This window comes from Blautia acetigignens (assembly GCF_025566865.1).
Lineage (GTDB): Bacteria > Bacillota > Clostridia > Lachnospirales > Lachnospiraceae > Blautia_A > Blautia_A acetigignens.
In genome coordinates, this window is record NZ_JAOQJM010000003.1 from 1 (window position 1) to 47,144 (window position 47,144).

Consider the following 47,144-nt stretch of genomic DNA (forward strand, 5'->3'; position numbering starts at 1 on the left):
ATCTAAGCGTGAAGCCCCCCTCAAGATGAGATGTCCCATTCGAAAGAAGTAAACCCCCTTGAAGACGACGAGGTAGATAGGGCAGGGGTGGAAGTGCGGCAACGCACGGAGCTGACTGCTACTAATCGGGTGAGGGCTTGACCTGAGTGCTAAGCACGAAGGTCGTTCCATCGAACGAAGTGAGATGGAACTTCCGATTTATTCGCAAGGTTGAAAAAAGATTCTTGACAAATTCCGAACAAGGATGTAACATGTATGTAGTTTTGAAGGTGCAAACCTTTATTCCTCCTTAGCTCAGTCGGTAGAGCATTCGGCTGTTAACCGAAGTGTCGTTGGTTCGAGTCCAACAGGGGGAGTTTAATCGGAGCATGAAGCCCGATTCAATAGGGCTCCATGGTCAAGCGGTTAAGACACCGCCCTTTCACGGCGGTAACAGGGGTTCAAATCCCCTTGGAGTCATTCGCTTCGGCGAGTAGTTAAATAATATGGTGCCATAGCCAAGTGGTAAGGCAAAGGTCTGCAACACCTCTATCCCCAGTTCAAATCTGGGTGGCACCTCTGAAAGCTCTTGATGAAGAATCAAGAGCTTTTTTCATGTCATTTCCAGTTATTTTCTTATTCCACCTTCCATAAATGATAAAAAATCTCAACAACTGCATCTCTCAACAATTTTTTCACAAACCCTCTTGCATAATTGAAAAACCCGATTTATAATAGCAAACAAATAAAACCCATTGGTTTACTATGAATTAAAGGAGGAGAACAATGTCAGAACCAATCCTTAACATAAAACAGTTAAATGCAAGAGTAGAAGAAAAAGAAATTCTTTATGATATAAATCTTCAGATCCATAAGGGAGAGACTCACGTACTGATGGGACCAAACGGTGCTGGTAAGTCTACCCTGGGCTATGTACTTATGGGAAATCCCAAATATCAGGTTACAGGAGGAAACATCCTCTTTAAAGGAAAGGATGTTACAGAGGAAAGCGCAGATAAGCGTGCCAAAGACGGCATGTTTTTGTCCTTCCAGGAGCCTCTTGAGGTGCCGGGACTTACCGTATCTGCTTTTATCAGAAATGCGATCCAGCAGAAAAAAGGAGGCTATATCAAGCTGTGGGACTTCAAGAAAGAGCTGGACAAAAATCTGAAATTTCTGGATATGGATCCTTCCTATGCAGAGCGCAGCCTGAATGTAGGCTTCTCCGGCGGAGAAAAGAAGAAAGCAGAAATTCTTCAGCTGATGATGTTAAAGCCAAACCTTGCGATCTTAGATGAGACAGACTCCGGTCTGGATGTAGACGCTGTCCGCCTTGTATCCAAGGGCGTGGAAGAATATCAGAAGGACCGCGACGGAGCCCTCCTGATCATCACCCACAGCACCAGAATTCTGGAATCTCTTCATGTCGATTATACCCATGTTATGGTAAACGGTCACATCGTTGCCACAGGCGACGGCTCTTTGGTAGACCGAATCAATGAAGAAGGCTATGAAAGCTTCGTATCAGAAGCAGAAGAGGTGAAAGAACCGTGAAAGAAAAGACCTATGTAGAGGATATTGACCGGAGCATGTACGACTTCCGAAACGAGGAAAAAGATGCCTATAAGGTAAAAGAAGGTCTGACTCCGGCAATTGTAGAACAGATTTCAAAAGAAAAAAATGACCCGGCCTGGATGCAGCTGTTCCGGCTTCAGTCATTGCAGATTTATAATTCCATGGAAATTTCCAACTGGGGACCGCCAATTGATGAGCTGAACATGGATCAGATCGTCACCTATGTGCGTCCAAACACCAAGATGAGCGCTAAATGGTCCGAGGTTCCGGATGACATCAAGGATACCTTTGAGCGTCTTGGAATTCCGCAGGCAGAGCGTAAATCCTTAGCTGGCGTTGGCGCCCAGTACGATTCCGAGCTGGTATACCACAATGTAAAAGCAGAGGTAGCAGCCCAGGGAGTTGTTTACACAGACCTGGAAAGTGCTATGCACGGGGAATACGCAGATATGATCCGTACTCATTTTATGAAGCTGGTAAAGCCAAATGACCACAAATTTGCCGCCCTTCACGGCGCAGTCTGGTCAGGCGGATCCTTTGTTTATGTGCCGCCGGGCGTTTCTGTGGAAATTCCCCTGCAGTCCTATTTCCGTCTGAATGCACCGGGAGCCGGACAGTTTGAGCATACCCTGATCATTGTAGATGAGGGAGCAGATCTTCATTTCATCGAGGGCTGTTCCGCACCGAAATACAATGTGGCAAACCTTCATGCAGGCTGCGTAGAGCTTTTTGTAGGCAAAAATGCAAGACTTCGCTATTCCACCATTGAGAACTGGTCCAAGAATATGTATAACCTGAATACCAAGCGAGCCATTGTGGAAGAAGGCGGCGTAATGGAGTGGGTTTCCGGATCCTTCGGTTCCCATACCTCCTACCTTTATCCCATGACCATTCTGAAGGGAAAAGATTCCCGCATGGAATTCACCGGAATCACCTTTGCAGGAAAAGGACAGAATCTGGATACCGGAGCCAAGGTGGTGCACACAGGAGAAAACACTTCCTCCTACATCAACACCCGTTCCATTTCCAAGGACGGCGGAATCAGCACCTTCAGAAGCTCTGTAACCATCGGAAAAAATGCAAAGCACAGCAAAGCAGCTGTCTCCTGTCAGTCCCTGATGCTGGATGATATTTCCCGTTCAGATACTATTCCGGCTATGGATATCCGTACAAAGGATGCAGATGTGGGACATGAGGCAAAGATCGGCAAGATCAGCGACGATGCAGTGTTCTATCTGATGTCCAGAGGAATTTCAGAGGAAGATGCAAGAGCCATGATCGTAAGCGGATTTGCAGACAATGTATCCAAGGAACTGCCTCTTGAATATGCAGTGGAAATGAACAATCTGATCCGCCTTGAGATGAAAGGCAGTATTGGCTGATCGCGGAAGGGAGGTTGAATGATATGGAAAAAAGTATGAATATGACAATTAACAGGCTTCCGGCAATCACTTGGAACCGGCTTAAAATGAATGAAGCATTTGTACCGGATGTAAAAATTCCTGTTGCAGGAACTTATGAAGAACAGCTTGGCAAACACGCAGGTATAAATTTAGGCAGCGGCCTTGAGCTTCATCAGGCAGATGAGAATGAGAAGCAGCTCTTTGACAGTATAGAAACAGCCCTTGGAAAAGACATGGATAAGCTGGGCGAAAATTTCCCGGTGGAAGTGATCCAGTGCACAGATGAGAAAAATCCAGAGGCAGGAAACCAGGCAATCTTAAATCTTACCGCAGACGGACGCTACGGAAGGTATTTTCTTTATGTAAAAGCAAATACCAGAATGAATGTGGCTGTTTACTGCACCTCCAAAGAAAAGGAAGCAGAGCCCTTTTTCCTGCAGCTGAAAATTTACGCAGAAGAAAATGCAAAACTGGATCTGACCGTTGTACAGACTATGGATAAAAAAACGAAAGTATTTTCCGATATCGGCGGAATCCTGAAGAAAAATGCTTCTGTAGAGCTGGTGAAAATGGAACTGGGCGGAAAAGAAGTTTACTCTGGCGCTTACATGGATCTGAAGGAAGATTCCAGTTCCTTCAAAGCCCACATCGGCTATCTGGGCGAGGAAAAGCAACGCCTGGATATGAATTACGTAGCACGCCATCACGGCAGAAAGACCGAGAGCCTGATGGAAAGCAGCGGTGTTTTAAGCGGCGAGGCATTTAAGCTTTTCCGCGGAACCATTGATTTTGTGAAAGGCTGCCCGGGTTCTGTGGGAAATGAAAAAGAGGATGTGCTTCTCCTTGGCGATGATGTGGTGAACCAGACCATTCCGCTGATCCTCTGCGCAGAGGAGGATGTGGAAGGAAATCACGGTGCATCCATCGGAGAGCTGGATGAAAAGACGTTGTTCTATCTGATGTCTCGCGGCTTTACCAAGGAAGCAGCGGAGAAAATGATTGCAAGAGCCCGCCTGGATGCAGTGGCAGGCCAGATCAAAGAGCCTTCCATCCGTGAAAAAACATTGAAATACCTGGAGGAACGCCAATGACAGATTACAAAAAGGACTTTCCCCTTTTAAAAGACAGCCAGGTGGCATATCTTGACAATGCAGCCACTGCACAGCGTCCTCTGGCTGTTCTGGAGGCGGAAAAGGCCTTCTACGAAAAATATAACGCAAACCCCTTAAGAGGACTGTACGAGCTTGGAATGGAAGCTACAGACCGCTACGAGGAAGCAAGGGATACGGTGCGGGATTTCCTTCATGCCGCAAAATCCTGTGAGATTATTTTTACACGAAACACAACGGAGAGCATCAATCTGGTGGCATACAGCTACGGATTAAATAACCTGAAGGCAGGGGATGAGATCCTGGTAGGAATCGATTCCCACCACAGCAATCTTCTTCCCTGGCAGATGGTGGCAAGACAGACAGGAGCTGCCATTAAGTTCTTAGAATGTGAGATGGACGGAAGCTTTACAGATGAGGCAATCGAAAATGCCGTTACGCCTAAGACGAAATTTGCAGCCGTCACCCATATTTCCAATGTGATCGGACGCGTGAACCCGGTGGAAAAGATTATTGAGAAGGTTCATGGCGTGGGCGGAGTAGTGCTTGTGGATGCCGCTCAGAGCGCACCCCATATTCCCATTGATGTGCAGAAAATGGATGCGGATTTCTTAGCATTTTCCGGACATAAGCTGATGGCGCCAATGGGAATCGGCGTTCTCTATGGAAAAGAGAATCTGTTAAATGCCATGTCCCCATTTCTGACTGGCGGGGAAATGATTGAAAGCGTTACCCGCGAGGGTGCTGTTTTTGCAGAACTGCCCCATAAGTTTGAGGCCGGAACGGTGAACGGCGGCGGTGCGTGGGGTTTAAAAGCTGCCATTGATTATCTGAATTCCATTGGCTTTGAAGCGATTGAAGAGAAAGAAAATGCGCTTACTGCCCTGGCAATGGAAGAATTGAAAAAAATTCCCCATGTGCATGTGATCGGAAGCCAGGATCCAAAGGAACACAACGGAATCCTGAATTTTACAGTAGACGGGGTACATCCTCACGACATTGCTTCCATTCTGGACGGAGCACATGTGGATGTGCGTGCAGGTCATCACTGCGCACAGCCTCTTCTGGCACATCTTGGAGTGATGGTGACCACAAGAGCGAGCATTTCTTTTTACAACAGTGAGGAGGATGTGCTTCGCTTAATCGAGCAGGTAAAAAATATCAGGAGGCTGATGGGCTATGATGAATAATACTTTTTACAATGAGATTCTGACGGACCACAATCTGCATCCGGCGCACAAAAAGAAGCTGGAGGATGCCAATCTGGTTCTTGAGGGAGTGAATCCAAGCTGCGGTGATGACATTATCCTGGAACTGAAGGAAGAGAACGGCGTGATCACAGACGGTGCCTTTGTGGGCAGCGGCTGCGCTATTTCCCAGGCTTCTGTGGATATGATGCTGGAGCTGATCATCGGAAAAACAAAGGAAGAAGCCTTACAGCTTGCTGATCTTTTTTCCAGAATGATAAAGGGAGAGGCAAAGGGGGATGAACTGGAACCCCTTGAGGAAGCTATGTCCCTTGCCGATATTTCCAAAATGCCTGCCCGTGTAAAATGCGCGGTTCTTGGCTGGCATACCATGGAAGAGCTGCTGGAAAAAGAGGCTGAAAAGAATTTATAAAACACAATGACAAAACTTAAGGTCAGTGTTATAATCCATATAACGATGGCGAAAAAAGGTCCACGGGGCCTTTTTTTTGCGCAGAAAAATATGGATGATGAAGGAGAAAAAAGGAAATGAAAGAGGACAGACAGGATCTGACTACAGGCTCCATCTGTGGGAAAATGCTGTTTTTCAGTATTCCCCTTATGCTGACGAACCTGCTTCAGGTGTTGTTTAATATGGCGGACATTGCGGTAATCGGGCAGTTTGCGGGCTCCTTATCCCTTGGGGCAGTAGGTTCCACCACCACGCTGGTAACTCTTTTTACAGGGGTTCTCATTGGCATGGCAGGAGGTATCAATGTTCTGGTTGCAAGATATTTCGGTGCCCGGGATAAAAGAAGCACCATACAGACTGTACATACTGCTCTTCTTGTAAGCTTTGCTGCCGGAGTGATCGTACTGATATTCGGACTGCTTTTTTCAAGAGGCGTTCTGGAACTGCTGAATACAAAGGAGGAGCTGTTAGAAGGAGCAGTACTTTATATTCGGATTTATTTTCTTGGAATGCCTGCGCTGGCATTGTACAATTTTGGTAATGCGGTGTGCAGTGCCTTTGGAGATACTAAGAAGCCTTTATATTATCTGTCTGCAGCAGGCGTTGTGAATGTTGTGCTGAATCTGTTTTTTGTTATTGGCTGTAAAATGGATGTGGCAGGAGTTGCACTGGCCAGTATTATTGCCCAGTATCTGTCTGCAATATTGATTTTACGCGCACTGGCAAAAATGGGAGGAGATTATGCACTTCGTATGTCTGAACTGAAATTTGACAAAAAAATGGCAAAATACATTATTCAGATCGGACTTCCGGCAGGATTACAAAATGGAATATTCCAGGTTGCCAATCTGTTTATCCAGGCTGGTGTAAATACCTTTGACGCTACTATGGTAGCTGGTAATTCTGCAGCTGCAAATGCAGATGCCTTGCTTTATGATTCTATGGCTGCTTTTTATACAGCCTGCGGAAGCTTTATGGGACAAAATTACGGTGCAGGTAAAAGAAAGCGGGTGAAAAACAGTTATCTGATCAGTCTTGCCTATTCTTTTGGTATCGGACTGGTAGGAGGAATCTGTCTTGTTATTTTCGGAAGACAGTTTCTGGGATTGTTTACCAATGATGCGGCTGTTATAGATGCAGGAATGAAAAGACTGACCATTATGGGCTTCAGCTATGGATTTTCAGCCTTTATGGATGCCAGCATTGCTGCTTCAAGGGCTCTTGGAAAAAGCTTTGTGCCCACTATAACTGTGATCCTGGGTTCTTGCGTATTCCGAATGATTTGGGTGAATACGGTTTTTGCATATTTCAGAACGATTCCATCATTATATCTGCTGTATATTTTCTCGTGGGGAATTACAGCGACTGTGGAGATCATTTATTTCATACATGTGTATAAGAATACGAAGATCGGGATTGCGTAGGGAAACATGCAGGCGGAATGTAAGGATAGGATATTTCGAAATGGAAGAGAGACTTTCCAAATTTTGAGACAGTGAAATAAAGCGTAATCAATAAGGCCTCGGAAGTAGCAGAAAATGCCGTTTCCGAGGCCTGTTATGTGTAAGATGCTTAATTCTATGTACTGTGCAGGATGCTGCAGCAAAGGCGGTATAACAGCGCCGGAATCTTATTCAGCAGCAGTTACAGATGTGATGTGCGGGTTTACGCCCTCATACCAGTACAGGAAGCCTTCCATGTCGATCTTGTCACCGATGTTCAGGGCTTCTACAGCCTTGTATACATCGCTGTCCTTGTCGCAAAGGTAGGACTCTACTGTAAATGTATAGGTCTCTCCGTCAAGGGAAACGTTGAAGTAAAGGTCGTCCCCTTCAGAACCGGAGCCATCATAGTTGTAAAGATATGCAACATCATTTCCGTCTGCATCCTGTCCGGCAGCTTCTACAGTCATGCCCTTGAAGGATACCAGCTCGTTCTGATGGTCGATCAGCTCATCCTTGCCAAGAAGATCTGTTACATCAAGCGGCTCTGCAATATATTCGCCGTCCTCGATCTCGAAGGAGGATACGTCAGCAATCTCAATTTCTCCGGACCATTCAGCCTTGTATCCGGTTACTTTGATCTTGGTGCCAGGTACCAGCTGGTCGTATTCTTCCTGTGAGCATGGCATGTTGTAGATGAAGTATGCACCGTCTTTATCCTGTGTGTAGATGGTTGCCTTGTCTTCCCACCAGGACTGCTTAGCCTGTACATAAGTTTCGACTACAACCTCGTCATCCACTGCAGCAGCGAGATACTCGTCATGAGTCATAACGCCCTCAGATTTCACATCAGCGTCCTCAGAAGCATCAGCCTCATCAGAAGCAGCCTCTGTGGTCTCTTCAGCGGTATTCTCCTCTGCCATAACTGCTCCCGGGAATGCGAAAGTAAGGGAGAGTGCCATCAGTAATACAAGTCTTTTTTTCATAATGTCTCCTTTCTGTGTGTACGCAAGAAACGTCACAAAGGTATGCCTTTAGCATATGTATTTTATTAAAAAAGGTGGCTGCATGCACAACCACCTTTATTATAAACGAAAACAGGAGGAAATCAAGGGATTAGGGGAAAGTTATTTTCTGCTTTTCCTTTTTTCCCGAAGCAGATAAAGAAGAATGAAAAACCAGACCGCCCCAAGGCTGACAAGAAGAATCTTTGATTCAACAGGAAGGGGGCCAAGGTCTGCTTTTCCGGAGGTTTCCGACGCGGATATTTGATCCAGATGGTACAGGGAGGTGACATCGCTGTAAAGCTGGTCAATGTAATCGGCGTCTATTTCCTGCTTTCTTCTCACAGACTTGGTCACGTTCTCGATCAGCTGTCCGGCTGCGTCACGAAGGGAAGCAGAGCCGTTGAATACAGGTGTGACAAAGGTGTGGTCCACATTTTCCAGAAGGGTTTTGGAGGCCTTTATTTTTACATCATAGTAGGTGGAATTGTCCTCGCCCTCTCTGGAAAGATAATCCTGATACTGGTCAGATTCCTGGGCCTTGCTGGTGACAGGTACGTAGCCTTCTGTTTCCGAGTAAGCGGTCTGCACCTCATTGGTAAGCAGATACTGGGTGAAAAGCCAGGATGCCAGCACTTCCTGGGAGTCCTTCTTATTGAACACGCACACGGAAGGTCCCTGGGAGATCATCTGGGGATTCTCCGGGTCAAACTGGGGAATGGTCATAACCTCTGTCTCAAAGTCCACCAGCGCATCGGAACTGATATCCACAAGCGGTGCATGAGTGCCCATCCAGGTAGCGCCTGCTGTAGAATCAATGGCGAAAATACACTGTCCGGCGTTCAAAAAGTTGGCAGGGTAGCTGGAAATCTTAAAGGTGGAAAAAGCACCTGTTTTTACATGATCTGCAATGGTGTACAGAAGATCGGTAGTAGTATCGTTAAAAAGCTGGATCTCGCCGCTGTCTGTGGAATATCCCGCGTTTTTCTGCTTCAGCATTTCGATCATCATGTTGTCTGTGGACTTGTCAATGAAGGGAATCAGCACGTTCTGTCCGTTGATCTTGTAGGTGCCGTCTGCATTTTGCTCCATGGCTTTTTCGCTGACTTCCCAGACAAAATCCCAGGTCAGAGTTTCGGGAAGGGTGTAGCCAAGCTTTTCCACGTAGGTTTTGTTTACGTAGCAGACCTCTGTGGAACGCATGAAGGGCAGGGCATAGTAATGTCCGGCAAAGGAGCACTCCTCCAGAAACTGGGGGATGATCTCATCGCTTTTTACAGAGTCAAATTCCAGCTTGCTGCCGCCAAGACCGTAGCTTTCATCTGCCATCAGGTCATCCAGGGGAACCACCGTGTCATTTCCGGTCAGGTAAGTGGCAATGTGGTCCGGGTAAGTGATGCACACATTTGGGGTGGTTTCTGTGGCAATGTTGGTAATGACATCATTGTAGATCTTGCCGTAATCGGTGTAAAGCCGCAGGTCTACAGTAATATTGGGATACAGGGCCTCGAAATCGGAGATGGTCTTTTTGTAAATTTCCGTCTGGGTTTTGTTGGTGTCGTTTTTGGCCCAGAAGGTGATTTCATAGTTCTTGGAGGTATCAAATTCTTCAGGGATGGAAAATGCGCTCTGCTCCTTTGCACCGTGACAGCCGCTAAGTCCTGCCGCTAAGGCAGCAGCCAGCGCCAGAACAAGAAGCTTTTTCCCTGGAAATTTATGTTTTTTCGTCATCATCCTTTTGTACCTCCTCTTGAAACCCCGGCCATGATCTTGTTGCGGAAAATCAGGAACAGAACGATCAGGGGAAGTGAGATTACCACAACCGCAGCCATCATGGCAGGAATATTTTCACGTCCGAAGCCGTTCTCACGGATTTCCTGGATACCATTGGAAACCAGGTAATAATTCTGGTCATCTGTGATGAGGCGGGGCCATACGTAGGAATTCCAGCATTCAATTACCTTCAGGATGGCGATGGTCACCATAGTGGGCTTGCAGATGGGGATCATAACCTTGCACAGGTATTTCAGATCGGAGGTGCCGTCCACCTTGGCTGCCCGGTAAAGCTCGTCCGGAACCTGCTCGAAATTTTCTTTCAGAAGGTAAATGTAAAATACGGAGGTGACAGAGGGAAGGATCAGTCCCAGGAAGGTGTTTCGCATATCCAGGTTGGTAATGGTCACAAAGTTGGTGATGATCACAAGCTCGTTTGGAATCATCATCAGGGAGAGAAATAAGGTAAAGGCCAGATTTTTTCCCCGGAACTCAAGCCTTGCAAAAGCAAAAGCGGAGAGGGTGATCACGACCATCATAATGGCGGTGGTGGCCGATGTGAAAATAAGGGTATTGAGAAGATATTTTCCCAGAGGCACCGCCGTAAATGCGTCTGCATAATTCTGCATGGTCGGAGTCAGGGTAAAAAAGCTGGGAATGTGCTCCGCGTTGTAGGAACTGTAGCTTTTTACAGAGGTCAGGACCATCCAGTAAAAAGGAAACAGTACGATCAGCGCCCACAGGGTGAGCAGAATGTAAGTGATCACGCTGACTGCTGTATGTCGTCTGGCAGCAGAGCGTTCATTGGTAAACTGGTTTGAATTTTCCATTTTTTGTCCTCGAATTGTTTCATGAGTAATAAACATGCTTCCTGCTCACCAGCAGATTGATGCAGGTGATGGTCAGGACGATCACAAACAAAATGATCGCCGCGGCAGATGCGTAGGAAGGATAGCCGCCCCCGTTGCCGTAAAGCATATCGTAAACATATCCTACAATGGTATTCATTCCTGCAGCGTTTAGGTCTGTGCCGAAAAGGGCCACTGCATCGCTGTAGGCCTTAAATGCTCCGATGAAGCCTGTTATGATCAGGTAAAATACAGTAGGTGAGATCATGGGCAGGGTGATCCGCACAAAAATACGGAATCTGGAAGTACCGTCCACCCTGGCCGCGTTGTAGTAGTTCTGGTTCACGGAAGCCAGTGCACTGGTCAGGATCAGCACCTTAAATGGCATGACGATCCATATGGTATAAATGCACAGAACCAGCATTTTCGCCCAATAGGGTCCGTCGATGAAATCAACGGGACCGCGCCCGAACAGCTGAAGGACCAGGTTCACAAGCCCGTCCGAGTAAGCTGTTTTCTTAAAAAGGATCATAAAAACAAGGCCAACTGCCAGAGTGTTGGTCACATAAGGCAGGAAGTAAATGGTCTGGTAAAGCTTCTTCAAAGCTTTTATGGAGCTTAAGGCAACGGAAATCAAAAGTGCCAGCAAGGTGGAAAGAGGCACAGTAATGATTACCAGAAGAAAGGTATTCTTGATTGCCTGAAGAAAATAGGGATCATGAAGCACATAGGAATAGTTGTATGCGCCTGTCCCGTAATAGGTCTGGGATGCAGAGTTATAGCCCTCTTCAAAGGAGTAGATAAAAACGTCAATGAGAGGATATACCATGAAAACACCCAGAAACAGGATTGCCGGCAGAAGATAGAGCCAGCCTTTTAAATTTCTTTTATTCATAGGAACCTCCCTTAAAGGTAAATCCTTTCTTCTGTTTCACGGCCAAAAAGGAAAATCTTGTTTGGCTTCACCGCAAAACGGATGGTTTTGGAAGAAAGATCAATGCTGCTCTCGGAGCTGATAATGGAGCGGATCACAGGAGCCTGGGAAGCCGCATGGGAGGATACCACGGAGATGTCACGTCCCATGACCTCCACGCCTCCAAGCTGGCAGCAAAGAGGGCCGTTTTTGTCAAGGACAAAGCCCTCGGGACGGATTCCGGCAAATACCTGCTGATCGGAAATTCCGGGAGCGTCCAGGATGGCATTTTCCCCGATATAAAGCTTCTGCCCACGGATCTCGCCCTCAAATACATTGATTGGCGGGGTGCCAAGGAATCTGGCTACAAACAGATTGACCGGGCTGTCATATACATCCTGGGGCCTGCCGATCTGCTGAACCACACCGCTTTTCATGACAACGATCATATCGGAAATGCTCATGGCTTCTTCCTGGTCGTGGGTGACAAACACAGTGGTGATCTTTGTGGCATGCTGGATCTTGCGGATTTCTTCCCTGGTCTGCAGGCGGAGTCTGGCGTCCAGGTTGGAAAGGGGCTCGTCAAGGAGCAGTACCCGGGGCATTTTTACAAGGGCACGGGCAATGGCAACGCGCTGCTGCTGGCCGCCGGAAAGCTCGGAGGGGCGTCTGTCCATCAGCTCGGTGATCTGCACCAGCTGGGCAGCGTTCTGGACGCGGCGGTCCATTTCATCCTTGGAAAGCTTGTCCTTTCCCTTTAGGTTCTGCAGGGGAAAAAGAATGTTCTGCTTCACAGTGAGATGGGGATAGAGGGCGTAGTTCTGAAATACCATGCCCACGCCCCGGTTCTCAGGGGGAAGATTTGTGACGTCCTCTTCGCCGAAAAGGATCCGGCCGTCAGTTGGCTTTTCAAGTCCGCAGATCATGTTCAGGGTGGTGCTTTTGCCGCAACCGGAAGGGCCAAGAAGTCCGATCAGCTGTCCGTCTGGAATTTCAAAATTGAAATTGTCCACTGCAGTAACCGATTCCCGGGATTTCCGCCCGCGGGCAGGAAACTGCTTGGTGAGGTGTTCTAATACGATTTTCATATTCTCTCTCCTACGTATTATAATTCAGATTTGCTTACTATTATAACGAATTCCAGTGGTTTGTACAATGCAAAAAAGTTTTCCTGCATTTTGGGTGGACGAAAAAGTTTAAAAGAGGTATACTGACGAAAAGAAATAAAGGAGCGCGCTTTATGGAAGATAAAAAAATGAAAGTATTAAAAGGACAGATTCCGGTTTCCATTCTCTACATAGCGCTGGGCGTGTGCCTGGCCCTGATGCCTGTGGAAACGGTAAATGTGCTGTGTAAGGTAGTGTTTGGCCTGGTTCTCGTGGGAGCAGGACTGTACCACATTGTGATCTATGTGCTGGAAAAAGAAAACGCCACAATTCTGGATCTTTTTTCCGGTGTGATCGTGCTGGTGATCGGGGCATTTCTGTTTATGAATCCACAGGTGGTGGTGAAGCTTCTTACTTTGATGCTGGGAGCCTTCATTCTGGTGGACAGTATCTGGATGCTTCGTGGAAGCATGAAATTAAGGAAAAGAAAGCTTGGGGCATGGAAAGCGTTTCTCATTGAGAGCCTGGTGTTTGTGGGGCTTGGCGTGCTGATTCTTGTGAATCCGTTCAGCGAGCTTCGGCTTACCATGCAGGTTTCCGGATGGATTTTTGTGGCAAACGGGGCACTTGATATTATTTTCTATCTGATCCTGAAGCATGGATTGAAAAAGGAGATTCCATCTGAGGAGACAGAAGAAAAAGACGACAGTAAGGCAGAAGCGGCTTCTGCACAGAATGCAGAAGAGACAGGAAATACCTCTGCTCCAGCACCGGATGCAGGGAATGTAAGCAGCCAGATGGCGTCTGAAGAAAGTTCTAAGAACACAGAGACTGTTCCAGAAGAAAATGTTCAGCCAGACGGGGCTGTTTCCCAGGAAAGTGCCGGGAATCCAGAATCCGTTCAGGATGAAGCTTCCGTGGAAAGCGAGGAAGCAGAAGAAGTCCTTGAGGAGTGGAAAGACTGATGGCAGAGATTGTGATCATGGATTTTTCCGGGATTTATAAGGGAGAGCAGTTTTTTGAAGGGGAAAAGGTATCCTGGCTGGATGTCCGGGAAATTCCCGGAACAAACTGCTATTGTGACGACGAAGCGAAGACGCAGATTCTGGAAAAGCTGGAGAAATTTTCAGCTGGAGGAATTTATTTTATTGATTCCGGCAATTATCATTATATGAGCCGGATTGGGATTGAGAGAGTGAAAGAGCCCTTTCGGCTTCTGGTTTTTGACAATCATACGGACATGCAGCTGCCGGCTTTTGGAGGGCTTCTCTCTTGCGGCGGCTGGATCGCAAGTGCAATTGAAGAGGCAGAAAATCTGGTTGAAGTATGGCTTGCAGGGCCAGATGAGGAAGCTTACAGTCAGGTGGAAGAGCCGCTGAAAGAGAAGGTAAAGTTTTTCTCAAGGGAGATGCTCCAGGGCTTTCGAAATAACGAAAGCTATTCCGAAAAAACGAATAATATGGAAAGGAATGTGATGGATTTTTCTTTCCTTGGAGAAATTCCCACGGACCTTCCTCTTTATGTTTCCATTGATAAAGATGTGCTTGGTACAACGGATGCCAGCACTACCTGGAGTCAGGGAGATATGACTCTTGGGGAAATGATGGCAGCACTGGAATTTGTCACCAGGCATTTTAAAGAGGCCGGCGGAAAAATCCTTCAGGTGGATATCTGCGGGGAATGTGACCCGGACGGAGCAGACAATGAGAGAAATGATGCGGCAAACCGGGAACTTCTGAAGTTCTGGAAAAACTTTTTTGCAGAGCAGGAAGATAGAGGAGCTTTATTATGAAAAATGAATTGCTGAAAATAGGACCCTTTACCGTTTACGGGTATGGACTGATGATCGCGGTAGGGATCCTGGCAGCTTACTTTACGGGAGAACGCAGAGCCAAAAAGCGGGGACTTCCTTACGAACATGTTTTTAACCTTGTGGTATGGTGCGTGCTTGGCGGCTTTCTTGGGGCAAAGATCCTGTACTGGATCACAGAGTGGAAGAGCATTGTGGCCAATCCGGGCTTTCTCGGGGATACCCTGACGGATGGGTTCGTTGTGTTTGGCGGCATTATCGGGGGAATCCTTACGGCGTATGTGTACTGCAGGATAAAAAATCTGGATTTTCTTCGGTTCTTTGATACGCTGATGCCGTCGGTGGCGCTGGCCCAGGGATTTGGCAGGATCGGCTGTCTGCTGGCAGGATGCTGCTATGGAAAGGAGACGAACAGTGCTTTTTCCATTACCTTTCATGACTCCGGCTTTGCGCCAAACGGGGTGGCACTGATTCCCACCCAGATTTATTCCAGTATTCTGGATTTCATTCATTATGGGATTTTGCTTTTTATTCTCAAAAAACAGAAAAAGGACGGGGAGACGGCCGCGGCTTATCTGATTTTTTACAGTGCGGGAAGGTTTGTGCTGGAGTTTTTCAGAGGGGATCTGGCAAGAGGAAGTGTAGGGGCATTGTCTACCTCACAGTTTATTTCCCTGTTTACTTTCGTGGCAGGAATAGTCCTGCTTCTTGTTTTCAGTGAGAATGCCCGGGACGGCAAAACGAAACGAGACATGTCTGCATGAGCAAGTTCATGGAAATCACAGACATAAAAGCCAAAAAACTGCATAGGCTTAACTGAATATAAGCTGGAGGGAAGCACATGCAAAAATCCCCGGAGTATGCAGATACAGTTGGAATTCAGGAAGAAGGGACAAGGCCGGATGCGTCCCCTGCCCAGAATGAGCTGTATGCGGATTTTATTGTGAAATATATGGGGAATTTTCAGGAAGACCTGGGCGATGTCCCGGGTCTTAGCTTTCAGAAAATCAATTCGATCTATGGTGTGGTCTATGCCCCGCTTACCGAGGTGGGAAATCTGAACATCAACACGTATTCTTACAGTTTTATTCCAAAATGTTATACTTATATGGATCTTGGAAGCCTTGGGGCGTCAGGGATTACAAGGCTGCAGGAGCATCCTTATCTTCAGCTGAAAGGGCAGGGGACGGCCATTGCAGTTATTGATTCCGGAATTGACTACCGTAATCCTCTTTTTCAGAATGAAATGGGCAGCAGGATTTTGTGTATCTGGGACCAGACTCTTGATGGAGACGGGCGTGAGGTGCCTTATGGAAAAGTGTTCTGGAAAAGTGACATTGACCGGGCGCTGGCGTCGGAAAATCCGCTGGATCTGGTGCCTTCCCTGGATACAAATGGACACGGCACCAGAATGGCAGCCATAGCTGCAGGAAATTATGCCCCTGAGGAGGGCTTTTGCGGGGCGGCGCCGGAGGCCATGCTGATTATTGTGAAGGTGAAGCAGGCAAAAAAATATTTGCGGGAGTTTTATCTGTTTCCATCACAGGCAGAGCTTTTTCAGGAAAATGATATTATGATGGGGATGGATTTCGCTGTGCGAATGGCAAATGAGAGGAAGCTGCCTCTGTCTGTGTGTCTGGGAATCGGCAGCAGCCAGGGCGCACATATTGGGAAAAATCCGCTGAGTACATATGTGGATTATGCTTCTGCGTATTCCCTGATCTCCGTGTCTGTGGCTGCTGGAAATGAGGGCAGCGCAAGGCATCATTATACAGGCAGGCTGTCAGAGCGGGAAAATCAGGCAGGGGCAGATCTTCGCGTGGGGAACAAAGAGCCTGGCTTTACCATGGAATTCTGGGGAGAACCTCCGGAAATCTACAATCTGTCTCTGCAGTCGCCAACCGGGGAAATCCTGGATATCAGTTCGTCACTTGGAGATGTGCCCCAGGAACTTTCTTTTGTTTTTGTGGAGACAAGGGTGGAGGTCAATTATGTGTCTATTGAGAGGCAGACGGGATATACGCTGGTGTATTTCCGGTTTATCCAGCCTGCGCCTGGTATCTGGCGGATTTTTGTCCGGGGCAGGGATAACCAGAATGTAAGCTTTCACATGTGGCTGCCTGTGCAGGGGCTGATTTCCGAGGAGACGTATTTCCTGGAGCCATCTCCTTACAATACCGTGACGGCCCCCGGAGATTCCCTGGAGAGCATTACCGTCACCGCCTATCAGTACCGTGACAACAGCCTGTACGTGCAGGCAAGCCGGGGCTTTATGCCGGACGGAAATGTGGTTCCCCAGGTGGCAGCCCCGGGCGTGCAGATCAAGGTCCCCCAGCTAAACGGCCTTTACGGCTACGCCTCCGGCACCAGCCTCTCTGCCGCCCAGACAGCCGGCACCGCCGCCCTCCTCTTCGAATGGGCCGTCATCCGCGGCAACCGCCCCTTCTTCACCGGCTCCAGCGTCAAAAACTACCTCACCCGCGGCGCCAAAAGAGAAGACCGTCTCCAGTATCCCAACCGGGACTGGGGATTTGGAAGACTGGATATGTATCATACGTTTGAACTGTTGACGTGAGAAGATATTTTTGCTTTAGAATACGGCTATATGTGCCGGCTTTTTTGATACGGAAATTATAAAGCGCAATCATAAACAGGAGGAAAACAGCTATGGAAATATCAAGTATACTGATCAAAGACACAACAAAAGAAGAGAGAATCCGCATCGTCCAGGAGGGGCTGAATCAGTGCGGAGGTGCGTGTGATTTTTGCAATGGGTGTGATAATCTGGGCGGCGGGTCTGTGGATGCTTTTTATGAGCCGTATATTAATGGGGAAAAGGAACTGCGGGAACTGAATGAAGAATACAGAAGCAATTCCGGTCTTGTAAAGTAGGTGAGAGCATGAGACCACCGGAAATTAGCCTCTTATAAATATAGACAAAAACAAGCTTGTTTTTTTGTTAACAATAATACAAAGATTTTTAGGTAATCTAATTGTTTTTGCGCCCGCTATTTGGTATACTATATAAAACAAAAGAAAGCAGGAGAACATTATGAAGAGAGGCAGTATTTTTGAAACTGATGGTATCCCGCGTATCCAGGAAGCTCTTCCTCTTGCGCTGCAGCATGTAGTTGCAATGATCGTGGGATGTGTCACCCCTGCCATTATTGTGGCAGGAGCAGCCGGCCTTGAGAATAAGGACCAGGTCATCCTCATTCAGGCTGCTCTTGTGATCGCTGCGTTTTCCACTTTGATCCAGCTGTTTCCAATCGGGAAAAAGTTTCGGATTGGTTCCGGACTTCCCATGATCATGGGTGTCAGCTTCGCATATGTGCCAAGTATGCAGGCCATTGCGGACGGATACGGAATTGATACCATTATGGGAGCGCAGATCGTAGGTGGAATTGTAGCGGTTATCATGGGAATTCTGGTGAAGAAGATCCGCGTATTTTTCCCGCCGCTGATCACAGGAACAGTAGTTTTCACCATTGGACTTTCCCTGTATCCAACTGCCATCAACTATATGGCAGGCGGAACCTCCAATCCGGACTACGGTTCCTGGCAGAACTGGCTGGTTGCATTTTTCACCCTGGCTGTTGTAACTGCGCTGAATCATTTTGGAAAAGGAATCTGGAAGCTTTCCTCCATTCTGATCGGTATGCTGGCCGGATATCTGGTATCCATTCCCTTTGGCATGGTGAATCTGTCCAGTGTTGGAAATGCAAGCGTGTTCCAGCTGCCCCAGCTGATGCACTTTGGAGTGCATTTTGAAATTTCTGCCTGCGTTGCCATCGGACTTCTGTTTGCCATCAACTCCATTCAGGCCATCGGAGATTATTCCGCCACCACCATCGGTGCCATGAACCGTACTCCGAAGGATCAGGAGCTCCAGAGCGGTATTGTGGCGTATGGTATTACCAACATCATCGGCGCTTTATTTGGCGGACTTCCCACTGCTACATACAGCCAGAACGTAGGTATTGTAACCACCACCAAGGTTATCAACCGCTGGGTTCTGGGACTTGCAGCTGCATTCCTTGGCATTGCCGGATTTGTGCCGAAGTTTTCCGCACTTCTGACAACCATTCCGCAGTGCGTGCTGGGCGGTGCAACAGTATCCGTTTTTGCATCCATTGCCATGACCGGTATGAAACTGGTGGCTTCCGCTGAGATGGATTACCGCAACTCCTCCATTGTCGGATTGGCAGCAGCCCTTGGAGTAGGCGTATCCCAGGCCAACGCAGCACTTGCCACACTTCCTTCGTGGGTGACTACTATTTTTGGAAAATCTCCTGTAGTTCTGGCAACGATCATTGCAGTCTGTCTGAATCTGATCCTGCCTAAGTCACGGGATGAGAAAAAGGAAGAAAAGATCCACGACAGTGAGGTAAAAGATAAACTGGAAGAGGATCACAGAATTTTCGAGAATGAGAAATAACCAGGGAAATTTGAACGGAAAAATTGAATATAGTGAAAACTGAATAAGATGAAAAAAGCAGCATCAGGTGAGAGAAATTTCCCACCTGGTGCTGTTTTTGCTATATATTTACAAGTTATTTGCGATATACGCAAACTGGAAGCCCGTCTTCGCCCATAGGGAGCTCCACATTTCCCTGGATCAGCGGGCGTGCGTAGCGGATGAAATCCTCTGTCACATCAGAGCCATCCTCCGTAATCCAGGAGAGAGGAACGGTTTTCTCCTCGTTGCAGATCTGGTTCACATCCTCAAGTCCGCATTTCATCTGGTAAACGCCATCTGGAGTTTCCTGGCGGATAAAGGAAACCATCTTGCCCGTCTCACCCTTAAGTGCAGCCTGAACACCGAAAATTCCAGCTGTAACAGCTTCCTGCCGGTCTGTGTCAGAAAGAAGGGAAGCGCTGCAGCGCTGGCTTACATTCAGCTCAATGGAGCGGGCTTTCACTCCAAGGCGGTCACGCACCAGGTTTTCCAGGTATTTGCCGCAGCCTGCCAGCATTTTGTGTCCGAAGGTATCGGTGCCTACGGAGTTGTCATATTCACAGATGAAGGTGCCTTTGGCATCGTGGATTCCTTCAGAAACACAAACCACAACGTTGCAGTTTTTCTCAAATGCACTGCTTACCTTCGTAAGGAATTTCTCTGTGTCAAAAGCTGTCTCAGGCAGATAAATAAGAAGAGGATTGTCACCTGTATATTTGCGGGCAAGGGCACCTGCGGCGGTCAGCCAGCCTGCGTGACGTCCCATGATCTCCACGATGGTTACGGATTTTTTCTCATAGACGCTGGCATCCAGGGTGATCTCGCGGACTGTGGAAGCCACATATCTGGCCGCACTTCCAAATCCAGGCGTATGATCGGTATGCACAAGGTCATTGTCAATGGTTTTAGGTTCGCCGATAATGCGGATGTCACTGCCGATCATGGCTGCATAGCGGGAAAGCTTGCTCACCGTATCCATGGAGTCATTTCCGCCAATATAAAAGAACCAGCCAATATTCATCTCTTCAAACCTGCGGAACAGTTCCGGGTATACCGGGTCCTCCAAAGACTGGGGAAGCTTATAGCGGCAGGAGCCAAGATAAGCACCTGGGGTGTAAGTGAGGTATTCCAGCTTTTCCCCGGGAAGAGCTTCCTCAAAATCTAGGACTGTGCCTTTCAAAAATCCCTCAATTCCATTTACCATTCCATAAACATGTCCGATTTCCTCCTGACGGATTCCCTCAGAAACCACACCATAAAGACTGCTGTTTATCACTGCGGTAGGTCCGCCGGACTGTCCGACGATCAGATTCTTTTTTGCCATACAAGTAAGTCCTCCTGTTGTTCTTGGTCTCTTCATTATAACAGGAAGGCAGGCTGGTGGCTAGAGTCTGTTTGAAAAATCATTCCAACGCCCCGCTTTGCGGAAAACTCAGCTGGAATTTGGGTGGCGCAGACGGACTGTATTGGAAAATTTTACATTGTGGGAAAAGAAAGGATGGATTATAATAACAGGCAGGGAGACTGCATAAAAAAGTGAGCGTGAAAGAATCGATGGATAAAGAACAGGAATTTTTATACGAGAAATTCAAAAGTACGGGGCAGGAGAAAGTGAAGCTGTCCTGTGCGTTGGAAGGCTTTTTTCCGGAAAAAGAAGAGACTTCAGAAGAAGCAAAAAACGCATACAGCCAGTACCTGAAGCGGAGAATACGTCCAGCCATGGAAGAATTGATCCGCCAGGAAAATATCTGTGAAATGGAGCAGCTGGCAGGAATGGACTGGTTTGGAAGAAATGAACTGGAGAGCTTTATCCGCACCGCCAGGAAAGAGCAGAAACTGGAAAGCCTGGTGTGGCTGATGAAATTAAAGGACAGTAAATATGGATATACGGACAGAGATTTCACCCTCTGAGGTTATGAAAAAAGAGGCGTCCACGAATGCAGAGGCTGCCCAGAGCGCCGGGACTTCGGAAAATGCCAGAGAATCCGCCTGTCGGGAGCTTGGAAGCCGTATTTTATATACCTGCCGCAGCGAAGTCTGCGCCAGATTTCCATTTTTTTCACCGGGAATCGCGGCCCTTTCCTGTGAAGTGATCAGCAGGGAGAAAAGCAGGAGAACAGACCTGCAGGAAATTCACGGAATCGGCACAGACGGAAGCCGGATTCTTGCAGATCCTATGTTTCTCATCCGTGTCTGGGAGAAAAATCCCGGAGCACTGAAACGGGGATATCTGCATATTCTGTTTCACTGCCTGTACCTTCACCCCTTTTCCCAGGAAAAAGCAAATAAACGGTTGTGGAACCTTGCCTGCGATCTGGCAGCAGAGCTTTTGTTAAAGGAAAATATACCGGAAGATCTGTGGGGATTTTCTGCAGAAGAAAAGAAGCTGCGTGGCCGGGTTTTGGAATTTTTTGGAGGAAGGCCTTTATCTGCGGAGGTATTGTACCATCGGCTTGAACAGGAGAAGCTTCCGTTTTCCCAGGAGGAAATGGAGCAGCTTTTTGCATTTGATGACCATTCTTTGTGGAAGTTGAATCCGGAGAGGGCAAAGCAGGAAAAAAGCCGCTGGGAGAAGATCCTCACCTACACCACCCTTGGAAAAGAACACCAGAAGCACCGGATCGGTGCCAATCCTGGAAACCGCCAGGAAGAGCTGGAACAGCTTTACAAAAGCCGTTATGACTACCGGAAATTTCTGAAAAAATTTGCTTTTCCAAGGGAAGAAATCCAGCTGGATGAGGAAAGCTTTGACTACATTTTCTATCATTTCGGAATGGAGCACTATGGAAATCTGCCTCTGATCGAACCGTTGGAGTATAAGGAAGTAAACCGCTTGGAGGAGCTGGTCATCGCCATCGACACCTCAGGTTCCTGTTCCAGGGAGCTGGTGCAGCGGTTTCTGGGGGAAACCTATCAGATTCTCAGCACAAGAGAGAATTTTTTCCGGAAAATGAAAGTCTACATTATTCAGTGCGACTGCTGCATCCAGTCTGTGTCCGTGATCCATTCGGAAGAAGAGTGGAAGGAATACGTGCGAAATGTGCAGATACAGGGGCGAAGCGGCACAGATTTTGTGCCTGTTTTTACTTATATAAAGAAAGAACGGGAGAAAAAGGAACTGAAAAACCTGAAAGCCCTGATTTATTTCACAGACGGCGACGGCATTTATCCGGGGCAGAAGCCAGATTACGAGACTGCTTTTGTCTTTGTGAAAAAGAATGAAAATATGAAATATGTGCCGAATTGGGCATACAAGCTGGTGATCAGTTAGGAGCAAACCGATGAATATAAAAGAAGCAAAAAATGAGATTAAGCATACCCTTTTGGCTTATCTGAGAAAAAACGAAAAGGGTGGGTACACCTATCCTCTGGTGCGCCAGAGGCCAATCCTTCTGATGGGACCTCCGGGAATCGGCAAAACAGCCATTATGGAGCAGATCGCAGAGGAATGCCAGGTTGGGCTCGTGGCCTATACCATCACTCATCATACCCGTCAGAGCGCGGTAGGACTGCCGAAAATCGTCACCAGAAATTATGGCGGCAAGGAAATGGATATCACCGAATACACCATGAGCGAGATCATCGCGTCCGTCTACGAATGCATGGAGCGCACCGGCAAAAAAGAAGGAATCCTTTTTGTGGATGAGATCAACTGTGTGTCCGAGACACTGGCGCCTGCCATGCTCCAGTTTTTGCAGAACAAAACCTTCGGAACCCATAAAGTGCCGAAGGGGTGGATCATTGTGGCAGCAGGCAATCCTCCTGAGTACAACAAGTCTGTCCGGGAGTTTGACATTGTAACCCTGGACCGCGTGCGAAAGCTTGAGATACAGGCCCAGACAGATGTGTGGCTGGAATACGCCGGGAAAAGGCAGGTCCACGGCGCCATTTTGTCCTATCTGACTCTGAAAAAAGAGAATTTCTACATAGTGGAAAACACGGTAGACGGAAAATTTTTTGTGACTGCCAGAGGCTGGGAGGACCTTTCGGAGCTTCTCAAAAGCTATGAAGAGCTTCAGGTGGAAGTATCCGAGGAGATTGTTGGCGAGTTTCTTCAGAAAGAGGAAATTACAAGGGACTTTGCCGCCTATTATAGACTATATGAAAGGTACAAAACGGATTACCGGGTAGGGGAAATTCTAGAGGGAACTGTGCCCCAGAAGGAATACAGGCTGATCTGTGAGATGGCAGCCAGGGCGCAGTTTGAGGAGCGGTTTACCCTGACCCAGCTTGTAATGGAAGCACTTGATCAGCAGGCAGCAGCTTTCGAAAAAGTGGATGTAAGAACTGTGATGCTCCACCAGAATCTGATGCAGCTGAAGCGTTTTTTCCAGGAGCAAACATGTGTGGATTCCATGAAAGAGTTTCTGGCAGAAAGAAGAAAAGCACTGGATGCGAAATGGCAGGCAGAGCTTTTGTCGGAGCGGGAGAGATGCCAGGAGGAAGAGCAGATCGGGATTCTGGAAGAGTATTTTCTTCAGATCTGCGAGGCTCATGTGACGGACTGCCAGGAAGGCTTCCAGCTGATACGCCAGCTGTTTGAAAAAGAATGTGAGCTGCGGGGCAGGGAATTGGAGCGCACGAAAACTATGCTGGAGAGGGGCTTTGCCTTTCTGGAAGACTGCTTTGGAGAAGGACAGGAGCTGCTGCTTCTGGAGACCGGGCTTACCGGGAATCCGTGCACCAGTACTTTTATTTCCGAACATGGATGCGATGCTTATTTCAGGCACTGCGGGCTTTTGCTTTACCAGAAGCAGGAGAATGCCATGCGGGAAGAATGCAGGGCGATTCTGGATTCCCTGCAGGAATGATGGTTGCGGGAATTTTTCCCAGCGCTTATAATGACAGGGAGGAAATGTGCGAAAAAGTTCCGGGAAACTGCATCCCTGGAGAGGAAGAAAGTTCATGAGAAAAAGGAGGTTGCCATGAAGGAAGATAAGAAACCTAAAAAGAAGAAAAAGGCGGGAGATGTGCTGCTTACGGTTGTGCTGATCGCAGCAATCTGCATATTCTGCTATGCGGCATACAATCTTTATCATATTTACACAGAGTACAAAAAGGGCTCAGATGAGTACAATGCCATTGCTCAGATGGCAGTGACAGAGCGCGATCCGGATCAGGATGCCCAGGAGCAGGAACCGGCAGGACCGGAAGGTCCCACCCTGAAAGCCCCTATGGACATTGATTTTGATTCTTTAAGAAGCATTAACACAGATGTGATCGGCTGGATTTATGTAGAGGCTCTGGACGGGGTCAGCTATCCGGTAGTTCGGGGAACTGACAATGACCAGTATCTTCATATGACTTATGAGAAGAACTATAATTTTGCCGGAACTATTTTCATTGATTATGAGAATAAGGCTGACTTCAGTGACTGCAATACCCTGGTTTACGGACATAATATGAAAAACGGCAGCATGTTCGGCCAGCTGAAGAATTTCAGCAAGGACGATTCTGCCTATAACAAGAGCAAATATTTCTGGATTTTCACGCCGGAGAAGAACTACAGATATGAGATTATTTCTGCGTACACTACAGCGGTAAACAGCGATACCTACACGCTGTTTAAGGGCCCGGGACAGGAATTTGTGGACTACATGAACAAGATTGTTTCTTATTCGGATATTAAGACCACGCCGGGAGAATTGGGAGTGGAAGATAAGATCGTTACCCTTTCCACCTGTACGGGCAATGAATCCACACGTTATGTGGTTCAGGGAAAAAGAGTGGACACCCTTGATGTGGTGAAAAAGACAGACAGCAGTGAGAACTGATTTTTGAAAAATGGAATGCAAAGGCGCGCCAGGCGGGAAATTCTCCTGCCAGGCTGCTGGGATTGGAGAAAGATGGCATATGAGCGAGGAAGCAAAAAGACTGCAGGAACTGATCGATAAGTATGACAATATTGTATTTTTCGGGGGAGCGGGAGTTTCCACAGAAAGCGGAATCCCGGATTTTCGAAGCCAGGACGGCCTGTATAACCAGAAGTACGACTATCCTCCAGAAACCATATTAAGCCATACCTTTTTTATGCGTCACCCGGATGAATTTTACCGTTTCTATCAGGACAAGATGCTGTGTGACACAGCAAAGCCAAATGCGGCTCATTTGAAACTGGCAGAATTGGAGGCATCAGGCAAGCTGAAAGCAGTGATCACCCAGAACATCGACAATCTTCATCAGATGGCCGGAAGCAAAAAGGTACTGGAGCTTCACGGAAGCGTATACCGCAATTACTGTATGAAATGCGGCAAATCCTACGATTTCGCCTACATGAAAAATGCAAAGGGCGTGCCTAAATGCACCTGCGGCGGAATGATCAAGCCGGACGTGGTGCTGTATGAGGAAGGACTGGACAACGGTGTGATCAGCGAGGCGGTGCGGGCTATTTCCCAGGCACAGGTTCTGATCATCGGAGGAACCTCCCTTGCGGTTTACCCGGCAGCAGGCCTGATCGATTATTTTTCCGGTGAGCATCTGGTGGTGATCAACAAATCACCTACACCAAGAGACCGATATGCGGATCTTCTGATCAAGGAGCCTATTGGACAGGTATTTTCACAGATCCAGGTGAAAAAGGCAGAAAAATAGTATTTGGAAACGTGTGAAGAGACACACAGAATAAAACGTTTTTAAGAGGAGTTTGTCAGATTATGGCAGAAGTTTATGAAATCGGAGACATCGTTACTTTGAAAAAAGGCCATCCATGCGGCAGCAAGGACTGGGAAATCTTGCGAGTGGGCGCGGATTTCCGCCTGAAGTGCATGGGATGCGGGCATCAGATCATGGTTCCCCGTAAAATGGTGGAGAAAAACACAAAAAATCTTCAAAAAAAGGAAAAATAATGCTTTACAGTCCACAAAAAGTATGTTAGAATCAAAAATCGTGATATATAAAATATCCTTGCTCTTTGACAGGCAAAGGGCCAACAGACCATAAGGAGGTAAGACAAGCATGAACAAGTACGAGTTAGCATTAGTTGTTAGCGCTAAAGTTGAAGACGAAGTACGTGATGCAGTAGTTGAGAAAGCTAAAGGATACATCACTCGTTACAACGGCGTTATCACAGACGTTGAAGAATGGGGTAAGAAGAAATTAGCTTACGAGATTCAGAAAATGCATGAAGGCTTCTACTACTTTATTCAGTTTGAGGCAGACGCACAGTGTCCGGCAGAAGTAGAAAGACATGTACGTATCATGGACAACGTATTAAGATACTTAGTTGTCAGAAAAGACGCGTAATCTTTTTGCATGATCAGATTCAGAGAGCACCATTAAAGGTCGTTCACTTAGCATATTAAGAGAGGTAAGAAGAATGAACAAAGTAGTTTTAATGGGTCGCTTAACAAGAGATCCTGAGGTAAGATATTCCGCAGGAGAGAATGCACTGGCAATTGCCAGATACACATTGGCTGTAGACAGAAGATTCCGTCGCGACGGAGAGGCAAGTGCGGATTTTATTCCGTGTGTTTCTTTCGGACGTACAGCGGAATTTGCTGAGAAATATTTCCGTCAGGGACTGAAGATTGCCGTAACAGGCCGTATTCAGACCGGAAGCTATACCAACCGTGATGGACAGAAGGTTTACACCACAGAGGTGGTTGTGGAGGATCAGGAGTTTGCTGAGAGCAAGGCTTCCAGCGACAGCTACGCAGCTTCCCATCCACGTACAAGCGCTCCGGAGGCTTCCATGCCGAACCCGGGAGCTGCTGCTGAGGGCTTCATGAACATTCCGGATGGAATTGACGAGGAATTGCCGTTTAACTAGAGCACAGCTCTAAAAACTGAATAAAACAGGAGGAAAACCAACATGGCTTACAATAATAGAGGCGAAAGACCAGATTCTCCAATGAAGAGAAGAGGCGGACGCAGAAGAAAAAAAGTTTGCGTATTCTGTGGTAAAGAGAATAACGAAATCGATTACAAGGACGTAGCAAAATTAAGAAAATACGTTTCCGAGAGAGGTAAGATCCTTCCTAGAAGAATTACCGGAAACTGCGCAAAACATCAGAGAGCTCTGACTGTTGCTGTTAAGAGAGCACGTCATCTTGCAATGATGCCATACATCCAGGACTAATTTCCTGAATGCAGTGATGCAGACGCTTAAGGCCTTTAAATACTGGTTTTACTGGTATTTAGGGGCTTTTTTGTTTTTATAAACTCTTCTATGGAAAAATATCCAAGAATCTGTTATACTATCCTTCAAAGGCGAAAAATTTTCCCGGGGCAGTTTGCCTGCTGGGAATCTGAGTTTTTGTAAGTGAGGATAAACTTATGAATAAAAAACTGAAATTCAAAGGGTCCATGAAGCGGTTTATGAGATGGCCGCTGTATCTGACCATCCTTCTTGTTCTTCTGAATGTTCTGATTTTTACAGTAAATGTGAAGGCAGGACTTCTGTCACTGGCAGGACTGGTGATTTACGTGGCAGCTGCGCTTTTGCTGACCCACTATCATCGCCCGATGATTCTCAATGACCTGATTGCCTTTGCCAATCAGTATGAATCGCTGGAGAAGCGCCTGCTGGACGATCTGGCACTTCCCTATGCCATTATGGACACCAATGGCAGGATGATCTGGTCAAATAAGGTATTTTCCCAGCTGACGGGGAAAGACCAGATGTATAATAAGAATATTAACACCATCTTTCCGGAAATCACGCCGGAGCGCATTCCCATCCCGGAGAAGCAGGCAATCGCGGAGATGAGCACCAGCTACGGAGACCGGATCTACCGGGTTTCCATGCAGCTTGTGACCATGAAGGATGTGATAAATGAAGCACGCATTCTGGAAAATGTGGATTCAGACGTCAGCGTGGTAGCGATGTTCTTCTATGACGAGACTGAGCTTCAGGAATACATCCAGAAGAATGAGGATGACAAGCTGGTAGTTGCACTTGCCTATCTGGACAATTATGAGGAAGCACTGGAGGGCGTGGAGGATGTGCGCCGTTCCCTTCTGATTGCCCTGATCGACAGGAAGATCACCAAGTATTTTTCCAATTTCGACGGGCTTGTGCGCAAGCTTGAGCGGGATAAATATTTCCTGATCATGCGCCAGAGTTCCCTGGAGGCCTTGAAGGAACAGCGGTTCCATATCCTGGACGAGGTCAAGACGGTGAACATCGGAAATGAGATGGCTGTCACCTTAAGTATCGGTATCGGACTGAACGGTGCCAACTATCTGCAGAACTATGAGTACTGCCGTATTGCCATCGAGATGGCCCTTGGCCGCGGCGGCGACCAGGTAGTGATCAAGAACGGGGATTCCATCACCTATTTTGGGGGCAAATCCCAGCAGGTAGAGAAGAACACCCGTGTGAAGGCAAGGGTGAAGGCACAGGCTCTGAAAGAGTTCATGAGCACCAAGGACCGGGTTGTGGTTATGGGACACAAGATCACAGATGTGGATGCTTTAGGCGCTGCCATCGGTATTTACCGTGCAGGCAAGACCCTTGGAAAGCCGGTTCACATTGTGGTCAATGATCCCACTACTTCCATTCGGCCGCTGATGGCAGGCTATATCAACAATCCGGATTATGAGCCTTCCATGTTTGTGGACTGCGCCCAGGCCAAAGAGCTTGTGGACAATAATACGGTTGTGGTTGTAGTAGATACCAACAAGCCAAGCTACACCGAGTGCCAGGATCTTCTGTACTTAACCAGGACCATTGTCGTACTGGATCACCACAGAAGAGGAAGCGAAGTCATTCAAAATGCCGTGCTTTCCTATGTGGAGCCTTATGCATCATCCACCTGTGAGATGGTTGCTGAGATCCTTCAGTATTTCTCAGATGATCTGAGACTGAGAAGCCTGGAGGCAGACTGTCTGTACGCAGGTATGGTCATAGATACCAATAACTTTACTACCCGCTCTGGTGTGCGTACCTTTGAGGCGGCTGCATTCCTTCGAAGAAACGGTGCAGACATTACGAGAGTGCGCAAGCTGCTCCGTGATAACATTGATGCCTATAAGGCAAGAGCAGAGGTTGTACGGACTGCTCAGATCTACCGGAACTGCTTTGCAATCGGCAGATGTCCAAGTGAAGGCCTGGAGAGCCCTACCGTAGTAGGTGCCCAGGCTGCCAATGAGCTTCTGAACATCGCCGGCGTGAAGGCTTCGTTTGTGCTGACTCCATACAATAATGAGGTATATGTAAGTGCGCGTGCCATTGATGAAGTGAACGTGCAGGTTATGATGGAACGCATGGGCGGAGGCGGTCATCTGAACATTGCCGGAGCCCAGGTGAAGGCAACAGAAGATGAGACTGAGCAGATGATCAAAGAAATTATAGATCAGTTATATCAGGAAGGAGAATTCAAAGAATGAAAGTAATTTTGTTAGAGGATGTAAAATCCCTTGGAAAAAAAGGGGAAATCGTTAACGTAAGCGACGGATATGCAAGAAACATGATCCTGCCGAAGAAGCTTGGCCTTGAGGCTACCCCGAAGAACTTAAATGACCTGAAGCTTCAGAAAGCAAATGAGGAGAAGGTGGCACAGGAGAACTTAGAAGCTGCCAAAGTATTTGCAAAGGATCTGGAGGACAAAGAAGTAATCCTTACCCTGAAGGTAGGCGAGGGCGGAAGAACCTTCGGTTCCGTATCCACCAAGGAAATTTCCGAAGCTGCCAAGAAACAGCTGAACCTTGACATCGAGAAAAAGAAACTGGTGCTTCCAAACCCCATCCGCAACCTTGGCGTTACCAATGTACCTGTAAAGCTTCATCCTAAGGTAACCGGAAGCCTGAAGGTATGGGTAAAGGAAGAGGCATAAGGAGCAGTAAGAGAGGATGTTTGTGCTAAATGGAAGAAGCATTGATCAAGAGGATTCTTCCTCACAGTATTGAAGCAGAGCAGTCTGTGATCGGTTCCATGATCCTGGACCGTGATGCCATTCTGGTAGCGTCAGAGATTCTGACCAGCGACGATTTTTATCAGAGCCAGTACGGAATTATTTTTGATGCTATGGTGGAGCTGTGCAATGAGGGCAAGCCGGTGGATCTGATCACTCTTCAGAATCGTCTGAAAGAGAAGGATCTTCCGCCGGATATCAGCAGCATGGAATATGTGAGGGATCTGATTTCTGCGGTTCCCACATCTGCCAATGTGAAATATTATGCAAATATCGTCAGCGAGAAAGCTGTTTTAAGACGTCTGATCAAGGTCAATGAGGAAGTGGAGAATTCCTGCTACCTGGAGAAGGACAGCACCCAGATGATTTTAGAGGATGCAGAGAAGAAGCTTTTTAATGTTCTGCAGCGAAAGACCAGCGATGATTTTGTTCCCATTCAGCAGGTTGTGTTAAATGCAGTCAACAACATTGAAAAGGCATCCAAGCTGAAGGGGTCCGTAACTGGTATTCCTACCGGATTTGTGGATCTGGATTACAAGACCTCCGGAATGCATGCCTCTGACCTGGTTCTGATCGCAGCCCGTCCTTCCATGGGAAAAACAGCGTTTGTTCTGAACATTGCCCAGTATATGGCATTTCGCAAGGATGTTACCGTTGCCATATTCAGTCTTGAGATGTCCAAGGAGCAGCTTGTAAACCGTCTCCTTGCCATGGAGTCCCATGTGGATTCCCAGAACATGCGAACCGGTAATCTGAAGGATGAGGACTGGACCAAGCTGGTGGAGGGCGCGGATATTATCGGCCGTTCCAACCTGATCATTGACGATACGCCTGGTATTTCCATTTCCGAGCTCCGGTCCAAGTGCAGGAAATATAAGCTGGAGCACAACCTTGGAATTGTTATGATCGACTATCTTCAGCTGATGACCGGAAGCGGACACTCAGATTCCAGACAGCAGGAGATTTCCGATATTTCCCGTTCCCTTAAGGCTCTGGCACGTGAGATGAGCGTGCCGGTGATCGCCCTGTCCCAGCTTAGCCGAGCAGTGGAACAGCGTCCGGATCACAGGCCTATGCTTTCTGACCTTCGAGAGTCAGGAGCCATCGAGCAGGATGCGGACGTGGTAATGTTCATTTACCGTGATGATTATTACCACAAGGACACAGAGAAGAAGGACATTGCGGAAATCATCATAGCCAAACAGAGAAACGGCCCTATTGGTACCGTGGAGCTGGTATGGCTGCCAAGATACACGCAGTTTGTAAATATGAAAAAATAAGGAAATGCTGTCAGCTGCGGCATTTCCTGGCGAAGGCCGGCAGGTTATGTCGACCTTTTTTTCTTGCAATTAAAGGTGCCTTTGCTATAATAAAAGCAGTGAATTTCATGCTGCTGTGAACAACAGTAATCTCATAAGGAGGGGTAGTATGGAGAAATGCTATACCGTGGCAGAGACTGTGAAGATGACAGGGGTAAAATCCTATGTGCTACGTTACTGGGAGGACGAGCTGGATCTGCATATCGGCAGAAATGAGCTGGGACACCGCTACTACACCGGAGAGGATATTCAGCTGTTTTTGAATATTAAGGAACTGAAGAATCGGGGGCTGCAGCTAAGAGCCATACACGACCTGCTTCCCAAAATCGCAAGAAGAGACATGTCAGAGCCGAAGGGTGAGGCAGAAGCGTCCGGAATTCAGCTCTTGGAGTCCGCCTTGCCGGACAAAAACAAAGAGCAGGATGAAGAAATGTTTAAAGAAGAACTGCGGGAGAGCGTAAAGGAAACGGAAGAAGATACGAAGATCCTGGAATTCCAGGAAATCATGGAGCGTCTGATCACCCAGGAACTTCACGCCAAAAAAGAAGGGGAGGACAGGTGGCGTTCGCTGGATGAAACCATCCGAAGACAGCAGTCTGCCAGAAAGGAAGCCGCCGCAGCCCTGGATAAACGTGGGAAAAAGAAAAGCAAAGCGCATAAATAAAAAAAGGGAGCTCCCATTATGGAAGCTCCCTTCGCTATCATTGTCCGGAAAATCAACCCTCGCTGATAGCGCCCACTGGACAGGCGTCAGCACAAGTTCCGCACTCTACGCATGTATCAGCGTCGATTACGAAATGCTCATCTCCCTGAGAAATAGCTCCTGCTGGACATTCGCTTTCGCATGTTCCACAGCTTACACACTCATCAGAAATTACATATGCCATTGTGATATCCTCCTTTAATCTCTTTAGTTCCCTCTCGGGATATAACCACATTCTAATATATCTGGCATAAGATATCAAGTACAAAATTATAAACAAAGTTTTAGAATTGTGATGGTTGCGTAAATGAACATTTGGTATTATAATGGTAGAACGTGGGAGAAACTGATTATGGAACAGTTGATTAACACCACGGTTTAATTCAAAAAGGAGGAAACAGATCATGGCACAGGTGACAAAAGATATGCTGATTGGTCAGCTTCTTCAGTTAGATCCGAATATGGCTGGTATTCTTATGGCATCCGGAATGGGATGTGTAGGATGCCCATCCGCTCAGATGGAATCTCTGGAGGAGGCTGCTATGGTACACGGAATCGATGCTGACGTATTAATCCAGCAGCTGAACGATTATCTTGCAGGCCGCTAGAGCGTGTTTGAAAAAGGCTTTCTGTAAGATGTGCGTCACAATTTGTGGGAGATTTTGTCCGGATGAGGGCGCCGTAGCGGGCTACGGCAACCGAATTCGGGCAAAATCTCCCGCAAAGTGGGGCGTGCAGATTGCGGGAATGATTTTTCAAACACGCTTTAGTATATAGTACCGTAGTTCGGTTATATACTAAGTGATAAATAAAAGGGACTGGCGCGAAATGCCAGTCCTTTTTATTTATCAGATTTGGGCGAGCTGCTGCAGTGCCTTGCGCAGGATCAGTTCTCCATGTTCTTTTAAGTGTGCTTCTCCGGCAGGAGTAAAAGCATGCCCGCTGCCATATTCAGAGAGAATATTGCAGACCTTGTTGAACTCCTCCGCAGTGCAGGAAGACTGATGTACGATCAGCTGGTAAAGTGCGTTCTCATCCTTATAAAGGGTATTCACGCCCTTATAGAAGCCGTCCAGCCCATGGGCTGCCGCAATCACATCATCTAATGTACGGAAGCTGTAAAGCCTTACAAGATTAACGGAAATCTTCGCGGCATCATCCTCATTTTCAGAAGTTCCAGAAGATGAGGCAGCCTGGTCGTTCTTTGCGCTGGCGTTCTTCTGCTTTTCAGAGGAATCCTCGCTGGAGATGGCTTTCTTTGTCTCTTCATAAAGCTTCTGGAAAATATCAATGATATTGTCAGCCCCGTCAAAGTGAAGGGCATCCGGTTTGGATTTCTTATATGGTGAAAACTTGGAAAAACGGGTGTCAAGCTCCTCAGGATCCTCAACCTTGGTGATGATCAGGACTACGCTTTCCCCGCTTATCGGGATTGCTTCTATCATCAGCGGGATGTTATCTGCTTCAAAGCCGAACTGGATCTGGGCCTGCTGCATCATTTCCCGGAAAAGCTTCTTGGCCTTGTCCGTGCCGTAGGCAAGCTCACTGATACGGATCTGGTGACTGTCCAGATCTTCTTTCGTAAGAGTGCAGCGGATCTGGGTATCGCTGATCTTTTCAATTTTCATATGATCACATCCTGTTCTTTGTGGTATCAAATATCATTATGTCTTGATTTCTCATTGTATAATATATGTTTCAAAAGTGCAATAGGAAAAAAACAGGTAATTTCCTCTGTAATTATTAAATTTTTCAAAACAGTCCAGGAAAAAAGAATAAACTCATAAAAAGCTCTTGCATAATGGCTGGGGAATCCGTATAATGAGGGACAAGAAAAAAGACCGGACTGGGGTTCACAACGGATAAGCAGGACAGCTAACCACAGTTTCGTATTAAGTATTAACACAGACATCTAGTTTTTTCTAAAAACAGCGTCGATTTATCAGGCAGCATATCTGCTGCAGACGATGTTTCCATTCCCAGAAGATGAAAGGAAGCCTTAGTCTCTCTCTTTTTTCTGCACCATGATTCAGGTGTTTTCTGGATCCATCAAGGAAGAAAGGAGGATAGGACACGAAGCGTATATCACGATCAGGAAAGGAAAAATCCTGCAGATTGCTGGAGGAAGAACTTGCCGGATATGAGAAGTTGGGTGTTTCCCTTTATCTGGAAGGTGAGCCAAGTAACTCCACAGCCATTGCAAAAGCCTGTCAGATTGCAGATGGCGGAGGATATATGCGGGATTACACGGAAGATGAGAAAGGGCATATTGCCCGTGTGGACTTCGATTTTGTAATCGATGAGCCATGATGGGATGCCGCCTGGGGCGGCATATCCGTTTTGTAAGCCATAGGCTTTACTCCTTAAAGCCGGGACCCTTTCGGAACTGCAGTTTCCCCCTACTCATGCTTTTCACTGAAAGGGTTTCCGGCAAAAATAAACAGGTAATAAATAATGTAAACAAATTGTAAAAAGTCGAATTTTGCGATACAATTCCACGAAAGTATGCTATAATGAAAAATAACTTTGGGCCAATTCCCATTGAAAAAGACTTATACCGAGAGGATAATATTTATATGAGGCGAAGAAGAAGGCGAAGAATAAATCCTGTAATCATAGTCGGTCTGCTGATTGCTGCGGTTGCAGTGATCGGAATCGTCACAACCCTGATCATGCGGCGCATTCCAACGAAGAAACAGATGGATTTGACAGAATATTACGGACAGACAGGTGAATCTGAGGCTGTGATCATTATTGGCACACAGATCCTGGAAGAGAAGGCAGCCATGTCCGGTGAACAGCCGTACCTTCCGGTTGATGTGGTAGACAGCTATCTGAACCAGCGCTATTACTGGGATGAAGAAGGACAGCAGATTCTTTATGCTACTCCGTCAGAACTGGTATCTGTACCTGCATCTTCGGAAGCAGGCGGTGACGTATGGCTGAAGGATGGAACTGCTTATCTCAGCCTTGATTTTGTGAAAAGATATACAGACCTTGATACCTATGTGTACCAGCAGCCTAACCGTGTAGCCATCCAGAAGGATTTTTCCGGCATTTCAGTGGTAACTGCAAATAAGGATACGTATGTGCGCTACAGAGGCGGAATCAAGGCGGAAGTCCTGAGCAAGATTAACAAAGGCGATAATCTTCTGTTTATGGAAGAACTGGAAAACTGGGTTCAGGTTGCCACCTGGGATGGCTATATCGGTTACGTGGAGAAGAAGAGCGTAAGCGACGTGCAGACTGTGATTATGGACCGTACATTTGCAGGGGAGGATTACACCTACCTGACCATGGATCAGCCTGTGAATCTGGTATGGCATCAGGTTATGTCCACAGATGCCAATGCAGGACTTTCCGATTCTATCCAGAATATGACAGGGGTGAATGTGATCTCACCTACCTGGTTCTATGTGTCAGACAACAGCGGCAATATCATTAATAATGCCACGATCGATTATGTCAGCACAGCACACGACAGAGGCCTGAAGGTTTGGGGACTGGTAGATAACTTTACTCAGGATATCAGTACTTATGAGGTTCTTTCCAAGACCAGCTCCAGACAGAATCTGATCACACAGCTGGTGAATGCAGCGGTTGGTGCCGGCATCGACGGAATCAACGTTGACTTTGAGCAGCTTAGCGAGGATGTGGGAATCCATTTCCTGGAATTCCTTCGTGAGCTTTCCATAGAATGCCACAAGAATAACCTGGTTCTGTCAGTGGACAATCCGGTACCGGAGGATTTCACCAGCCATTACGACAGGGCAGAGCAGGGCCGCGTGGTGGATTATGTAATTATAATGGGATATGATGAGCATTATGTAGGTTCTGAAGAAGCTGGTTCCGTAGCATCCCTTCCATGGGTGGAGAAAGGAATCCAGGATACCATCGCAGAGGTTCCGGCAGAACGTGTGATCAATGCAGTTCCATTCTACACAAGACTGTGGAAAACAGAGGCAGGTACCTTATCCAGTGAGGCAATCGGCATGGATACTGCCCAGGAAGTGGTAAGCACCAACAATGCCCAGGTATACTGGGACAGCGATGTAAGCCAGAATTACGGAAGCTTCGAGAAGGACGGCTGCACTTACCAGATCTGGATCGAGGATGCCCAGTCTATCGCAGCCAAGGTACAGCTGGTGCAGACCTACAATCTTGCAGGCGTCGCAGCATGGAAGCTTGGATTTGAGAACAGCGGCATCTGGCAGGTAATTACAGACAATCTGTCAGGAAGTACTGCCCAGTAAGACTTATGTAACTGTGAAGGCAAGGAATGGTTACAGTTTTATACACCAATGATAAAAACACTCTCTGAGACATATACTGAATCATGTATGTGCCAGGGGGTGTTTTGTGTTGAAAAAGCATGCAATGGAACTGATCATGGGCTGTCTTCTGCTCTTATGCTTTTACTGTCTTTCCAGGGAAGCTGCAGCGGTGTCAGCCAGAATGAGTCAGAAGAAGGTGATTGTGGTGGACTGCGGCCATGGAGGAATTGATCCGGGAATGATCGGGATCGATGGGCTTAAGGAGAAGGAATTCAATCTTGCCATAGGAATGAAATTAAAAAAGGCTCTGGAGGATTACGGCTATCAAGTGGTGATGACCAGGGAAACAGATACCGGACTTTACGATGAGGATTCCCAGAACAAGAAAGCCCAGGACATGCAAAAGCGAATTCTCCTCATACAAAAGGTGGATCCGGTATTGACGGTGAGCATTCACCAGAACAGCTATGAGGATCCGGCTGTAAAGGGTCCGCAGGTATTCTATTACCGGGATTCTGCACAGGGGGAAGCGCTGGCGAAGAAAATCCAGGAGAAGCTGAACGAGAATCTTGAGGTGGAGCGCCCGCGGGAAATCAAGGGAAATACCACCTATTATCTCTTAAAGAGAAGTCCGGGAGTCCTGAATATTGTAGAGTGTGGTTTTCTTACCAATCCGGAGGAGGCAGCCAGCCTTTCCTCAGAGGAATATCAGGAGAAGGTGGCCCAGGCGATCGCAGACGGAGTGAAAGAATACATAGAAGAAACGCTTTAACCTCCCAGGCATGAATAATACACTTTTCAGAATCCATGGATTCTGCTATACTGGAAAAAAATAAGTGAGGAAATACCATGTTAGGATGTGTTTATCTGATTCTGGCACTGCTTCTTGGACGTGAGATTGCCGGAAATCTTCTGTCATGTCAAAAAATAAAAGAAAAAGGAATTACGCCTTTCTGGGTGCTGTTCTCAGCAGCCTATGGATGCGGCGTGCTGCTTCTGACCTGGGCTGTTTACATAGCGGCATGGTTGCTTAGCGTGTATGGAGGCTCTAATACGCCGCTGTTTGGAGCGAACCTGATCGTTATGACAGCTGCGGCCGTTTTTCTGGCTTACCTTGGTTACAGAAGGAGGGAAGCTTTAAAGGACTGTAAGAAGAAGCTGCAGGCCATGCTGCCGCCGTGGAAGGAAATTTTGTTTTTTGTGCTGCTTCTTGGAGCAATTACCTGGATTATGTATTATGTATTTCATATAAGTGACGGCGTCCTGTATTCCGGCTTTTCTGTGTTTGGGGATTATGCGCCCCACACTGCCATGATGAGGTCCTTTTCCCTGGGAAATAATTTTCCTACCCAGTATCCCCATTTTGGCGGACAGGATGTGAAATATCACTTTATGTTTCAGTTCCTGTCCGGAAACCTGGAGTATCTGGGAATGCCCATTGACCTTGCATACAACAGTGTGAGTATTCTGTCACTGTGGTGCTTTTTCATGATGCTGTATTCCCTGGCCAAAAGGTTTTGGGGCAAAATGAGCGTTGGGGTTCTGGCTGTATGCTTCATGGTTTTCAGAAGCGGAACTGCCTTTTTCCAGTTTGCTTATGAGCATATACAGGCTGGAGACCTTCTTGAGACCCTTTCGTCTAATTCCAGTTTTATTGGCTATACAGCCAATGAAAACTGGGGACTGTGGAATTTTAATGTGTATCTGAATCAGAGGCATCTGGCATTCGGGCTTCTGATCGTGGCGCTGGCGCTGTGGGTTTTCCTGGAATGGCTGGAGGCAGGATGCACGCATGAGGAGAAGGAGCTCCTCTGGCTGAAGAACCGTATTTCTTCCAAAGAAGCCTGGAAATGCCGGAAGCCGGAGACGGCGCTTCTGATGGGAATGCTTCTTGGGCTGTGTGCGTTCTGGAATGGAGCGGCAGTGATTGCAGGGCTTCTGATCCTGATGGGATTTGCTGCTTTTTCTGACGGAAAGCTGGATTATGTGATCCTGGCTTTGGTGACGGTAATGTTTTCAGAAATCCAGTCCAAGATGTTTGTGTGGGGAAGCGTGGTTTCTCCGTCTTTGTATCTGGGATTTCTGGCGGAGGATAAATCCGCTTTTGGTGTGGCTGCCTATTTGTTTGAAATCAGCGGCATTGTTTTCCTGGGTGTTGTGGTACTGCTGTTTTTTATGAAAAGGATGGAAAGGGCAGCAGCGGTAAGCTTTCTTTTTCCGGCTGCTTTTGCATTTTTCGTTTCCCTGACGCCGGATGTGAATGTAAATCACAAATATATTATGATTTCCTACGCCTTTCTCACGGTTTTCTGGGCTGGAGCGGTATGCCGGATGTTCCGGAAAAAGTGGCCCTTCAGGGTACTTGGGGTGATTCTTGCCCTTAGCCTTACGGTTACAGGAATTTATGATTTTGTGGTAATATTAAAGGACAACGATTCCTCCCACCGCGTAGGAGTGAAGCTTCAGAGCAATCTGACTGCGTGGCTGGATGAGAATCTTGGGAAGGATGATCTGCTTCTTACGCCGGAATACAGCATGAATGAGGTGACCATGGCCGGGGGAATGCTGTATATGGGATGGCCTTATTATGCATGGTCAGCAGGGTACGATACCTATTACCGTGCAGAAAAGGGAGCTTTGATGTACACCACTGCAGACCCGCAGGTACTGAAGGATACAGCAGAAGCAGAACAGATTACATATATCCTTTATGAGGATGGAATGACATATGAGGAAAAGGAATGCAGGGAAGATGTGATCGCAGAGACTTATCCTCTGGTTTATCAGTCAGATGATGGGAGAATCAGAATTTATGGAACAGAGCAATGAGAAAAAAAGAAAGATACAACTGATCGTCAAAATCCTGCTGGCAGCAGCGGCGCTTGGAGTATCTGCCTTTCTTCTGAAGGGAGATGTGTGGACCTTCTGGACCTGGTGGCTTCTGGCTGCTGTGATGGGCTTTGCTGCTATGCCTGTGACTGGCAGTCTGTTCTGGCGCTTTGAGGACAAGGGCTGGATTTTTTCCAAGGTTCTGGCTGTGGCAGCTACGGGATTTATCACATGGTTCCTGGTTTCCATTAAGCTGGTGCCTTTTACCGGGATCACCTGTGCGGCTGTGACTGTGATATGCGCAGTTCTTTGTTTTTTACTTCTGAAAAAGGAATCAAAAGAGAAGATTGAGTGTTTTCCAGTAGAGAAGATTTCTCTTGTATACTGGGAAGAACTGATCTTTTTCCTTGCATTTCTTTTGTGGACTTATGTGGCTGGATTCCACCCTGCCGCATATGGCACAGAGAAGTTTATGGATTATGGATTTATGGAAGCCATGATGAGAAGCACAGTTCTTCCGGCAAGAGATCTGTGGTATTCAGAAGGGCACATTAATTATTATTATGGCGGCCAGTACTTTGCCGTTTTTCTTACCAAGCTTTCCCATACGAAGGTGGAGCTTACCTATAACCTGATGCGTACTTTTGTGGCTGGACTTGCCTTTGCCATGCCTTTTTCCCTGGTTTACCAGATGACGGTGGATCGCATGAAGGGACAGCCAAAGGGGGAGAAAATCAAGAAGCGTCTTCCGTTTATTGCCGGATTTACCGCAGGTACGGCGGTCTCTATTGCGGGAAACATGCATTACGTGATCTATGCACAGATCATTCCCTGGATCCAGAAGCTGACCGGACAGGAAGTGAGCAGTTACTGGTTCCCGGATGCGACCCGTTATATTGGATACAATCCATACAGGGAGGAAGACCGGACCATTCACGAATTTCCCTGTTACTCCTTTGTTCTTGGGGATCTTCACGCCCATGTGGTGAACATTATATTTGTACTTCTTGTAATTGCCCTTCTCTATGTGTGGTTAAGGGGCGTGCGCAAGAAAACCGTATCCGCAGAGGTTTCCATGAAGGATGGAAGCTTCTGGAAGAAGCAGCTTCTGATGCCTCATCTTCTGGTGATCAGTGTGCTTCTTGGAATGTTCCAGTGGACAAACTTCTGGGATTTTGTGATCTATTATGTGGTGACCCTTGGAACTGTGCTTTTTGCCAATATTATCCGGTTCCAGGGCAAGATTAAGAAGATTCTGGCAGTGACTCTTGCGCAGATGGCGGAGATTTATCTCATCGGCTATCTGGTAATCCTGCCCTTTACTCTGCAGTTTGATACCATGATCGACGGTGTGGGAATTGCCAAATATCATTCCTATTTCTATCAGCTGATGGTGCTGTGGGGACTTCCGGCAGTGCTGACCATCACCTTTGTTGTGTCAATGCTCTGGGAAAAGCTGCGCAAAATGGAACACAAAAGCCTGTACCGTCTTATGAAGGCCATGCGCACGGCAGACCTGTTTGCCATTATCATGGGACTTTGCGCCATGGGACTGGTGATGATTCCGGAACTGGTATATGTGCGTGATATTTATGAGAATGGAAACGCAAGAGCCAACACCATGTTTAAGCTGACTTATCAGGCGTATATTCTTTTCGGGCTGACTATGGGATACGGAATTTACCGCCTTCTTGTGGTTACAAGGCAGAAAATATTTAAAGTTATCGCAGGAATCTGCCTGTTTTTCCTGGTATGGACAGTGGGATATTTCGGAAAAAGCGTGAATTCCTGGTTTGGAAATGTGCTGGATCCATCTGGCTATAAGGGACTTTATGCCCTTGGATATCTGGAGACGGATTTCCCGGAGGATGTATCTGCAATTACATGGCTGAAGGAAAATATCGAGGGTGCCCCGGTGGTACTTGAGGCAAACGGGGACAGCTACACTGGATTTGAACGTGTGTCTGCATCCACTGGTCTTCCCACCATTCTTGGCTGGTATGTTCATGAGTGGCTGTGGAGAAATGACACGGAAGACCTGAATGTGAAGAGCACAGATATTCGGAATATTTATACTTCAGAGAGCGAAGAACAGGTGAGAACCCTTCTGAAGCAATATGATGTTTCCTATATTTTTGTAGGCTCCAAGGAACGGGAGAAATACGAGGATGCACTGAATAATGCACTGCTTCAGAGCCTTGGCGACATTGTATTTATAGATGAGGATTCGGGAACCTACATTGTGAAGGTAGATTGACACCGGTAAAGAACTGGTGTTATAGTAATGAGGAATGGCAGCTGTGCAGAGCCTTTTGGGGAGTACACTCTGGCATCATGCAGCTGCCAATATTGAAAAATACAAGCTGCAGCCTGCTGCAGCGAAAAGAAAGCTGGATGGAAATGAAAGCAGAAATAGTAGCCATGACGGCAGAGGCCATTGATAAAGAAGCCATTGCCAGAGGCGGAGAAATATTAAAAAGGGGAGGCCTGGTGGCTTTCCCAACAGAGACAGTTTACGGTCTTGGAGGAAATGCCCTGGATCCTATGGCCTCTAAAAAGATTTATGCGGCCAAGGGACGTCCTTCTGACAATCCTCTGATCGTGCATATTGCAGAGATGGAAGCACTTGCTCCCATTGTAAAAAGCGTCCCGGAGAAGGCGAAGATTCTGGCCAAAAAGTTCTGGCCAGGTCCCCTTACCATGATTTTTGAGAAGTCTGATCTGGTTCCCCTTGAGACAACAGGCGGGCTGGAAAGCGTTGCAGTGCGTTTCCCAAGTGATCCCATTGCAGCAGCTTTGATCCTTGCATCCAGCGGATATGTGGCAGCACCAAGCGCCAATACTTCCGGGCGTCCAAGCCCTACTACGGCACAGCATGTGGAGGAAGATCTAGGGGATGCCATTGATATGATCATTGACGGCGGTCCGGTTGGAATCGGCCTGGAATCTACTATTGTGGATTTTACAGAGGAGGTTCCAGTGGTGCTTCGTCCCGGATATATTTCCCTGGAAATGCTCCAGGAGGTTCTTGGAGATGTGCGCATGGACAAGGGGCTGATAAAGCCTGACAGCAACATCCGTCCTAAGGCTCCAGGCATGAAGTACAGGCACTATGCGCCTAAGGCAGATCTTGCTATTGTGGAAGGCCCCACAGAAGAAGTGATCAAAGCCATCAATCAGTTTGTAAAAGAAGATGCTGCCAACGGTCTTCAGTCAGGAATCATTGCCACAGAGGAAACCATTTCCCAGTATCCGGATGGAATTGTGAAATGCATTGGAAGCAGAGCGGCAGAGGAAACCATTGCCCACAATCTGTATGAGGTTTTAAGGGAATTTGACCAGTGTCAGGTAAGTAAGATTTATTCAGAGGCTTTTTATACACCCAAAATGGGACAGGCAATTATGAACCGACTGTTAAAAGCAGCCGGCCATAAAATAATAAACGTAGGGGGAAGTAACCAATGAGAGTTGCATTAGGAAGTGACCACGGCGGATTTGAGCTGAAACAGGAGATCATCAAATATTTAGAGGAAAAACAGATTGCGTACAAGGACTATGGCTGCCACAGCACCGAGTCTACGGATTACCCGATTTATGCCAAGAAGGTTGCACACGGCATTCTGGATGGCGAGTGTGATCTTGGAATTCTGGTATGCGGAACCGGAATCGGCATTTCCATTACAGCCAACAAGATCAAGGGAATTCGTGCCGCTGTATGTACAGACTGCTTTACCGCAGAGGCAACAAGACTTCACAATGATGCCAACATCCTTGCACTTGGAGGACGTGTGGTAGGTCCTGGACTGGCTGTTAAGATTGTGGATACATTTTTGAATACTCCGTTTTCCGGAGATGAGAGACATATCCGCAGAATCGCACAGATCGAGACCGAGTAGGAAGGAGAGCTTCTATGGAAAATACAAACCGCAAGCAGATGGATCCAAGAGCCGCCTACGCAGCTACCCACAAAAGAGAGGGGTATCTGACCTGGGATGAATATTTCATGGGTGTTGCCATGCTTTCCGGCATGCGCTCCAAGGACCCCAATTCACAGGTAGGGGCATGTATTGTCAGCGAGGACAATAAGATCCTGTCCATGGGATACAACGGATTTCCAAAGGGATGCTCCGATGATGCCTTTCCGTGGGCGAGAGAGGGCGAGCCTCTGGACACCAAGTATCTGTATGTTACCCATAGTGAGCTGAATGCCATATTAAATTACCGGGGCGGCAGCCTTGAAGGAGCCAAGATGTATGTGACTCTTTTCCCGTGCAATGAATGTGCCAAGGCAATCATCCAGGCGGGAATCAAGACCCTGGTCTATGACTGCGACAAATATGCAAGCACCCCATCCGTTCTGGCCTCCAAAAGAATGCTGGATGCCGCAGGCGTACGCTATTACCAGTACACAAGGACCGGACGGAAAATTACATTGAATGTATAGAAAAAAGTTAGGTATCTGCCATATTGACTTGTTCATCTTGTGTCAATATAGCAGATGCTTAATTTTTACTGTGCTGGCTATTGTTCACAACCTGCCCAGTAACAGGAATAAAACGTCTTTTTCAAATTCCGTACTTGACACCTGGAACTATTTCGCATAAAATATACAGGAGTTGTAGCTGTTTGGCATCTTTGATCATGTTTGCCGGATGGCTGCCAGGAATTTTATTTAAATAATGAAAAAGCAATGAAGAGAATAGTACATGAGGAGCAATCTCAGAGAGAAATCCAGCTTCTGGAACATGTCTTTTGCAGAAATGATTTTGCAGATACGGCTCCAGGACAATGGTGTGAGGATTTTGTGCGTGAATCATGGAACCGGCCTCCAAGCTCCGTGCAATTGAAGTACGGCGTATGTCCCACGTTACCGGGACGCTTAAGTGGGCAGCAGGAAATGCGCATGCGGAATTATGGCGTAGATCTGTTGCTAATCAGGGTGGTACCGCCGAAGCCTTTCGGTCCCTTATACAGGGATGAAGGGGCTTTTTTTATGTAAAAAAGTAACTGTTCGCAGCGGCGCAGCTGTGAAGGTACTGAACAGTTTTTAGAAAAGGAGAAAGAATCATGGCAAAAGAGAAGAAAATGGTAGAAGCCATCACTTCCATGGATGTGGATTTTGCACAGTGGTATACAGACGTTGTAAAAAAAGCTGAGCTTTGCGGCTATACCAGTGTAAAAGGCTGTATGGCAATCAAACCTGCAGGATATGCAATCTGGGAGAACATCCAGAAAGAGCTTGACCGCAGATTTAAAGAGACAGGCGTAGAGAATGTATATATGCCAATGTTTATTCCAGAGTCCCTTCTGGACAAAGAGAAAGATCACGTAGAAGGATTTGCACCGGAAGTTGCATGGGTTACCCATGGCGGACTTGACCAACTTCAGGAGCGTCTTTGCGTACGTCCTACTTCCGAGACCTTGTTCTGCGATTTCTATCAGAAAGAGATCCAGTCCCACAGAGACCTTCCGAAGGTATACAACCAGTGGTGTTCTGTTGTTCGCTGGGAGAAAACAACCCGTCCGTTCTTACGTTCCCGTGAGTTCTTATGGCAGGAAGGCCACACCGCACATGCAACAGCAGAGGAAGCCAAAGAGCGTACCATCCAGATGCTGAACCTGTATGCGGACTTCTGTGAGGAAGTACTTGCAATCCCGGTTATCAAAGGCCAGAAGACAGACAAAGAGAAATTCGCAGGTGCAGAGGCAACCTACACCATCGAGTCCCTGATGCATGACGGAAAAGCACTTCAGTCCGGAACCAGCCACAACTTCGGCGATGGATTTGCAAGAGCATTCGGAATCCAGTACACAGACAAGAACAATCAGCTTCAGTATGTGCACCAGACCTCATGGGGAATGACTACCCGTATGATCGGTGCCCTGATCATGGTTCACGGTGACAACAGCGGACTCGTACTTCCGCCAAGAATCGCTCCGGTTCAGGCAGTTGTGATCCCGATCCAGCAGAGAAAAGAAGGCGTTCTTGAGAAAGCTGAGGAGCTTACCCAGATCCTTAAGGCAGCTGGAATCCGCGTGAAGACAGATGCTACAGACAAGAGCCCGGGATTCAAATTCGCAGAGCAGGAAATGCGCGGTATTCCAGTAAGAATCGAGTGCGGTCCGAAGGATATCGAGAACGGACAGGCTGTTATCTGCCGAAGAGATACTAGAGAGAAATACGTAGTGAAATTCGAAGAGCTTGCAGCAAAGGTACAGGAAGTTCTGGATACTATGCAGAAGGAAATGCTGGAAAGAGCAAGAGCTCACAGAGATGCCCATACCTATGTGGCAACAAACTACGAAGAATTCAAGGAAACCATCAACAACAAGCCTGGATTTGTGAAGGCTATGTGGTGCGGCAACCGCGAATGCGAAGACAAGATCAAAGAGGATGTTCAGGCAACCTCCAGATGCATGCCTTTCCAGCAGGAGCATTTAAGCGACGTGTGCGTATGCTGCGGAAAGCCTGCTAAGAAAATGGTTTACTGGGGACGTGCTTATTAATTCACAAAAAGTTCTGGAAAGTGCCTGTGCAGATATACAGACACTGGAAAGTATTGGGGCAAAATATTTTGCCCCAATTTTTGTGAAGAAGGAAAAATGTGTCTGGAATTATGATTTATCAGATGAGGCAGGTGATTACTATGAAATTTGAAATTCCATCAAAAGTTGAGACTATCATCCATACACTGGAGGCAGCAGGCTTTGAGGCCTATGCAGTTGGCGGCTGCGTCAGGGACGCGCTGCTTGGAAGGACGCCCAATGACTGGGATATCACCACCTCAGCCACACCGGAGCAGGTCAAGGCCTTATTTCACAGAACAGTGGACACCGGAATCGCCCATGGCACTGTGACGGTACTGCTGGATAAGGACGGCTTCGAGGTAACCACCTACCGTGTGGACGGAGAATATGAGGATGGCCGCCACCCAAAAGAGGTGACCTTTACCGCAAGCCTTGAGGAGGATTTAAAGCGCCGGGATTTTACCATCAATGCAATGGCCTATAATCCGAAGAAAGGCCTTGTGGATCTGTTTGGAGGCCAGGAGGACCTGGAGAAAAAAGTGATCCGCTGCGTGGGGGATCCTCTGGAGCGTTTTACAGAGGATGCTCTGCGAATCATGCGTGCAGTCCGTTTTTCTGCCCAACTCGGCTTTTCCCTGGAGGAAAATACAAGAAATGGGCTGGCAGTTCTGGCTCCGAATCTGAAGCATGTGAGCGCGGAACGAATCCAGGTGGAGCTGGTGAAGCTTCTTGTTTCTCCACATCCGGATTACCTGCGGATCGCCTATGAAGCTGGTGTTACCAGGGAATTTCTCCTGGAATTTGACCGCTGTATGGAGACACCTCAGAATACTCCTTACCATTGCTATAACGTAGGAGAGCACATTCTTCACAGCCTTTTGTACGTAAAGGAGGATAAGGTGCTGCGCCTGACCATGCTTCTTCACGACATTGCCAAGCCTGACGTGAGGACAACAGATGAAAATGGCAGAGACCATTTCAAAACCCACGCAGTGCTTGGGGAAAAGATGGCGAAGAAAATTCTCCGCCGCCTGAAGTTCGACAACGATACCATTGCAAAGGTAAGCCGTCTGGTACGCTGGCATGACCTGCGTCCTGCACCGGTTCCTGCGGATGTGAGAAAAGCTATGAATATCATTGGCGAGGATCTTTTCCCTATGTGGATGGAAGTCCAGTATGCGGATAATAAGGCCAAAAGTGATTACAAAGGCCAGGAAAAGGCAGCCCGCCAGGCAGGTGTGAGAAAGACCTGGGAAGAAATTGTAGAAAAAGGCCAGTGCGTATCCTTAAAAGGGCTTGCAGTCACCGGAAGCGACCTGATCGCCGCCGGCATGAAGCCTGGAAAAGAAATGGGCGAGGTGCTTCATAAGCTTTTGGAACAGGTTCTGGAGGATCCGGATCTGAATGAGAAAGAAACTCTTCTGAAGCTGGCTTTTTCCAACCGGAATCGCTAAAGCCTGTCCGCCAGATGCCCCGTAGCTTTTGGCACCTGGCCCCACTGCATTTTAGAATATCGAATCCCTCCCCCTCATAAGATAGAAGGTATCTGATGTACTAT

Annotated in this window: 46 protein-coding genes, 3 tRNA genes, 1 rRNA gene and 1 pseudogene; 41 read left to right on the plus strand and 10 right to left on the minus strand. The window is 47.3% G+C overall.

From position 1 onward, the window contains the following. The 10 genes from OCV70_RS05185 to OCV70_RS05230 form a co-directional block, all read left to right on the plus strand. A 23S ribosomal RNA gene (locus OCV70_RS05185) occupies positions 1 to 145 on the plus strand; the annotation flags it as partial. Positions 146 to 283: 138 nt separating this feature from the next. Then, positions 284 to 356, plus strand: a tRNA-Asn gene (locus tag OCV70_RS05190). 31 nt (positions 357 to 387) lie between these two features. Beyond that, a tRNA-Glu gene (locus OCV70_RS05195) sits at positions 388 to 459 on the plus strand. A 28-nt stretch (positions 460 to 487) separates the two neighbouring features. Then, positions 488 to 558 (plus strand) — tRNA-Cys (locus OCV70_RS05200). A 207-nt stretch (positions 559 to 765) separates the two neighbouring features. After that, positions 766 to 1,533 (plus strand): Fe-S cluster assembly ATPase SufC, encoded by a 768-nt coding sequence (gene sufC / locus OCV70_RS05205; RefSeq protein WP_021926836.1) that lies wholly within the window; start codon positions 766 to 768, stop codon positions 1,531 to 1,533. Next, positions 1,530 to 2,936 (plus strand): Fe-S cluster assembly protein SufB, encoded by a 1,407-nt coding sequence (sufB, locus tag OCV70_RS05210; RefSeq protein ID WP_173766361.1) that lies wholly within the window; start codon positions 1,530 to 1,532, stop codon positions 2,934 to 2,936. The genes sufC and sufB overlap by 4 nt, the downstream gene beginning before the upstream one ends. A 23-nt stretch (positions 2,937 to 2,959) precedes the next feature. Further along, positions 2,960 to 4,048: a SufB/SufD family protein gene (locus OCV70_RS05215; RefSeq protein WP_021926834.1), complete on the plus strand. Its 1,089-nt coding sequence runs from the start codon at positions 2,960 to 2,962 to the stop codon at positions 4,046 to 4,048. Then, positions 4,045 to 5,256 (plus strand): aminotransferase class V-fold PLP-dependent enzyme, encoded by a 1,212-nt coding sequence (locus tag OCV70_RS05220; protein WP_021926833.1) that lies wholly within the window; start codon positions 4,045 to 4,047, stop codon positions 5,254 to 5,256. Before OCV70_RS05215 ends, OCV70_RS05220 begins: the two co-directional genes overlap by 4 nt. After that, complete coding sequence (sufU, locus tag OCV70_RS05225) at positions 5,246 to 5,686, plus strand: Fe-S cluster assembly sulfur transfer protein SufU (protein WP_117851456.1); 441 nt, start codon at positions 5,246 to 5,248, stop codon at positions 5,684 to 5,686. Before OCV70_RS05220 ends, sufU begins: the two co-directional genes overlap by 11 nt. Positions 5,687 to 5,802: 116 nt before the next feature. Then, a complete protein-coding gene (locus tag OCV70_RS05230; RefSeq protein ID WP_173766363.1) occupies positions 5,803 to 7,149 on the plus strand; it encodes an MATE family efflux transporter in 1,347 nt (448 codons plus the stop codon). Between the two features lie 206 nt (positions 7,150 to 7,355). On the opposite strand, the gene OCV70_RS05235 is transcribed toward OCV70_RS05230, so the two are convergent. The 5 genes from OCV70_RS05235 to OCV70_RS05255 all read right to left on the minus strand — a co-directional run bounded on the left by OCV70_RS05235 (position 7,356) and on the right by OCV70_RS05255 (position 12,793). After that, positions 7,356 to 8,153, minus strand: a complete 798-nt coding sequence (locus OCV70_RS05235; protein ID WP_173766365.1) for a hypothetical protein — start codon at positions 8,151 to 8,153, stop codon at positions 7,356 to 7,358. Positions 8,154 to 8,294: 141 nt separating this feature from the next. Next, positions 8,295 to 9,905, minus strand: a complete 1,611-nt coding sequence (locus tag OCV70_RS05240; RefSeq protein WP_330385684.1) for an ABC transporter substrate-binding protein — start codon at positions 9,903 to 9,905, stop codon at positions 8,295 to 8,297. Then, the gene (locus OCV70_RS05245; protein WP_021926828.1) at positions 9,902 to 10,774 is read right to left on the minus strand and encodes a carbohydrate ABC transporter permease; all 873 of its coding nucleotides are present in this window, start codon (positions 10,772 to 10,774) and stop codon (positions 9,902 to 9,904) included. Before OCV70_RS05245 ends, OCV70_RS05240 begins: the two co-directional genes overlap by 4 nt. Before the next feature lie 19 nt (positions 10,775 to 10,793). Beyond that, a complete protein-coding gene (locus OCV70_RS05250) occupies positions 10,794 to 11,687 on the minus strand; it encodes a carbohydrate ABC transporter permease (RefSeq protein ID WP_021926827.1) in 894 nt (297 codons plus the stop codon). An 11-nt stretch (positions 11,688 to 11,698) separates the two neighbouring features. Continuing rightward, positions 11,699 to 12,793 carry an ABC transporter ATP-binding protein gene (locus OCV70_RS05255; RefSeq protein ID WP_173766367.1) on the minus strand — a complete coding sequence of 365 codons (1,095 nt, stop codon included), beginning with the start codon at positions 12,791 to 12,793 and terminating at the stop codon, positions 11,699 to 11,701. Between the two features lie 152 nt (positions 12,794 to 12,945). Here OCV70_RS05255 and OCV70_RS05260 point away from each other — a divergent pair, with 152 nt between their 5' ends. The 6 genes from OCV70_RS05260 to OCV70_RS05285 all read left to right on the plus strand — a co-directional run bounded on the left by OCV70_RS05260 (position 12,946) and on the right by OCV70_RS05285 (position 19,059). Then, positions 12,946 to 13,776, plus strand: coding sequence for an HdeD family acid-resistance protein (locus tag OCV70_RS05260; protein WP_173766369.1), 831 nt, complete (start codon positions 12,946 to 12,948; stop codon positions 13,774 to 13,776). Beyond that, a complete protein-coding gene (locus OCV70_RS05265) occupies positions 13,776 to 14,603 on the plus strand; it encodes an arginase (protein WP_173766371.1) in 828 nt (275 codons plus the stop codon). The genes OCV70_RS05260 and OCV70_RS05265 overlap by 1 nt, the downstream gene beginning before the upstream one ends. Next, positions 14,600 to 15,385 carry a prolipoprotein diacylglyceryl transferase gene (locus tag OCV70_RS05270; RefSeq protein WP_117851468.1) on the plus strand — a complete coding sequence of 262 codons (786 nt, stop codon included), beginning with the start codon at positions 14,600 to 14,602 and terminating at the stop codon, positions 15,383 to 15,385. The genes OCV70_RS05265 and OCV70_RS05270 overlap by 4 nt, the downstream gene beginning before the upstream one ends. Before the next feature lie 77 nt (positions 15,386 to 15,462). Further along, complete coding sequence (locus tag OCV70_RS05275) at positions 15,463 to 17,196, plus strand: S8 family peptidase (protein ID WP_173766373.1); 1,734 nt, start codon at positions 15,463 to 15,465, stop codon at positions 17,194 to 17,196. Positions 17,197 to 17,288: 92 nt separating this feature from the next. Beyond that, positions 17,289 to 17,513, plus strand: a complete 225-nt coding sequence (locus tag OCV70_RS05280; protein ID WP_173766375.1) for a hypothetical protein — start codon at positions 17,289 to 17,291, stop codon at positions 17,511 to 17,513. 160 nt (positions 17,514 to 17,673) lie between these two features. Next, positions 17,674 to 19,059 carry a uracil-xanthine permease family protein gene (locus tag OCV70_RS05285; protein WP_173766377.1) on the plus strand — a complete coding sequence of 462 codons (1,386 nt, stop codon included), beginning with the start codon at positions 17,674 to 17,676 and terminating at the stop codon, positions 19,057 to 19,059. 115 nt (positions 19,060 to 19,174) lie between these two features. On the opposite strand, the gene OCV70_RS05290 is transcribed toward OCV70_RS05285, so the two are convergent. Beyond that, positions 19,175 to 20,404, minus strand: a complete 1,230-nt coding sequence (locus OCV70_RS05290; RefSeq protein ID WP_021926820.1) for a 6-phosphofructokinase — start codon at positions 20,402 to 20,404, stop codon at positions 19,175 to 19,177. Positions 20,405 to 20,616: 212 nt separating this feature from the next. Between OCV70_RS05290 and OCV70_RS05295 the strand changes: the two genes are divergently transcribed. The 13 genes from OCV70_RS05295 (at position 20,617) to OCV70_RS05355 (ending at position 31,916) form a co-directional block, all read left to right on the plus strand. After that, complete coding sequence (locus tag OCV70_RS05295; protein WP_021926819.1) at positions 20,617 to 20,991, plus strand: hypothetical protein; 375 nt, start codon at positions 20,617 to 20,619, stop codon at positions 20,989 to 20,991. Beyond that, on the plus strand, positions 20,960 to 22,351 hold the full coding sequence (locus OCV70_RS05300; protein WP_021926818.1) for a vWA domain-containing protein: 1,392 nt from the start codon (positions 20,960 to 20,962) through the stop codon (positions 22,349 to 22,351). Before OCV70_RS05295 ends, OCV70_RS05300 begins: the two co-directional genes overlap by 32 nt. 10 nt (positions 22,352 to 22,361) lie before the next feature. Next, a complete protein-coding gene (locus tag OCV70_RS05305; protein ID WP_021926817.1) occupies positions 22,362 to 23,891 on the plus strand; it encodes an ATP-binding protein in 1,530 nt (509 codons plus the stop codon). Positions 23,892 to 24,005: 114 nt separating this feature from the next. Then, the gene (gene srtB, locus OCV70_RS05310) at positions 24,006 to 24,854 is read left to right on the plus strand and encodes a class B sortase (protein ID WP_173766379.1); all 849 of its coding nucleotides are present in this window, start codon (positions 24,006 to 24,008) and stop codon (positions 24,852 to 24,854) included. A gap of 79 nt (positions 24,855 to 24,933) precedes the next feature. Further along, positions 24,934 to 25,671, plus strand: coding sequence for an NAD-dependent protein deacylase (locus tag OCV70_RS05315; protein WP_021926814.1), 738 nt, complete (start codon positions 24,934 to 24,936; stop codon positions 25,669 to 25,671). A gap of 62 nt (positions 25,672 to 25,733) precedes the next feature. Then, complete coding sequence (locus OCV70_RS05320; RefSeq protein ID WP_021926813.1) at positions 25,734 to 25,925, plus strand: DUF951 domain-containing protein; 192 nt, start codon at positions 25,734 to 25,736, stop codon at positions 25,923 to 25,925. A 109-nt stretch (positions 25,926 to 26,034) separates the two neighbouring features. Continuing rightward, complete coding sequence (gene rpsF / locus OCV70_RS05325; protein WP_117851485.1) at positions 26,035 to 26,322, plus strand: 30S ribosomal protein S6; 288 nt, start codon at positions 26,035 to 26,037, stop codon at positions 26,320 to 26,322. Between the two features lie 73 nt (positions 26,323 to 26,395). After that, a complete protein-coding gene (locus OCV70_RS05330) occupies positions 26,396 to 26,848 on the plus strand; it encodes a single-stranded DNA-binding protein (protein WP_021926810.1) in 453 nt (150 codons plus the stop codon). Between the two features lie 42 nt (positions 26,849 to 26,890). After that, positions 26,891 to 27,157 (plus strand): 30S ribosomal protein S18, encoded by a 267-nt coding sequence (gene rpsR, locus OCV70_RS05335; RefSeq protein WP_021926809.1) that lies wholly within the window; start codon positions 26,891 to 26,893, stop codon positions 27,155 to 27,157. 197 nt (positions 27,158 to 27,354) lie between these two features. Beyond that, the gene (locus tag OCV70_RS05340; protein WP_173766381.1) at positions 27,355 to 29,409 is read left to right on the plus strand and encodes a DHH family phosphoesterase; all 2,055 of its coding nucleotides are present in this window, start codon (positions 27,355 to 27,357) and stop codon (positions 29,407 to 29,409) included. After that, positions 29,406 to 29,855, plus strand: a complete 450-nt coding sequence (gene rplI, locus OCV70_RS05345; RefSeq protein ID WP_173766383.1) for a 50S ribosomal protein L9 — start codon at positions 29,406 to 29,408, stop codon at positions 29,853 to 29,855. The genes OCV70_RS05340 and rplI overlap by 4 nt, the downstream gene beginning before the upstream one ends. A gap of 29 nt (positions 29,856 to 29,884) precedes the next feature. After that, positions 29,885 to 31,213 carry a replicative DNA helicase gene (gene dnaB, locus OCV70_RS05350; protein WP_021926806.1) on the plus strand — a complete coding sequence of 443 codons (1,329 nt, stop codon included), beginning with the start codon at positions 29,885 to 29,887 and terminating at the stop codon, positions 31,211 to 31,213. Positions 31,214 to 31,361: 148 nt separating this feature from the next. Next, positions 31,362 to 31,916: a helix-turn-helix domain-containing protein gene (locus OCV70_RS05355; protein WP_173766385.1), complete on the plus strand. Its 555-nt coding sequence runs from the start codon at positions 31,362 to 31,364 to the stop codon at positions 31,914 to 31,916. Between the two features lie 52 nt (positions 31,917 to 31,968). Here OCV70_RS05355 and OCV70_RS05360 read toward each other — a convergent pair whose 3' ends face one another. Continuing rightward, complete coding sequence (locus OCV70_RS05360) at positions 31,969 to 32,139, minus strand: DUF362 domain-containing protein (RefSeq protein ID WP_173766387.1); 171 nt, start codon at positions 32,137 to 32,139, stop codon at positions 31,969 to 31,971. A gap of 220 nt (positions 32,140 to 32,359) precedes the next feature. Here OCV70_RS05360 and OCV70_RS05365 point away from each other — a divergent pair, with 220 nt between their 5' ends. Continuing rightward, complete coding sequence (locus OCV70_RS05365; protein ID WP_117851487.1) at positions 32,360 to 32,563, plus strand: DUF1858 domain-containing protein; 204 nt, start codon at positions 32,360 to 32,362, stop codon at positions 32,561 to 32,563. On the opposite strand, the pseudogene OCV70_RS19640 reads toward OCV70_RS05365, so the two are convergent. Next, positions 32,496 to 32,654 (minus strand): annotated as a pseudogene (locus OCV70_RS19640) (DUF6783 domain-containing protein); the annotation flags it as partial. The gene OCV70_RS05365 and the pseudogene OCV70_RS19640 sit on opposite strands and share 68 nt — an antisense overlap. Here OCV70_RS19640 and OCV70_RS19645 point away from each other — a divergent pair. Further along, a complete protein-coding gene (locus tag OCV70_RS19645; RefSeq protein WP_317259451.1) occupies positions 32,592 to 32,732 on the plus strand; it encodes a DUF6783 domain-containing protein in 141 nt (46 codons plus the stop codon). The pseudogene OCV70_RS19640 and the gene OCV70_RS19645 overlap by 63 nt on opposite strands. 71 nt (positions 32,733 to 32,803) lie before the next feature. Here the strand turns inward: OCV70_RS19645 and OCV70_RS05370 are convergent, their stop codons facing one another. Beyond that, positions 32,804 to 33,583, minus strand: coding sequence for an adaptor protein MecA (locus OCV70_RS05370; RefSeq protein WP_021924523.1), 780 nt, complete (start codon positions 33,581 to 33,583; stop codon positions 32,804 to 32,806). A gap of 487 nt (positions 33,584 to 34,070) precedes the next feature. Here OCV70_RS05370 and OCV70_RS05375 point away from each other — a divergent pair, with 487 nt between their 5' ends. The 8 genes from OCV70_RS05375 to OCV70_RS05410 all read left to right on the plus strand — a co-directional run bounded on the left by OCV70_RS05375 (position 34,071) and on the right by OCV70_RS05410 (position 43,502). Next, the gene (locus OCV70_RS05375; RefSeq protein WP_021924524.1) at positions 34,071 to 34,265 is read left to right on the plus strand and encodes a hypothetical protein; all 195 of its coding nucleotides are present in this window, start codon (positions 34,071 to 34,073) and stop codon (positions 34,263 to 34,265) included. Positions 34,266 to 34,531: 266 nt separating this feature from the next. Continuing rightward, on the plus strand, positions 34,532 to 36,208 hold the full coding sequence (locus tag OCV70_RS05380; protein WP_173766389.1) for a glycosyl hydrolase family 18 protein: 1,677 nt from the start codon (positions 34,532 to 34,534) through the stop codon (positions 36,206 to 36,208). Positions 36,209 to 36,314: 106 nt separating this feature from the next. After that, positions 36,315 to 37,001 (plus strand): N-acetylmuramoyl-L-alanine amidase, encoded by a 687-nt coding sequence (locus tag OCV70_RS05385; protein ID WP_021924526.1) that lies wholly within the window; start codon positions 36,315 to 36,317, stop codon positions 36,999 to 37,001. A gap of 77 nt (positions 37,002 to 37,078) precedes the next feature. Further along, a complete protein-coding gene (locus OCV70_RS05390) occupies positions 37,079 to 39,058 on the plus strand; it encodes a hypothetical protein (protein WP_173766391.1) in 1,980 nt (659 codons plus the stop codon). Next, complete coding sequence (locus OCV70_RS05395) at positions 39,042 to 41,315, plus strand: DUF2298 domain-containing protein (RefSeq protein WP_021924528.1); 2,274 nt, start codon at positions 39,042 to 39,044, stop codon at positions 41,313 to 41,315. Before OCV70_RS05390 ends, OCV70_RS05395 begins: the two co-directional genes overlap by 17 nt. Positions 41,316 to 41,458: 143 nt before the next feature. Continuing rightward, on the plus strand, positions 41,459 to 42,523 hold the full coding sequence (locus OCV70_RS05400; protein WP_021924529.1) for an L-threonylcarbamoyladenylate synthase: 1,065 nt from the start codon (positions 41,459 to 41,461) through the stop codon (positions 42,521 to 42,523). After that, positions 42,520 to 42,954, plus strand: a complete 435-nt coding sequence (rpiB, locus tag OCV70_RS05405) for a ribose 5-phosphate isomerase B (protein ID WP_021924530.1) — start codon at positions 42,520 to 42,522, stop codon at positions 42,952 to 42,954. The genes OCV70_RS05400 and rpiB overlap by 4 nt, the downstream gene beginning before the upstream one ends. A 14-nt stretch (positions 42,955 to 42,968) precedes the next feature. Continuing rightward, a complete protein-coding gene (locus OCV70_RS05410) occupies positions 42,969 to 43,502 on the plus strand; it encodes a deoxycytidylate deaminase (RefSeq protein WP_330385686.1) in 534 nt (177 codons plus the stop codon). A gap of 121 nt (positions 43,503 to 43,623) precedes the next feature. Here OCV70_RS05410 and OCV70_RS05415 read toward each other — a convergent pair whose 3' ends face one another. After that, on the minus strand, positions 43,624 to 43,875 hold the full coding sequence (locus OCV70_RS05415) for a hypothetical protein (RefSeq protein ID WP_021924532.1): 252 nt from the start codon (positions 43,873 to 43,875) through the stop codon (positions 43,624 to 43,626). A 250-nt stretch (positions 43,876 to 44,125) separates the two neighbouring features. Here OCV70_RS05415 and proS point away from each other — a divergent pair, with 250 nt between their 5' ends. Both proS and OCV70_RS05425 read left to right on the plus strand, forming a co-directional pair. Further along, complete coding sequence (proS, locus tag OCV70_RS05420; RefSeq protein ID WP_021924533.1) at positions 44,126 to 45,565, plus strand: proline--tRNA ligase; 1,440 nt, start codon at positions 44,126 to 44,128, stop codon at positions 45,563 to 45,565. Positions 45,566 to 45,705: 140 nt separating this feature from the next. Then, entirely contained in the window at positions 45,706 to 47,040 is a 1,335-nt protein-coding gene (locus OCV70_RS05425; protein WP_186901628.1) for a CCA tRNA nucleotidyltransferase, read from the plus strand. Positions 47,041 to 47,144 lie beyond the last annotated feature (104 nt).

What these genes read in the sequence shown, in the direction of transcription:
- sufC (WP_021926836.1), top strand. Translation starts at nt 766, where the DNA reads ATGTCAGAACCAATCCTTAACATAAAACAGTTAAATGCAAGAGTAGAA.
- OCV70_RS05215 (WP_021926834.1), top strand. Translation starts at nt 2,960, where the DNA reads ATGGAAAAAAGTATGAATATGACAATTAACAGGCTTCCGGCAATCACT.
- OCV70_RS05220 (WP_021926833.1), top strand. Translation starts at nt 4,045, where the DNA reads ATGACAGATTACAAAAAGGACTTTCCCCTTTTAAAAGACAGCCAGGTG.
- sufU (WP_117851456.1), top strand. Translation starts at nt 5,246, where the DNA reads ATGATGAATAATACTTTTTACAATGAGATTCTGACGGACCACAATCTG.
- OCV70_RS05230 (WP_173766363.1), top strand. Translation starts at nt 5,803, where the DNA reads ATGAAAGAGGACAGACAGGATCTGACTACAGGCTCCATCTGTGGGAAA.
- OCV70_RS05235 (WP_173766365.1), bottom strand. Translation starts at nt 8,153, where the DNA reads ATGAAAAAAAGACTTGTATTACTGATGGCACTCTCCCTTACTTTCGCA.
- OCV70_RS05240 (WP_330385684.1), bottom strand. Translation starts at nt 9,905, where the DNA reads ATGATGACGAAAAAACATAAATTTCCAGGGAAAAAGCTTCTTGTTCTG.
- OCV70_RS05245 (WP_021926828.1), bottom strand. Translation starts at nt 10,774, where the DNA reads ATGGAAAATTCAAACCAGTTTACCAATGAACGCTCTGCTGCCAGACGA.
- OCV70_RS05250 (WP_021926827.1), bottom strand. Translation starts at nt 11,687, where the DNA reads ATGAATAAAAGAAATTTAAAAGGCTGGCTCTATCTTCTGCCGGCAATC.
- OCV70_RS05255 (WP_173766367.1), bottom strand. Translation starts at nt 12,793, where the DNA reads ATGAAAATCGTATTAGAACACCTCACCAAGCAGTTTCCTGCCCGCGGG.
- OCV70_RS05260 (WP_173766369.1), top strand. Translation starts at nt 12,946, where the DNA reads ATGGAAGATAAAAAAATGAAAGTATTAAAAGGACAGATTCCGGTTTCC.
- OCV70_RS05265 (WP_173766371.1), top strand. Translation starts at nt 13,776, where the DNA reads ATGGCAGAGATTGTGATCATGGATTTTTCCGGGATTTATAAGGGAGAG.
- OCV70_RS05270 (WP_117851468.1), top strand. Translation starts at nt 14,600, where the DNA reads ATGAAAAATGAATTGCTGAAAATAGGACCCTTTACCGTTTACGGGTAT.
- OCV70_RS05275 (WP_173766373.1), top strand. Translation starts at nt 15,463, where the DNA reads ATGCAAAAATCCCCGGAGTATGCAGATACAGTTGGAATTCAGGAAGAA.
- OCV70_RS05280 (WP_173766375.1), top strand. Translation starts at nt 17,289, where the DNA reads ATGGAAATATCAAGTATACTGATCAAAGACACAACAAAAGAAGAGAGA.
- OCV70_RS05285 (WP_173766377.1), top strand. Translation starts at nt 17,674, where the DNA reads ATGAAGAGAGGCAGTATTTTTGAAACTGATGGTATCCCGCGTATCCAG.
- OCV70_RS05290 (WP_021926820.1), bottom strand. Translation starts at nt 20,404, where the DNA reads ATGGCAAAAAAGAATCTGATCGTCGGACAGTCCGGCGGACCTACCGCA.
- OCV70_RS05300 (WP_021926818.1), top strand. Translation starts at nt 20,960, where the DNA reads ATGGATATACGGACAGAGATTTCACCCTCTGAGGTTATGAAAAAAGAG.
- OCV70_RS05305 (WP_021926817.1), top strand. Translation starts at nt 22,362, where the DNA reads ATGAATATAAAAGAAGCAAAAAATGAGATTAAGCATACCCTTTTGGCT.
- srtB (WP_173766379.1), top strand. Translation starts at nt 24,006, where the DNA reads ATGAAGGAAGATAAGAAACCTAAAAAGAAGAAAAAGGCGGGAGATGTG.
- OCV70_RS05315 (WP_021926814.1), top strand. Translation starts at nt 24,934, where the DNA reads ATGAGCGAGGAAGCAAAAAGACTGCAGGAACTGATCGATAAGTATGAC.
- OCV70_RS05320 (WP_021926813.1), top strand. Translation starts at nt 25,734, where the DNA reads ATGGCAGAAGTTTATGAAATCGGAGACATCGTTACTTTGAAAAAAGGC.
- rpsF (WP_117851485.1), top strand. Translation starts at nt 26,035, where the DNA reads ATGAACAAGTACGAGTTAGCATTAGTTGTTAGCGCTAAAGTTGAAGAC.
- OCV70_RS05330 (WP_021926810.1), top strand. Translation starts at nt 26,396, where the DNA reads ATGAACAAAGTAGTTTTAATGGGTCGCTTAACAAGAGATCCTGAGGTA.
- rpsR (WP_021926809.1), top strand. Translation starts at nt 26,891, where the DNA reads ATGGCTTACAATAATAGAGGCGAAAGACCAGATTCTCCAATGAAGAGA.
- OCV70_RS05340 (WP_173766381.1), top strand. Translation starts at nt 27,355, where the DNA reads ATGAATAAAAAACTGAAATTCAAAGGGTCCATGAAGCGGTTTATGAGA.
- rplI (WP_173766383.1), top strand. Translation starts at nt 29,406, where the DNA reads ATGAAAGTAATTTTGTTAGAGGATGTAAAATCCCTTGGAAAAAAAGGG.
- dnaB (WP_021926806.1), top strand. Translation starts at nt 29,885, where the DNA reads ATGGAAGAAGCATTGATCAAGAGGATTCTTCCTCACAGTATTGAAGCA.
- OCV70_RS05355 (WP_173766385.1), top strand. Translation starts at nt 31,362, where the DNA reads ATGGAGAAATGCTATACCGTGGCAGAGACTGTGAAGATGACAGGGGTA.
- OCV70_RS05360 (WP_173766387.1), bottom strand. Translation starts at nt 32,139, where the DNA reads ATGGCATATGTAATTTCTGATGAGTGTGTAAGCTGTGGAACATGCGAA.
- OCV70_RS05365 (WP_117851487.1), top strand. Translation starts at nt 32,360, where the DNA reads ATGGCACAGGTGACAAAAGATATGCTGATTGGTCAGCTTCTTCAGTTA.
- OCV70_RS19645 (WP_317259451.1), top strand. Translation starts at nt 32,592, where the DNA reads ATGTGCGTCACAATTTGTGGGAGATTTTGTCCGGATGAGGGCGCCGTA.
- OCV70_RS05370 (WP_021924523.1), bottom strand. Translation starts at nt 33,583, where the DNA reads ATGAAAATTGAAAAGATCAGCGATACCCAGATCCGCTGCACTCTTACG.
- OCV70_RS05380 (WP_173766389.1), top strand. Translation starts at nt 34,532, where the DNA reads ATGAGGCGAAGAAGAAGGCGAAGAATAAATCCTGTAATCATAGTCGGT.
- OCV70_RS05390 (WP_173766391.1), top strand. Translation starts at nt 37,079, where the DNA reads ATGTTAGGATGTGTTTATCTGATTCTGGCACTGCTTCTTGGACGTGAG.
- OCV70_RS05395 (WP_021924528.1), top strand. Translation starts at nt 39,042, where the DNA reads ATGGAACAGAGCAATGAGAAAAAAAGAAAGATACAACTGATCGTCAAA.
- OCV70_RS05400 (WP_021924529.1), top strand. Translation starts at nt 41,459, where the DNA reads ATGAAAGCAGAAATAGTAGCCATGACGGCAGAGGCCATTGATAAAGAA.
- rpiB (WP_021924530.1), top strand. Translation starts at nt 42,520, where the DNA reads ATGAGAGTTGCATTAGGAAGTGACCACGGCGGATTTGAGCTGAAACAG.
- OCV70_RS05410 (WP_330385686.1), top strand. Translation starts at nt 42,969, where the DNA reads ATGGAAAATACAAACCGCAAGCAGATGGATCCAAGAGCCGCCTACGCA.
- OCV70_RS05415 (WP_021924532.1), bottom strand. Translation starts at nt 43,875, where the DNA reads ATGATTCACGCACAAAATCCTCACACCATTGTCCTGGAGCCGTATCTG.
- proS (WP_021924533.1), top strand. Translation starts at nt 44,126, where the DNA reads ATGGCAAAAGAGAAGAAAATGGTAGAAGCCATCACTTCCATGGATGTG.
- OCV70_RS05425 (WP_186901628.1), top strand. Translation starts at nt 45,706, where the DNA reads ATGAAATTTGAAATTCCATCAAAAGTTGAGACTATCATCCATACACTG.